Below are 57671 nucleotides of genomic sequence, written 5' to 3' on the forward strand. Positions count from 1 at the left end.
TTGACCGCGTACACGCGACCCGTGAACCCGCAGGTGCGCAGGCTCTCCAGGACCCTGCGGCCGGCACCGCGCGGCGAGCGGCTCGCGCCGATGACCGCGACGGAGCCGGGGGCCAGCAGCCGGCGCACGGAGCGGCCCTCGGCTCGCTGTTCACGTGCGCTCATGACGGCGAGGGACCGCTCGGTCGGTTCGAGGTCGAAGGTGAGGTGGACGGAGCCGTCCTCGAAACTGCGGTGCTGCGAGTAGCCCGCGTCCGTGAAGACCTTGATCATCTTGTTGTTGGCGGGCAGCACTTCGGCGATGAAGCGCTGGATGCCCCGCTCGCGCGCCACGGCCGCGATGTGTTCGAGGAGCGCGGAAGCCACACCACGGCCCTGATGGTCGTCGCGCACCAGGAAGGCCACCTCTGCCTGGGCAGAGCCGCCCTCGTCGGAGGAGCTGGCCGCGCGTCCTGAATCGTCGACCCGGTCGTAGCGGACCGTGGCGATGAACTCGCCGCCCACGGTGGCGGCGAGGCCCACCCGGTCGACGTAGTCGTGATGTGTGAAGCGCCGCACATCGCGGTCGGAGAGGCGTGGGTACGGGGCGAAGAAGCGGTAATACTTCGACTCGTCGGATACACGTTCGTAGAAGGCGACAAGCCGGTCTGCATCGTCCGCAGTGATGGGCCTGATGAGCGCGGTGCCGCCGTCCCGGAGCACCACGTCGGCCTCCCAGTGCGCCGGATACGCACGCTCCCGAGGGGTACGCATGGGACTCAGGGTAAGGCCGCACGGGCAAGTCCGGCCCCGGACATTCCTCAGCGCACGTCAAGGGGGTGCGGCCGTCAGCCAAGAGAGGCATGCGAGACTTGTTCCCTGCCGGACGAAAGCACGACCTGAAGGGCAACAACCATGGTAGAGCGCCGCGTCACCGTCGGGTGGGCCGAGGGCTTGCACGCCCGTCCTGCCTCGATCTTCTGCCGCGCGGCAGCTGCGGCCGGTGTCCCCGTCACGGTCAAGAAGGGCGACGACGGCGCTCCCGTCAACGCCGCATCGATGCTCGGTGTCCTCGGGCTGGGCGCCGAAGCCGGCGAGGAGATCGTGCTCGCGTCCGACTCGGTGGACGCGGAGGGCGCGCTGGAGCGTCTGGCCACGCTGGTCTCCGAGGGCCTGGAAGAACTGCCCGAGACCGTCTGACTGCCCCTCTACGCGTATAGCGCCGCGGCGGAGCGCGGCGCCCACGAGTTCGCGGCAGCGCCACCGTCAATACGAAGAGCCCCCGGTCGCCGGTGAGCGGCCGGGGGCTCTTCGATGCCTTGCCGGAAGGCGTACGGGTACGCCGGATCCGTGGGGCAGTTCCGCGCGGACGGTCAGAGACTGACGCCGTGCTTCCTCAGGTAGCCGACCGGGTCCATGTCCGAACCGTAGTCCGAACCCGTGCGGGCCTCGAAGTGCAGGTGCGGACCCGTGGTGTTGCCCGTGGAGCCCGACAGCGCGATCTTCTGGCCCGGCTTGACCTGCTGGCCGACCGAGACGTTGATCGACGACAGGTGGCCGTACTGGGTGTAGGTGCCGTCGCGGTGCTTGACGACGACGTTGTTCCCGAACGAGCCGTCGCTGCCTGCCTCGACGACCTCGCCGGCGGCGACGGACCGCACCTCGGTCCCCTCGTCCGCCTGGAAGTCGACGCCGGTGTGGCTGCCGGAGGACCACAGCCCGCCGGAGCTCTGGTACGGCGTGGAGACCGACGCACCCTCGAGGGGGGCGACGTACGCGTTGAGCTTCTTCCGCTCGGCGGCCCTGGCTGCCTTCTCCTTGGCCTCGCGCTCGCGCTTCGCCTTCTCGGCGGCCGCCTTGCGCTTGGCCTCGTTGGCGGCCTTGGCCTGTGCGGCCGCGGCCTTCTGGAGCCGGGCCTGGTCGCTGACGGTGTCGGCGATCGAGTCGCCGAATCCAAGGGCGTGGCTCAGACCGGTGTCGTGAGTCTCCTGTTCGGTCCCGCGAGTGGTGTCCTCAGCGGTCTTGTCTGCCCCGCTGCTCGCCGCCTGCGGCTGTCCGCCGGTGTCGGCCAGAGCGGGCGATGCGAGCGATCCGACCACGCCGAAGGTCAGGCCGGCTATGCCTGCTGCCCTCGCGCGTCGGCTCATGGGGCGGGTACGCCGATGCGTCCCGGTGGCACGGATGAACGCCATGGTGTGGCGTGACTCCTTTCCCTCCTTCTCGCCTACCGGGTCTGCCAACTGCCTGCGTGGCTCCACGCAGGACCGCGCGCGGGGCTCCGTGCATGGGCACAGCGGAACTCCGGCGGGATCCGGCGGGAATCCGGGCAGAAGGGGCCCCCAGTCGGTTCGGAGCAGGAAGGTCTCCTACGGTCCGCTGGGCGGCGGACCGATTCACCCCACCCCTCCTCCGCCCTGCCGTTTCCGGCCCGGACTGGGAGGGACCCTCTGCGCCTGAGCGGCGCCGCGAGGGAAGGGCCCCCGGCTCTCCATGTGTACGTCGTCGTACGGGAGACTCGGCGATGCCGAACGTCGGCCGCGGTCGCGGTCACTTCTGACGAACAGCCGGATCGACGCTAAATGGGGCATCTGGCAACGGCCAAACCAAACCCTTGTTTTGTCGCATACCCCACACCACAGACCATGGCAGATACGGCAATCCGGGCAGGGCGAGCCTGGAACACCCTCGTGGGAGGACGAACAGGCAACGGCAGCGGCCCCGGTGGACGTCTTCCGTCCACCGGGGCCGCTGATGTCTCGTGGTTCCCGTGTCTCCCGTCGGGTGTACCGCAGCGCGGCTCCTCAGCCGCCGGTCACCACCTTGACCTCGCCGATCCCCAACTCCCGTACCGGATCGGCGATCTGTGAGGCGTCGCCGACGAGGATCGTGACCAGCCGGTCCGGCGGGAAGGCAGCGACGACCGCCGCCGTGGCCTCGACCGTGCCGGTGCGCGCCAGCTCCGCGTAGACGTTCGCCTGGTAGTCGTCCGGGAGTTGCTGCTCGACCTGTTCCGCGAGGGTGTCAGCGACGGCGGCTGCCGTCTCGTACTTCAGCGGCGCGACACCGACCAGATTCTGCACGGCCACATCGCGTTCCTCGTCCGAGAGCCCCTCGGCGGCCAGGGTGCGCAGCACCTGCCACAGATCGGCGAGGGCAGGGCCCGTGACGTCCGTGGCGACCGAGCCGGAGACCGCCAGCAGCGCCGCACCTGTCCCGTCCGTGGTGGAGCGCAGAACCTGCCCGAAGGAGCGCACACCGTAGGTGTAGCCCTTTTCCTCGCGCAGCACACGGTCCAGCCGCGAGGTGAGTGTGCCGCCGAGGCAGTACGTGCCCAGTACCTGCGCCGGCCAGACCCGGTCGTGCCTGTCGGGCCCGATGCGGCCGATCAGCAGCTGCGTCTGCACGGCCCCGGGACGGTCGACGATGACCACACGCCCGGTGTCGTCGGCGGTGATCGGCGGTGCCTTGCGCGGCTGGGTCGGAGCACCGGTCCAGGCGCCGAGCGTCTCGTCCAGTACGGCGTCGAGGTCGACACCTTCGAGGTCGCCGACCACGACGGCGGTGGCCGTCGCGGGCCGAACGTGCCTGTCGTAGAAGGCGCGGACGGCGGCCGCGTCGATGCGGGAGACCGTCTCCTCGGTGCCCTGGCGCGGCCGGGACATGCGCGCGGAGGCCGGGTACAGCTCCTTGGCCAGTTCCTTGGCGGCGCGCCGCGTGGGGTTGGCCAGCTCGTGCGGGATCTCGTCCAGACGGTTGCCGACGAGGCGCTCGATCTCGCTCTCGGGGAAGGCCGGGGCGCGCAACGAGTCGGCGAACAGGCCGAGCGCCTTGCGCAGCCGGGACGCGGGCACCTCCAGCGAGACGCGCACGGCGGCGTGGTCGGCGTACGCGTCGGTGGAGGCGCCGCAGCTCTCCAGCTCGTCGGCGAACTGCTCCGCGTCGAGCTTGTCCGTGCCCTCCGAGAAGGCGCGAGCCATGATCGTCGCGACGCCGTCGAGCCCGGCAGGCTCGGCGTCCAGCGGTGCCTGCAGGGTGACTTCGACGGCCACGACCTGCTGGCCGGGACGGTGACAGCGCAGCACGGTGAGCCCGTTGCCGAGCACGCCGCGGTCCGGCGCGGGGAAGGCCCACGGCCTGGGCTGCCCGCCGCGCGGCTGCGGGTGGAACTCCATCTGCTTGCCCTGCGCCTCCGACGTACCTGCCGCGGCGGTCTGTGGGTTCGGGGCGTCGCTCACTGGCCGGGCTCCTCGGTCTCGTCGTTCTCCTCGTCTGCGGCGGCCTGTTCGGTGGGCTCGTAGACGAGCACGGCACGGTTGTCCGCACGGAGCCGCGCGGCGGCCACCGCCCGCACCTCCTCGGCGCTGATGTCGAGGACGCGGTCGACGGCGGTCAGCGCGAGCTGAGGGTCGCCGAACAGGACGGCGTAGCGGCACAGTTCGTCGGCCCGGCCGCCCACGGTGGCGAGCCTGTCGAGCCACTCGCGCTCCAACTGGGCCTGCGCGCGCTCCATCTCGTCCGGTGCGGGGCCCTCCTCGGCGAAGCGCCGCAGCTCGTCGTCGATGGCCTCCTCGATCTGTGAGACCTCCACGCCCCCCGACGCCTTGACGTCCAGCCAGCCGAGGGACGGCGCACCCGCGAGCCGCAACAACCCGAACCCGGCGCCCACCGCGAGCCGGTCGCGGCGCACCAGGCGCTTGTTGAGGCGCGAGGACTCGCCGCCGCCGAGCGCGGTGAGCGCCAGGTCCGCGGCGTCGCACTCACGGGTGCCGTCGTGCGGCAGCCGGTAAGCGGCCATCAACGCGCGGGAGGGCACCTCCTCTTCGAGGAGCTCACGCTTCTCGCCGCCGATGACCTCCGGCAGGGTTCCGTCCCGCGGCGGCTTCTTGCCCTCGTGGCCGGGCACCGAGCCGAAGTACTTCTCGATCCAGCCGAGCGTCTGCTCCGGGTCGATGTCGCCGACGACGGTCAGCACCGCGTTGTTCGGGGCGTAGTACGTGCGGAAGAACTCGCGGGCGTCCTCGAGGGAGGCCGCGTCCAGGTCGGCCATCGAGCCGATCGGGGTGTGGTGGTAAGGGTGGCCCTCCGGGTAGGCCATGGCCGTCAGCTTCTCGAACGCGGTGCCGTACGGCACGTTGTCGTAGCGCTGGCGCCGCTCGTTCTTGACCACGTCGCGCTGGTTCTCCATGGACTCGTCGTCCAGGGCCGTCAGCAGGGAGCCCATGCGGTCCGCCTCCAGCCAGAGCGCGAGCTCCAACTCGTGGGCGGGCATGGTCTCGTAGTAGTTCGTACGCTCGAAGCTGGTCGAGCCGTTGAGCGATCCGCCCGCACCCTGGATCAGTTCGAAGTGGCCGTTTCCCTGCACCTGCGCGGAGCCCTGGAACATCAGGTGCTCGAAGAGATGAGCGAGCCCTGTGCGGCCCGCGACCTCGTGGCGGGAGCCGACGTCGTACCAGAGACAGACCGCTGCGACCGGGGTGAGATGGTCCTCGGAGAGCACGACGCGCAGGCCGTTGGCCAGCCGGTGCTCGGTCGCTGTCAGCCCGCCGGTGGCCGGCGGGGGCGTGGCAGTGTGACCCATGGGCATGGAGTCCCTTCGATCGCGTCAATTGCGTGTACGTACGCAAGCGGTCCTGTCACCCTATGCAACCGAGCCGAGAGCGTGCTGAGTTCCCGTACCGTACGCCCCGGAGCCGGGCTCGTCCCGTGTCGTTCCGCGTACCGACGGCGGGGAGCACACGGACGACGCCCCCGACCGCCGGGTCGGGGAACCGGTTGTCAGCGACGCGGTCCACAATGGTCCGCGTCAGACCCGCCTCCGCATCGGCCGGCCGCCCGGCCGCCCGCACGGTAAGCACAGAAGGAGCCGTAGCCGCGATGGCCCCCCGCAGTACGAAGACACAGCCGGACGATTTCGAGGAGCGCATCCTCGACATCGACGTCGTCGACGAGATGCAGGGCTCCTACCTGGAGTACGCCTACTCGGTCATCTACTCGAGGGCGCTGCCCGACGCGCGGGACGGCCTGAAGCCCGTGCAGCGGCGCATCCTCTACCAGATGCACGAGATGGGTCTGCGTCCCGAGCGCAGCCACGTGAAGTGCGCCCGCGTCGTCGGCGAGGTGATGGGAAAGCTCCACCCACACGGCGACTCGGCGATCTACGACACGCTGGTGCGCATGGCCCAGCCCTTCACGATGCGGCTGCCACTGGTCGACGGCCACGGCAACTTCGGCTCGCTGGGCAACGACGACCCGCCTGCCGCCATGCGCTACACGGAATGCAGGGCAACTCCCGCCGCGAACCTGATGGTCGAGTCGATCGACGAGGAGACCGTCGACTTCGCCGCCAACTACGACGGCAGCGAGCAGGAGCCCGGCACCCTTCCGGCCGCGTACCCCAACCTGCTGGTCAACGGCTCCTCCGGCATCGCGGTCGGCATGGCGACGAACATGCCGCCGCACAATCTGGCCGAAGTCATCTCCGCAGCCCGGCACTTGATCAAGCACCCCGGCGCCGACCTCGAGACGCTGATGCGTCATGTGCCCGGCCCGGACCTGCCGACGGGCGGACGGATCGTCGGCATGGAGGGCATTAAGGACGCCTACGCGAACGGCCGCGGCAGCTTCAAGACGCGAGCTACGGTCACCGTCGAGCAGGTCACCCCGCGCCGCAAGGGCCTTGTCGTGACGGAACTGCCGTTCACGGTCGGCCCGGAGAAGGTCATCTCCAAGATCAAGGACCTGGTCAACTCCAAGCGCCTGCAGGGCATCGCGGACGTCAAGGACCTCACGGACCGCGCGCACGGTCTGCGCCTGGTCATCGAGGTGAAGAACGGGTTCAACCCGGAGGCCGTCCTGGAGCAGCTGTACAAGCTGACACCCATGGAGGAGTCCTTCGGCATCAACAACGTTGCGCTGGTGGACGGTCAGCCGCTGACGCTGGGCCTCAAGGAGATGCTGGAGGTCTACGTCGACCACCGCTTCACGGTGGTGCGCAGGCGCAGCGAATTCCGGCGCCGCAAGCGGCAGGACAGGCTGCATCTGGTCGAGGGCCTGCTCGTCGCGCTCGTGGACATCGACGAGGTCATCAGGATCATCAGGTCGAGTGAGAACGCCGCGCAGGCCAAGGAGTCGCTCATCGCGCGGTTCGGCCTCAGCGACGTGCAGACGCAGTACATCCTGGACACGCCGCTGCGCCGCCTGACCAAGTTCGACCGGATCGAGCTGGAGAGCGAACGCGACCGTCTGCGTTCGGAGATCGAGGAGCTCACCCGGATCCTGGAGTCGGACGCGGAGCTGCGCAAGCTCGTCTCGAGTGAGCTCGCCCAGGTCGCGAAGAAGCACGGCACCCCGCGCCGCACCGAGCTGCTGGAAGCGGCCGGCGATCCCGTCGCGGCAGTCCCGCTCGAAGTCGCCGACGACCCGTGCCGGGTCCTGATGTCCTCGACCGGGCTGCTCGCCCGTACGGCCAACGGCGAGCCGGTCTTCGACCAGGAGGCGAAGCGCGCCAAGCACGATGTGATCGTCTCCGCCGTGCCCGCGACGACGCGCGGCGAGATCGGCGCCGTCACCTCGGCGGGGCGGCTGCTGCGCCTTGTCGTCGTCGACCTGCCGCAGCTGCCCGAGTCGGCGACATCGCCCAACTTGGCGGGTGGCGCGCAGATCTCGGAGTTCCTGACCCTGGAGGACGACGAGCAGGTCATCTGTCTGACGACGCTGGACGAGTCCTCACCAGGCCTCGCCCTGGGCACGGCGGCTGGCGTGGTGAAGCGGGTCGTCCCCGACTACCCCTCGCACAAGGAGGAGTTGGAGGTCATCTCCCTCCGCGAGGGCGACCGCATCGTCGGCGGTGCGGAACTGCGCACGGGCGAGGAGGACCTGGTCTTCATCACGGACGAGGCGCAGTTGTTGCGCTACGCGGCGAGCCAGGTCAGGCCGCAGGGGCGTGCGGCAGGCGGCATGACAGGCATCAAGCTGACCGGCGACGCCAAGGTGATCTCCTTCACCGCCGTCGATCCGGCCGTGGACGCGGTGGTCTTCACGCTCTCCGGGTCGCACGGCACGCTCGACGACTCGATCAGCACGGCCAAGCTCACGCCCTTCGACCAGTTCCCGAGGAAGGGCAGAGCGACGGGCGGCGTACGGTGCCAGCGCTTCCTGAAGGGTGAGGACTCGCTCACGATGGCGTGGGCGGGGCCCACTCCCGCGAAGGCCGCCTCGAAGACCGGCGCTCCGGCGGACCTGCCCGAGCTGGATCCCCGCAGGGACGGATCGGGCGTGCCCCTGAAGAAGCCGGTCGCGGTGGTCGCCGGGCCGGTCTAGGACATGGCGGTGCCGGGCCGCAGTGGGCGGCCCGGCACAGGTCCGATGACGGACTCGCGGGGTCAGGCGCTCAGTCTTCCGTGCCCGGGTCGTAGGTGACGTCGTCGTCGGCCACCGGCACTTGGGGTTCGCCGTTTTCGCCGAGTTCGCAGGCGTCGTACGGTCCGTCGTCTACGTCGTCGGACTCCACGTACCGCAGGACGCCCCACATCGCCTGCGGGTCCGGTGGGCCGGAGGCGTCGGCCACGCACGCCGCGAGCTCCTTGCGCAAGGCTTCGCCGTCGGTCCCGGCGCCGATCAGCACCAGCTGCGTCAGAGCCTCGTCTCCCGGGGCTCCCGTCTTCCTGCGGGAGGGTGCGAAGCGAAGGAAGCCGCCGACAGCGTGCACGGCATAGCTGTTCACCGGGTCGGCGGCTCCGAAGTCGACGAAGCCCTTGATCCGGTAGAGCCCGGACGGACGGCTGTCGAGGAACGCAAGGAAGCGCCTGGGGTCCAGTGCTGTCGCCGAAGTGAACTCGACGCTCTCGTACGCCGCGTGCAGATGTCCGGAGTGGTCGGCATCCGCGCCCTCGCCGGAGTCCTCGGCCTCATCCCGCAACAGCGCGTCGAAGGAGAGCTGTTCGACGGGCGGGCGCGGCCGGTGCACCGGGTCGAAGAGCAGCGCGGGGTCGATCCGCCCGTGCGCGGCCGGCACAACCGGGGTCCCGGGACCGATACCCTCCAGCATCTCCCGCAGCCGCCGCAGCTGCTCCTCCCCCACCCTGTCCGTCTTGTTGAGCACCACGAGGTCCGCGGCACGGACGTGGCGTTCCAGCTCGGGATGGCGCGCCCGCACGCTCTCGAACTCGGCGCCGTCGACTACCTCGACGAGCCCGCCGTAGACGCTGTGCTCGCTCCCGGACGCGAGAATCATGCGGATCACGGTCTCGGGTTCGGCCAGGCCGCTGGCCTCCACGATGATCACGTCCATCCCCGCCGACGGATGAGCGAGTTTGTCCAGCACGCCGTCCATGTCGCTCGTGTCGACGGCGCAGCACAGACAGCCGTCGCCGAGCGGGACCATCGAGTCGACCTGCCCCGCCACGGTCATGGCGTCGATCTCGATGCTGCCGAAGTCGTTCACGATCGCGCCGATGCGGGTGCCGCCGCTGTGCCGCAGCAGATAGTTGAGCAGGGTGGTCTTCCCCGAGCCGAGGAATCCGGCGAGGACGATGACCGGTACGCGCCTTGGTCGGTCCACGAGTGCTTCCTCCGGGATTGCGGGTCCGCAGGACCGGGGGTGGCCTGCGGGATGTGCGAGTGCGGGCGGCTGACGATCGTACGCGGCAATTACCCACGTCACAGCGCGAGCCCGCGCCGACCGGCTACCGTCCTCACGGGCCTCCCCCCGTCGTCGGTCCGCGGTCCTCGCCGCCCGTGGCGGCTGGGCGGCTCACAGTCCCAGGCCGCCACCAACATGTTCCGACCCGCACATCACCCGAGGTCCACGTGACCGCTCCATTCACCGCATCCGCTCCGGAGCCCGGCACCAGCGCGCCCCTCTCGCCGCACGCGCCGCCCGGGACAGAGACACAGACACCGCCGGAGGCGCCCTCCGGCAGGCGTCGCCTGCTGTCCGCGTCCCGGGTGCGCCCGCGCTGGCCGCAGCGGGTCTTCGCGCAGGTGCTGCTGATGCAGCTGGCGATCGCCACCGGCCTCACCGCCCTGGTCACGGGCTTCTTCCTGGCTCCGCTCAGCGACGAGCTCGACGAGCGGGCGATGGACCGGGCCCTGGCCATCGCGCAGACGACCGCGGCCCGGCCCGAATTCGCGCGCCATCTCTCCGCGGGCGGACCGGGTCCGTCCGTTCGCGGGCCGGTGCAGCGGCAGGCCGAGCAGATACGCAGGTCCACCGGGGCCGGCTACGTCGTGGTGATGGACACCCGCGGAATCCGCTGGTCCCATCCCGAACCGCGCCGTGTCGGCCGCCACGTCTCCACCGATCCCAGCGCCGCCCTCGCCGGACACGAGGTGCGTCACATCGACGAGGGCACCCTGGGACGCTCGGCCCGCGGCAAGGTGCCGCTGCGCGACGGGCAGGGAGAGGTGATCGGTGCCGTCTCCGTCGGCATCGCCTACGACGGCGTACGGGACAAGTTCCTCGGAGCGGTCCCCGAACTGCTCGCCTACGCCGGCGGGGCGCTCGCCTTCGGCATCCTCGCGTCCGTGCTCGTTTCCCGGCGGCTGCAGCGTCAGACCCATGACCTGGCCTTCTCCGACATCTCGTCCCTGCTGGACGAGCGGGAAGCGATGCTGCACGGCATTCGCGAGGGGGTCGTAGCTCTCGACTCGGACGGCAGGATCAGACTCGTCAACGACGAGGCGCAGCGGCTGCTGGAGCTGCGCCCCGAGGACACGGGGCGTCCGCTGGCGCAGGTGCTGGGGCCGGGCCGCACCGCGGACGTGCTGTGCGGCAGTGTCACCGGCACCGACCTGCTCACCGTCAGCGGAGGCAGGGTGCTCGTGGCGAACCGCATGCCCACGGGCGACGGGGGCGCGGTGGCCACCTTCCGTGACAGAACCGAGCTGGAGCTGCTCGGCCGCGAACTCGACGGCTCACGCGGCCTGATCGACGCCCTGCGCGCCCAGGACCACGAACACGCCAATCGGATGCACCTGTTGCTGGGACTGCTGCAACTCGGCCAGCACGAGGAGGCTGCCGCCTATCTCAGTGAGGCCGTCGGGGTGCACAGGGCCACGGCGGAGCAGATCGCGGAATGCGTCGAGGACCCGCTGCTCGCCGCGCTGCTGGTCGGGAAGGCGACGGTCGCGGCCGAGCGCGGCGTCGCGCTGCGCCTCACCCCTGACACGCATCTGCCGGACCGGCTGGTCGACCCGCGCGAGCTGGCCACCGTGCTGGGCAATCTCGTCGACAACGCGCTGGACGCAGCAGCCGGTTCGGCGGACGCGCGGGTCGAGGTGAAGCTGCACACGGGCCACGACGGCGAGGGAAACGGGCCCGGGGACGACGTGGAGGTGGCCGGACTGCGGGAGCGCCCCCTTGCGGACGACGCAACCGGTGTCGTCCTCAAGGTCTCCGACAGCGGCCCGGGAGTCCCCGACGACCTGAGGGAGCAGGTCTTCGCGGAGGGCTGGTCCACGAAAGACCCGCCTGCCCACCGCCAGCGCGGCCTGGGTCTCGCACTGGTGCGCCGCCTGGCGGAGCGGCACGGCGGCACCGCGCGGGTGGGCGAAGGGGCGTGCGGGGGCGCCGAGTTCACCGTGGTGCTGCCGGAGGCGCTGCACCCGGCAGACTCATCGGGCTGAGCCCACGGGGCGTCCGGACCGGTGCCCGGCAACGCCGGCCCGGACGGTGGTGGCACGGCCTGAGCCTGCCGTCAGTTGCCACCGGTCACATGGACGTAGTCGACCACGAGCTGCTGGGGGAAGCTGGTGCTCCCATCGGGGTCGCCGGGCCAGTAACCGCCGACGGCCAGGTTGAGGATCATGAAGAAGGGGTGGTCGAAGACCCAGCGGTCGCCGCCCAGATCGGCGGGGGTGCGGGTCTGGTACGCGTTGCCGTCGACCGACCAAGTGATCTTCTCCGGCGACCAGTCGACGGCGAAGGTGTGGAAGCCGTCGGCGAACTTCTCGCCGTTCGGGAGGGTGTAGCCGGCGCCGATGCCCTCGGCGCCGGAGTATCCGGGCCCGTGGATGGTGCCGTGCACGGTGCTCGGTTCGGAGCCGATGTTCTCCATGATGTCGATCTCGCCGCACCCGGGCCATCCGGCGCTGCCGATGTCGTCGCCCAGCATCCAGAACGCCGGCCACATGCCCTGACCTTGAGGGACCTTCATGCGGGCCTCGGCATGCCCGTAGGTGGTGGTGAAGGTGCTCGCGGTGTTCAGCCGGGCCGAGGTGTACTCGCACGGGCCGTACCAGCAGCTGTAGTTGCCCGGGTTCTCCTTCTTGGCGGTGATGACGAGGTTGCCGTTGCCGTCCAGCGCGGCGTTGTCGGTCCCCGATGTGTAGTACTGACGCTCGTGGTTGTTGACGTTGTCGCCGGTCTCCAGCTTCCACTTGGATCCGTCGACGGGGCTGCCGGCTGGCCCGTCGAAGTCGTCGGTGAATTGCGCCGCCGCCTCGGCGGAGTGGCCGGCCGGGGGTGCGTCCGCGCTCGCGGACACCGTCAGCAGCGGGATCGTGGCCAGGGCGACGGCGGCGAACAGCCCGGCCGTCAGGGAGGTCTTGGGTCTCATCGAGCGGTGCCTTCCTGTGGGGAGGACCGCCTGTGCGGCCCAGAAGGTCCCGGCCGCGTGACGCGGCCGGGTTCACGCTCCGGCGACCCGACGGCGGGCCGCGCTGCGGTGAACGGGTATGGGGCGACCGGCAGTTCACTCAGCGCGGACCGTCGACGGGCATGCCGTCATCTCTTGAAGACAATTTCCGGCGCCGCGACACCGATGTCAATAGGTCTGGACCTAACTCTTCACAACGTGGCCGCGCGCTTCGACGAGCGCCGCTCCGGCGATGGGCGGACGATCGTCAGACCGCGCCCGCGCCCGTGAGCGAACGGACCTCCGTCTCCGCGTGCTTGGCGTCGTCGGCCGCCTCCCGCGACGTGACGGTGCCGAGCCAGCCGAAGAGGAATCCGAGCGGAATCGCGATCACGCCGGGGTTCTCCAACGGGAACACGGCGAAGTCGAGCCGGGGGAAGAGCGCACCGGGCCCGCCCGAGACCACCGGCGAGAGCAGCACGAGCACGATCGCCGGCACCAGCCCCCCGTAGACCGACCAGACCGCTCCCCTGGTGGTGAACCGGCGCCAGAACAGGGCGTAGAGCAGCACAGGAAGATTGGCGGCAGCTGCCACGGCGAACGCCAGGCCGACGAGGAAGGCGACGTTGAGATGCTGCGCGAGCAGTCCCAGCCCGATCGCGGCGACTCCGACCCCGACCGCTGCGATACGGGCTACGCCCACCTCACCGCGGGCGCCGCGCTTGCTCAGCGACGCGTAGAGATCGTGGGCGACCGACGCGGACGAGGCGAGCGTGATCCCCGCGACCACGGCGAGAATCGTCGCGAAGGCAACCGCTGCGACGACGGCGAACAGCACCGACCCTCCTGTCGACCCCGCTCCCCCACCCAGCTCCAGCGACAGCAGCGGCACCGCCGTGTTCCCGGCCGGATCGGAGGCGCGCACCGTCCCGCTGCCCAGCAGCGCTGCCGCCCCGAACCCGAGCACGATCGTCATCAGGTAGAACCCGCCGATCAGACCGATCGACCAGACCACCGACCGGCGCGCCGCACGCGCGGTCGGCACCGTGTAGAAGCGCGAGAGGATATGCGGCAGCCCTGCGGTGCCCAGTACGAGCGCCAGGCCGAGGCTGATGAAGTCCAGCCGGTGCGTCCACTCGCCGCCGTAGCGCAGGCCGGGAGCGAGGAAGTCCCGCCCGTGGCCGCTGCGTTCGGCGGCGGTGCTCAGCAACGCCCCGATGTCGCCACCGAACCGCATCAGCACGAGAACGGTCAGTGTGACGGCACCACCGAGCAGAAGCACCGCCTTCACGATCTGAATCCACGTCGTCGCGCGCATGCCGCCACAGGAGACGTACACGACCATGAGGGCCCCGACGCCGATCACCGTCCAAGAGCGCGCCGCCCCGCTCGTGCCGCCCAGCAGCAGCGCGACGAGGCTTCCCGCGCCGACCATCTGCGCGACGAGGTACAGCACCGAGACGGTCACTGACGACACACCCGAGGCGATACGGACCGGGCGCGCGCGCAGCCTTGCGGAGACGACGTCCGCCAGCGTGAACCGCCCGCAGTTGCGCACGAGTTCGGCGACCAGGAGGAGCACCACCAGCCAGGCGACGAGGAAGCCGACCGAGTAGAGCATCCCGTCGTAGCCGTACAGGGCGATGACGCCGGAGATGCCGAGGAAGGAGGCCGCAGACATGTAGTCGCCCGCGATGGCGAACCCGTTCTCCATCGGGCTGAAGAGGCGGCCGCCCGCGTAGAACTCCTCGGGTGAGCCGCGCCGTCTGCGGCTTGCAAAGGTGGTGATGGCCAGGGTGGTGGCGATGACGGCGCTGAAGAGCACCAGCGTCAGCGTCTGATGGTTGCCGGTCAAGGCATGGTCTCCGGGGCGGTGCGGGGGGTGGCGGCGGAGTACGCGCGGGTCATGTCCTGTGTCTCCCAGCGCAGTTCGAGCGCGAGTTCGTCCCGGCGCAGCCGCGCGTGGCGCACATACGCCCACGTCAGCAGGAAGGTGCTGGCGAACTGCGCGAGACCGGCGGCCATGGCGACGTTGAACACCCCGGCGACGGGGCGGGCCATCAGCTCAGGCGCGGCGGTCGCGGTGACGAGATAGGCGAGATACCAGACCAGGAAGGCGACGCTGACGGGCGTCACGAAGCGCCGGTAGCGCCGCCGCACCTGCTGGAAGGCTTCACTGCGCTGAACAGCCAGATACACCGCGGCATGCGCGTCGCCGACCTCTGGGCCCACGGATTCCGCGGGTCGTTCATCACCGGTCCGTGCACCCTCACCGGCTCCGGCGCACGGCTCACTGCGGGGAGGCAGGGCCGTGGTCGCGGCCGTCGCCACGGGCGGTGCGTCGTGATCGCCCGAGCCGGAGGCCAGGGCGTCGTACCAGGGATCGTCGGTGCGCATGCCCAAAGGATGGACATGCGCGGGAGATCACGGATGGGGCATCCCGGACTGTTCACCCCTTCAGGTGACTTACCGGTCAAGGGTCAGGGCCGCGGCCCGACACCCGGCCGGCGCCCCTTCCCGGGCGCCGCGCCGGCTACCGGCTCAGGCTCAGACGTCGATCCGCGAGCGGTCCAGGGTCGCCGCGGAGGAGCTGATGAACTCCCGGCGCGGGGCCACGTCGCTGCCCATGAGCAGGTCGAAGGCCGACTCCGCCGCCTCCAGATCGCTGATGTTGATCCTGCGCAGGGTGCGGTGACGCGGGTCCATCGTGGTCTCCGCGAGCTGGCCGGCGTCCATCTCACCCAGGCCCTTGTAGCGCTGGATCGAGTCCTTGTAGCGCACCTTGGTGCGCTCCAGCTCCATGAGCGTCTGCCGCAGCTCGTTGTCGGAGTAGGTGTAGATGTACTTCTCCTGCCCCTTCTTGGGGCTGACCAGCTCGATCCGGTGCAGTGGAGGCACCGCGGAGAAGACCCGGCCCTCCTCGACCATGGGCCTCATGTAGCGCTGGAAGAGCGTCAGCAGCAGGCAGCGGATGTGCGCCCCGTCGACGTCCGCGTCGGCGAGGAAGATGACCTTGCCGTACCGCGCCTGGTCGATGTCGAAGGACCGCCCCGACCCTGCTCCTATCACCTGGATGATCGAGCCGCACTCGGCGTTCTTGAGCATGTCCGAGACGGAGGACTTCTGGACGTTGAGGATCTTGCCGCGGATCGGCAGCAGCGCCTGGAACTCGGAGTTCCGTGCCAGCTTCGCGGTGCCGAGCGCCGAGTCCCCCTCGACGATGAACAGTTCGCTGCGGTCGACGTCGTCGCTACGGCAATCGGCCAGCTTGGCGGGCAGCGAGGAGGATTCCAGTGCAGTCTTCCGCCGCTGCGCCTCCTTGTGCTGACGGGCGGCGATGCGCGTACGGGCGGCGGCGGCGATCTTCTCCAGCACGGCCCGCGCCTGCTGCTTCGCGTCACGCTTGGTCGACATCAGGAAGGCCTTGAGCTCCTTGGCCACGACCTGCGCCACGATGCGGGAGGCCGCCGAGGTGCCCAGCACCTCCTTCGTCTGCCCCTCGAACTGCGGCTCGGCAAGGCGGACGGTCACCACAGCGGTGAGGCCCTCCATCGCGTCGTCCTTGGCGACGTCGTCCTCGGCCACGCGCAGGATCTTCGTGGAGCGCAACGCCTCGTTGACGGTCTTGGCGACGGACCGTTCGAATCCCGAGACGTGTGTGCCGCCCTTGGGGGTGGCGATGATGTTGACGAAGGACTTCAGGGTGGAGTCGTAGCCCGTCCCCCAGCGGAGCGCGATGTCGACGCCCAGCTCGCGCTGCACCTCTGTGGGGATCATGTGGCCCCGGTCGTCGAGGACCGGCACCGTCTCCTTGAACTGGCCGTTCCCCTGCAGGCGCACCACGTCACTGACGGGCTTGTCCTGCGCCAGGTACTCGCAGAACTCGCTGATGCCGCCGTCGTAGCGGAAGACCTCCTCGGAAGCCTCCTGCCCGTCCAGTCCCCGCTCGTCGCGCACGACCAGCGTGAGCCCCGGCACGAGGAAGGCCGTCTGCCGGGCGCGGCCGTGCAGCGTCTCCAGCGAGAGCCTGGCGTCCTTGAGGAAGATCTGCCGGTCCGCCCAGTAGCGCACGCGGGTGCCCGTGCGGTTCTTCGGCAGCTTCTTGCCCTTGCGCAGGCCGCTTCCGGGGTCGAAGGGGGCGTCCGGCCCGGACTCCGTGAAGATGCCGGGGACGCCGCGTCGGAAGCTGATCGAATGCGTGCGGCTGCTGCGGTCGACCTCGATGTCCAGTCGGGAGGAGAGCGCGTTGACGACGGACGCGCCGACGCCGTGCAGACCGCCGGACGCCGCGTACGAGCCGCCGCCGAACTTTCCGCCGGCGTGCAGCTTGGTCATCACGACCTCGACGCCGGACAGGCCGGTCTTGGGCTCGACGTCGACCGGGATCCCGCGGCCGTTGTCCCTGACCTCGACGGAGCCGTCGTCGTACAGGACGACCTCGATGTGGTCGCAGTGCCCGCCGAGGGCCTCGTCGACGGAGTTGTCGATGATCTCCCACAGGCAGTGCATCAGGCCCCGGCTGTCGGTGGAGCCGATGTACATGCCGGGGCGCTTGCGCACCGCTTCGAGCCCCTCCAGGACGAGCAGGTGCCGCGCGGTGTAATTCGTGCCGCCGTCCCTGTCTGCCCCGGCGAGCAGCGCGGTGGACGGCTTGGTGTTCCCCCTGCCGGAGGCCAGGGAAGAGTCGGCGGTCACGCGGTTCGCTCCTCGCTGAATTCTGCTTGTGGTGGCTGGTTGCCGCGTCAGAGGGTACCGAGAAGGCAGGAGAGGGCGTGGCGCGCCACCCAGGAAGGGATTCATGGTAGCCCATAGTCGTTCATACGTTCGATAACTCGATGGGGTGACGCACACATCACGTTCCCTTTGACGCATGAACCATTTAGGCTCCGGGCACGTCCCCTTCAACACGGGAACACTGCACAGACAAACAACTGGACAACAGCAACCAAGCTCCATGATCACGAAGCAACCCACGTAATACGGCTCATTCGCCGCCACCCGGCAACATGCAGCCGCCCCCGGGGAGAAATCTTCGAGGATTCGCCGAGAGCGGGAACGTTTTCGGCCTGGTTGGATGTTGACCCTGGTACGACAGCTCGTCGAGCTAGAGAAGAGGCGACGTGACTACAGTTCTGACCCCCGCGACTCCGTTGACGGCCGCCGACCGCTGTGACCGCTGCAACGCACAGGCTTACCTGCGCGTCGTACTGCTCAGCGGCGGAGAGCTGCTGTTCTGCGCGCACCACGGGCGTAAGTTCGAGCCGGAGCTCAAGAAGATCGCCGCGGAGATACAGGACGAGACGGAGAAGCTCACCGCTGCTCCTGCCAGCACGGAGGCGGGAGAGGGCTGAGCTGCCCTACTTGACCAGACGTCCCGAGAACCGACGAGCTCGGACCGGCACAGGCCGGAATCGAAGGGCGGTCATCCGGTGAGACCGGGTGGCCGCCCTTCCATGTCCCGAGCCATCCCATCGGTCCGGCGGAATGCGCTCGGCAGACCCTGGCTCCGGCATTCCGCTGCAAGCGAACATTCCCGTTCGGTGTCGGCGGCTTTCACGCGCCAGGCCTCTTTTCACTCGCTTTTTCACTCGCTGTGCTCGCGGACGAGTCCGGCCACGGCAGAGACACGGGTGTAGACGCCCGGCCTGCCCTCCTCGCCGCAGCCCGCCCCCCACGAGACGAGCCCGACGACCCGCCCCTTCACCACCAGCGGTCCGCCGCTGTCGCCCTGGCACGCGTCGCGGCCGCCGTCTGGCACCGCGGCACACACCATGGACGCCTTGTCGAAGGCACCCTCGGGACCGCTGGGGTAGGCACGGGAGCAGGTCGAGTCCTCGATCATGTCGACGTCGGCGACGCGCAGTCGCGGGGCGTAGTCCCCGTTGCCGCTGATGTCGCCCCAGCCGTAGACCTCCGCCGCGGAACCGGCGGTGTAGCCGGAGTCGTCGGCCGCCGCCATCGGAATCGTGGAGCCCGCGGGCATCGGGGCGCTGAGCGTGAGAACGGCGATGTCGCCCGCGTTCGTCTTCGTGCTGTACCCGGGATTGATCCACTTCTTGCTCACCTTGATCTCACGTCCGCTGCCCGTACCGAGGTCGTTCCTGCCGGATATGACGTGCAGGTCGTCGACGTCGCCGTGCGAAACCCCCAGCACCTCCCGGCTCAGACAGTGCGCAGCCGTGATCACCGTACGGACGCCCACGAGGGCTCCCCCGCAGAACTGGCCGGAGCGGGTGTTCCCGAAGCGGTCGCGACTGGAGAGGGCCACGACCCAGGGATGCTCGGCCGCATCCACGGGTCGCCCACCGACCACCGCCCGGTCCCGTGCGTGGGCCTGGGGCACCGGCACGAGCGCCAGCACCACACCGAGCAGCACAGGTATCAGCGAGGGCATCGGGAGCGCGCGCAGCGGACGCATGGAGCCTCCTGGCGGTGAGAGGGCCTCGGGGAAGGCCTTCCGGACCATCAACAGTGATCCGGATGGAGCAGCTCCGCATCCTGAGGGGACGGCGCATACACACGGCAGGGGCCGGTGACCCTTGGTAAGGTCACCGGCCCCTGCCGTAAGAGCTGCCGCGGCGGCGCCGCTCAGTCCAGGTAGTCCCGCAGTATGAACTCCTAAGCGCTGTGCTTGACCTGCTGCGATGCAGCTCAGCTGCAAGCGTGGGTAACGAAATATCTTTGATTGAACCTGCGCAGGCAAGTCAAGGGCCTGCCGAACCGTTCGGTACAGCGCCTCAGAGGCTGGGGGTGCCCACTACGCGCTCGGTCCGAGCCCGGAGGCTGTGTCTGCCTCGCTCATCATGAACTGGTTGATTCCGGGTGCCGCGTCGGTGTCCACAGAAGAAGCCAGAGTTCGGCTACGACTGCCGATCCAGCCTTCAGTGACTTTCCTAGGATCATCACGCACGACCAGGACCACTCCCATCAACTCCATTGGCAGCTCACCTCTCTCCTGTCCGGTGCCACGCAATCTCTGCCAGGCCAGTGCCGAGGTGACGTACGAAGGGATCGGCTGGCGACCTCCTCTTCCATGGCACTGCAGACCGCAGGCCAGGGGAGCTGAAGATCCGCGCTGGCCGCCCAGTGGTGGTGGAACGCTCGGACAATGGCGCTCACCCCCAGCCGTACAAGGCCGTGCGGGACCGTGGCAATCGCTCGCCGGGCGACGCTGCCGGCGCCCCTCGCTGAGGGTGTGATGCCGCTGCCCAGGAGCAGTGTCGCCGTCCGGATGGCGTCCAGGACGGCGACAGGCGCAGCGTCGGCGAACGGACCGAACACCAGCTCCTTCCAGTCCCGACGGGTCCGGGCCCAGGCGAGGCGTTCGAGCCCTGTGCCGAGGTCCAGAGCCATGCGGTCCGGGTGCTCCGTGTTCCACAGGAGGACGAGGTCACCGATCGTGAGGTCCACATGGTTGAACATCAGTGTCACCCCGGCGACCTGTCTGCGATGCCACACCTCGACGCGTCCGTGGATCTCCATGTGTCGTGCGTGGAAGCCGAGTTGGGAGAGGACGAAGAGCCAGTCGTCGAGTGCGTCGGCGTAGTCGTCGATGCCGGCGATGGGCTGGACTCGGGAGATGTTGACGAAGGCCGTCAGGAATCCGTCGAGCAGGTCTCCGTGTTCGTCGCGGTCTCCGGTGAAGCGGACCACGGGCTGGGGGAGGAAGCCTTTGCGGTACGTCAGGGCACGGCCGTCTTTGAGGAGGGGGTCGAGGGCCTGAACGGCGGAGATCGTCAGCTCGGTTTCTCGGCCCCAGCGCAGAGGCAGGCACTTGTCGCGTGTGACGCCTCGGGCGGCGAAGGCCGTGGTGAGGGTGGTCAGCAGATCCGGCCACGACGGCGTCGAACGCGGCGGGATGTACGGAGTGCCGCGGTCACGGTGACGGATCTTGAAGGTGCGGTCAGCGTGGTCGGCGAAGGAGAACTCCCACTGAGGGCCGAGCACTTGGCGTAAGGCGGCAACTGCCTGGTGGGCGCGCGAGTGGCTCTCCATCAGCGCGCCGCCAGGGCTTTGAAGTGTCTCGCCGGATCGAAACGTGCCAAGCCGGTTTCCTGGACATCGGATGGATCGAGCACCGATGAGCGTTCGATGGCTTCTGCGAGCGCATGGGCTGCGCTCTCGTCGTCGGCCGCAGGGTCGGCGATGACGGTGGCACCGGTGCGGTCGCAGAGCGCCGCTTGGGCACAGGTGCCGTCCCGCCAGGTCAAGGCGGCGATGGGGGTTCCGGCCCGCAGCGACTCCCCGAAGACGGCTGCGCCGGCCTCCACGTATGTTCGTGCGTAGGTGTAGACGAAGACGGAACCTTCTGCGATGGCGGCGGTCTTGGCCGCTCCGCCCAGTTCCCCGACCCATTCGACATGGTCTGCGGCGAAGGTCGTCTCGTAGCGGCGGACGTAGTCCTCATCGAAGACCGGCCCGACGACGCGTATACGGCGTCCGAGGATGTCGGCAGCCCGTACGGCGAGATGGGGTGCCTTCTCCTCGTCTATGCGTCCGAGCCACACAAGGTCTCGGCCCTTCACGGCCGGGGGCTCTTCTTCGTCGAGGCCCAGGTGGACGGCGAGTTCGACGGTCGGGGTGTAAGAAGCATACCGCTGGACCATCTCCGGCGAGTAGCAGTAAAGCCGCGATCGCCCGCCGTCGAAGGCAGTGGGGGCGTGCTGGAAGGTCGGCGAGTGCTGGAACGTGGCGACGTCGCATTCGAGTTCGCGCCAGGTTCTGACCCAGGATGGCCGGGACGGGTATTCGTGGCCGACCACGAGGAGGTCGTAGCCGGCGGACTTCAGGTCTCGCTCGGCAAGGGAGCCTGGGGTGACCTCCTCAAGGCGGACCGGCTTGCGGAGCCATTGGTCTTCGAGTTCCGCAAGCCAGGCCGTCCCGATGAGGTGGACGTCGGCGCCTGCAGTGCGGGCTCCTACGGCGACTGCCCAGAGCCATCGTTCGATCCCGCCGTATCCGGCCGGGGGGAATGCGTAACTACCGGGGAAGTCGCAGACGCCGACAAGCACCTATTCCTCCGAGGGGGTTCCGTCCGCCTTGATCCGGCGGAAGCCGAGGTACTTCACAAGGGATTCAGGCAGCAGGACCGAGCCGTCGGCCTGCTGGTGCTGCTCAAGGAGGGCCGCGAGGGTGCGGCCGATCGGCAGTCCGGAGCCGTTGATTGTGGCTGCCGGCGTGGGCTTGCCCCTCTCGTCGCGGGTGCGGATGCCCGCGCGGCGGCCCTGGAAGGTTCCGAAGTCGGAGACCGAGGAGACCTCGCGGTAGGTGGCCTGGCTGGGCAGCCAAACCTCCAAGTCGTACGTGAGCTGGGCGGAGAAACCCGTGTCGCCGGCAGCGAGCGTGACGACGCGGTAGGCCAGATCCAGCTCCTTCAGACACGCCTCGGCGTGGCCGACCATCTTCTCCATCTCGCCACGCGCCTGCTCCGGAGCAGCGATGCGCACCATCTCGACCTTGGCGAACTGGTGTTGGCGGATCAGGCCACGGGTGTCTTTGCCGTACGAACCGGCCTCCGAGCGGAAGCACGGGGTGTGCGCGGTCAACGCGATCGGCAGCTCGGACGGCGGGACGATCTCGTCCGCGTACAGGTTGGTGAGCGGGACCTCGGCCGTGGGGATCAGGAACAGGTCCCGGTCCGCGACGCCCGTCTTGAACAGGTCCTCCTCGAACTTCGGCAACTGCCCCGTCCCGGTCATCGTTTGACGACTGACCAGGAACGGCACCGAGTGTTCGGTGTAGCCGTGGCGGCGGGTGTGCAGGTCCAGGAAGAAGGTCACCAGCGCGCGTTCCAGGGCCGCACCGAGGCCGCGCAGGACGCTGAAGCGCGGCCCGGACAGCTTAGTCGCCCGGCCGAAGTCGAGGATGCCCATGGCCTCGCCGATGTCCACGTGGTCCTTGGCATCGAAGGAGAAGGCCGGCGGGGTGCCGACGCGGCGCTGCTCAACCGCAAACTCCTCGGAGTCACCGTCGGGTGCCTCGTCGGCGGGCAGGTTGGGGATGGTGAGCAGCAGCTCAGTCAACTCCTGCTGGACGCGCTCCTGCTCCGCATCGGTCTCCCGGATCTGCTCCTTCAGCTTGCGCGCGGTCTCCTTGAGGGCGGAGATGTCCCCGCCCGCCTTCGCCGCCTGCTGGACTTCCTGCGCGATGCGCTTCGACTCGGAGCGCAGCTCGTCGCCGGACTGGATGCTCTTGTTCCGACGAGACTGGAGACTCTCCAGAGAGGAGAGGTCCAGCGTGTAGCCGCGGCGAGCCAGGCGGCGGACAGCGTCCTCGCCCATGTCGATCAGAACGCGAGCATCATGCATCGGGAAGGTCCCTCTGTGCGTGCGGGTGGTTTACCCGGTCGAAGGTAGCAACATCGAGTTCCGCCTCCGGCCGGGAATTCTCCGCATCACTCCGGGATCCCCGAGCCGTTTCCGAATCGGCAGCAAGGTCGGAGAAGAGGCTCTTCACGCAGCTCCGCAATTCCTCGTCGTCGAACGAGATCGGCTGGACGTACGGCGCCTCCGGGAAGAACAGCGGCATGGGGTCGCCCTCGGATCGCTCCCGGTACCAGTGCAGCACCGAGACCAGGAGACCGTGGCAGACGACCACCCGCGGGCTGGGATGCTCCAAGGCCGCCTGGAGTCCCTCGAACATGCGCTTGATGCCCTCCCGTTGGGACTCACGCGCTCCCGGAGGGCGACGCAGTCCGCCGTTCCGGTCCAACCAGGCGGCGTACTCCAGAAACGGGTCTCCTTCGAAGTCGCCGTAGTCCAGCTCATTGAGCTGCGAGTCGACGACCGGACCTGGTTCCGGGACACCCATCAGCCTCGACGCCGTCTGGCGGGCCCTGGGGAAGTCACTGGCGAGCCACGTGGACACGTGCCGCAAGGGCAGCGTGTGCCAGACCAGACGGCAGGACTGGATACCGTCCTCGCTGAGGTGGATCGGGCGCCTCGGGTCGCCGTTCACGAGGTACTGGCGGCTGTGGTCGGTCTCCCCGTGGCGCAGGATGTGTGTCGTCATTTCTCCCCCCTCACCCCTCCAAGCCCGACGCCATGAGTGCGGCCAGGACGTCTGCGGCCGGTTCCTCAGCCGGATCACCGATCTCCGTGTAGTAGAGGAGTGAGTCCAGGGCGATGGCTCGGCACCATGCGGAGATCTCTGGAACCGGGATCTGGGATACCCGTGACGCGATGGCCATGCGTTGGAAGGTCGCTTGACCCAGGTCGTAATGGACGGTCCAGAACGCCCAGTCGTATGCGGCGTCGCCGACCATCGGATGCGGGTCGATGAGCCTGGCGTTCCCTCTGCCGTCGAAGATCACGTTCTCCCGGTAGAGATCGGCGTGGAGCACCGTCGTACGGGCGGGCGACTCCCTCAGCGTCTGGAGTTCCGGGATCGCCTCGCGTACGAGCCATGCACGCCGCCCGAGGCCGAGGGCGGTCGCCCGTCGTGCGACGCGGGGCAGAACCGTGTGCTGGTGATGATCTCCCAGCCGCGGGAGCGCCGGCCGGCCTCGCTGCGCACCGACTGCGTGGAGACTGTGGATCACCGCGGCCACCATTTGGACTTCCTGCGCGGGCCGGGCCAGACCTCCTGGTCGGCCACCCACCAGTTCCAGCAACGCCACTGACAGATCGTCCGCAGTCTCGATGACGTCGGCAGTCGGGCCACTGGCCCACAGCCGGAGTGCTGTGATCTCGTCGCAGTAGCGGGCGAGTTCGTACCAGGCCTTGAGCAGGACAGGGGCTCCATGGATGTCCCTGGCCACGGCGACGACGGACGAGTGTCCCGCGTCGTGGTAGCTCTGCGGAGTCAGCTTCCACCGCTCGGCAGCGTCCTCCAGGAGCAGCGGGGCGGCGTCGAGCCATTTGCCGGCAGCAGGTCCGTAGTGGGCAAGAAGCCGGTCCCGTGCACCGGGGAGGACCTGGCCGAGCGACCGCCCCGTCATCAGCTCAACACCATCCCGTCCGAGACGAGTTCGTCCGTCAGGGCCGGGAACTCGTCCAGGGCCTCGTCGACGAGAGCCTGAACCTTGTCGACCTCCACGTCCGCAGACGAAAGCCGCACCAGAATGCGCCAGGGCTGGTCGAGCCGCTGCCCGGTCGTGCTCACAAGATGGACCTCGGCGTGCTCACCCGTGGCCTCGTGCAGCCGGTGCGCCAGCCGCTGCGCCGCGATGTTGTAAAGCTTGCCGACGTGGTAGACGGGGTTCTTGCCGTTCGCACCCTCCAGGTTCATGGGCCGCAGCGGCGTGATCAGCCCGTTGACGCGGTTACCCCGGCCGACCACGCCTTCGTCCCCGGACTCGATCGAGCTGCCGGTGTAGGTGAGGTACAACTCGTCCTTCTCCGGGACGTCGCGAGCGTTGAGCCGGAAGCGAGCCTGAGCCCCGGGCAGTCGGAGCGCGGCCATCCGGTGGCACTCAGCGAGCACGGTCTCGGTGTTGCGGATGTACTCTGCCCGGCTCGCGACGTGCCGGGACTTCTGGGGCACGCACAGCACGACGTCGGCCTGCTCCCCGTCCCAGTAGCCCATGAGCTTGACATCGGAGCCGCACCAGCGGTGGGTACGGGTGAAGTCGCTCTCGCCGGAGAAATGGTCCACAAGCTCCCGCACGAACGACTCGAAGAGGTTCTCCGGCGCCCATCCCGTGCCAAGCGACGTGTCGTTCGACAACCGAACCCGCCGCTCACGCAGGTCCTCGATCGAGCGCGGGTTGAACCACCGCGTGCGGTCCGGAACACCGTCACCGGTGAGCACAGCACCGGGACTTGAGTTCCGGGTGATGTTGAAGGCGATGTCGAGGTGGTCCGAAATCTCGGGGAGCCGTTCAGCGAAGAACGCACGGATCTCAGCTTGTACGATCTCGGCGACCGGGATGCGCTCACCGGCGCACATGTGCGCTGCTCTGCCGTTGACCAGGACCCGCACTTGAGCGGTCATGGCCCCGCCGCCGTACCGGACCTCGCTGGCTCCGCCGAGCAGGGCGAGCTTGTCGAAGTTGTGGTGGAGGACGGCGCCGAAGTGCCGCACGGTGTACCGGCTGTAGGCCCGGGACAACCGCTCGGCCAAGTGGTCAGCGAGGGTGTCCGGATGACCGAGGCCCTTGCGCTCCACGATCGTGGTCGCGTCGGGCCGGAACGCACCGGTCTCGATCACCAGGTGACTGTTCCCGAAAGTCGTGCTCGTGCGGGGCATGGGTGTGCTCCGATCTCAAAGTCGACTGCTGGGCGGCTGGTGATCAGTGAAGCCATCCGATGACCGGGCGGGAACGTTTCTAGGGGGTTCCTCTCTGCACCGAGGGCTCTCAAATGCACGTCAGCGTGGGTAACCTCCCCATCACAGAACGGCGTTGACGGGAGGGGCGACGTGGCTGGTGAGTCGTTAGCAATGCATCCACTGACCTTCGTCCGGCAGTCGAGCGGATGGGGAAAGGCCGAACTCGCCCGACTCATGCAGGCCCGGGGGAGGGAACTGGGCATCCCCTTGGCGACCAACCGCACCACCATGTGGAAGTGGGAGCAGGGCCAGGAGCCGGACGCCGACGCGCAGCGCGTTCTCGCCGACCTGCTGTGCGTGCCGTACGAGCGGGTTCAGGCGGAGGGATGGCCGCGGTGGCTCCCGGTATGGGAAGTCACCGGGCTCACTGCCCCCTGGACAGAGGCCGGCACCGTCGAGGCGCTGGCTGATCTGGTGGGGAGTGGCCGCATGGACCGTCGGGGGTTTCTCACCATCACCGGCGTCGCCCTGACGGGGCTTGCAGCGAGCTGGGCCGATGCACCCTCTGCGTTCGCATCCGCCCTCAACGGAGATCGAGTCACCGACACCATGGTCTCGACGATCGAACAGCGCATCAGCACACTTCGCACGCTCGACGACCAACTCGGAGGCGCCCGACTCCTGGAACAGGCGCGCGGCGATCTCGCCCTCATCACCAGCCTCTTGAGCGCCGGACGATACACAGACGAGATCCGCATCCGCCTGTATGCACTGGCGGCCCGGGTATCGCACCTGACCGGCTGGATGGCCTACGACGCAGGACTGCGCTCCGCGGGACAGCGGTACTACGTCGGAGCCATGCGCAGCGCCCGCACAGCCGGCGACGACGCCTTCGGGGCCTTCGTCCTGGCAGAGATGGGCGTCCACGTCTCCGAAGCCGGACGCACCGCCGAGCGAGTCGCCCTCATCTCGACCGCCATCGACAACGCCCCTCGAACCCTGTCGCCCTACACGCAATCCTTCCTCTACCTGCACAAAGCCGAAGCCCTCTCCCGCGACGGCGATCACCGAAGCGGCGGCACGGCGCTCAACCGCGCCGCTTCCCTCTGGGAGCGCCACACGGTGGAAGAAAACCCGGACTGGCTCGACTGGTTCGGCGAAGCCCAACTCAGGTCGACCGAAGGCAAAGTCCTCCTGCGATCGGGCCAGTTGGAGCGCGCGACGAGCTCACTGGTGACCTCAGTCAAGAAGGCCACGCCTCGCGACAAGGCCGTACGGTCCGCCCGCCTGGCCGAGGCCCACCTCGCCGGCAACGACCTGGACGGAGCCCTCAACGCCGCCAACTACGGCGCCGAACTCCTCGAAGACAAGGTCAGCTCCGTACGGGCCCTGGACCGCCTCAAAGAGTTCTCCGAACAACTCCGAACTCACAAGGCAGTCCCGGCCGTTCGCGAGTTCCGCGAGCGCCTTCAGGCACTGTCCGATGCAGCCTGATCGACAAGGAGCGGCGGGGCCCCTGGTGCCAACCCACAACCCCCACCTTGCCGACCACAACAGGACCACGCCCAGAGTCCGTTGTAGACAGTTCCCGCGCCGGGCCGTCGACTGGAACCACCTCGCCACTGGTCGCCCCATCCCGTGCCCTGCCGTTACTGCGACAAGACCGCCAACATGCGTGACGATCAAGGACGGCCAACGCACATGGTCCGCTATGGGCGGGCCATGGCTTGAAACCCAAGGGCGACCATGCGCCGTGCCCCACCGAATCGATCGCGACAACAGCGCTGGTTACCGCGGCTTGTCCTATGCGCTCGCCGATCCGTTGCCACCTTGCCCAGGGTCTGCTGGTGGGGCTCCTGGTGGCGGTTCCGGTTGTGGCTGTGGTGGAGTGGCTTGCCGGTAATCGATGATTGCTTGGATTCTCTTTTCAGGGTCGTCTATCGAATCGAGTGCCGCTGAGAATTCCTCGTCGATAATGTCTCCCCTTCGCTTTCGGATGTGATCGAGGACCAGGCCAGTGAGAGGGGTGATCAGGGAAACCGCGACGAGAATCGCTGCGACAGCCCACCAAGGGGCACCCCCGAGAGCGCCACCGAGGGCAGCGAGCACGCCGGTCACAGGGCCAAGGGAGGTCGCGTTCATCGAGTGGATGCCCTTCCGGCACCCAGCGGCTGCGCCGCCTCATGCCTGAACAGGTCGGCCAGAGCCGACGGCTGAGCGGTAAAGAGGCGGCACTGGAGTGCCGAGGTGTCTGGGCATGCCAAAGGCCGACGCCGCCGAACGGCGGGCCAGTGATGTGTTAGGGCAGGCTTCCCATACGGCCGGGGAGCGGTTCCGTCAGTCCCAGAGCCTGGTTCACGTGATGGGGTTGTTGGGCCTTGTGCTAGAGGTCTTTCTCGGCTTTTTGGGCAGGGTCCTCTACACGAGGCGAATAACAAAAAGAACGCTAATAAAGCCCATCAGCCGATTCATATAGCCTCTCGCACCGCCCCTCTCCTAATTCAAAACCCACATCGAACCTGGCCACAGCATACGGGATCACGGCTTCCCTGGACACGCTGTCACCGCATCCGGCCGTGCGTCCGGACCTGCTTGCAGCGAGCACACCGCACTGCGCGGCTGCGAGATAGCTTCTGGGAGTCACAGGCCGAAGTGCCAGGATGGCGGTATGACGACGATCAACGGTGAGGTTGCATCCGGATTCGAGCCCGTACGCGAGGCGTTCGCAGCGAACTTCGATCAGCACGGGGACATCGGCGCGGCAGTGTGCGTGTACCAACACGGGCGGCCGGTGGTGGACTTGTGGGGTGGGACAGCCGACCCCGACACCGGTCATCTCTGGGAGCGGGACACGCTGCAACTGGTCTACTCGGCTACCAAGGGAGCGACAGCCACCGCAGCGCACTTGCTGGCCCAGCGAGGCGCCCTCGACTTGGACACCCCAGTGGCCACGTACTGGCCGGAGTTCGCCGCGAACGGCAAGGCAGAAATCCCGGTGCGCTGGCTGCTGTCCCACCAGGCCGGCTTGGTCGCACTCGACCAACCAGTGCCGGTAGACGAGGCACTTGCCTGGCAGCCGATGGCAGCCGCACTGGCCGCTCAAAGTCCCCTGTGGACTCCAGGCACCGCCCACGGGTATCACGGCCGAACCTGGGGCTGGTTGGTCGGCGAGGTCATCCGCCGGGTGTCCGGCCGCACACCGGGCCGCTTCTTCGCCGACGAGATCGCCGCCCCCCTAGGGCTGGACTTCTTCATCGGGTTGCCGACGCGCGAACGCAACCGGGTCAGCTGCATGGTGTATCGGCCGCCCGAGGTCGACCTCACCACCGTCCCCACGGAATCGGTCCCCGCGGAACTCCGCCAACAGGTCGCTGCCTGGCGCGACCCCAACTCCTTCAGCAACAGGGCATTCCAGGTCACCGACCCGGCCGAGATGGACTTCAACTCACCAGAAGTACAGGCTGCGGAACTCCCGTCCTCCAACGGCATCGCCACCGCACGCAGCCTGGCGCGCATGTACGCCGCTCTGGTCGGCGAGGTGGACGGCCTACGCCTCCTCGCGCCAGACACCCTCGCATCGGCGACCAAGGAACAGGCCACCGGCCTGGATCAAGTGATGGTGATTCCGAGCCGCTTCAGCTCCGGATACATGCTGCCCACCGAGGCCAACCCCATGATCGGCCCGAACTCCTTCGGCCACACCGGCCGAGGCGGCTCACTCGGCTTCGCCGACCCGGAACACAGCATCGCCTTCGGCTACGCGATGAACCACATCATCAGCGGCTCCGACGACGAGCGGGCAACGTCTCTGGTGAACGCGGTCCGCAAGTCACTTTCGTAGCACCTTCCCCAGCCGAAGTCTGGACCGGTGACCGATCGCGTCCAGACTCCTTCTTGCCTCTAACGCACCGTCTACTTCCAACATTTCCTTAATCCCAGACCAGCCGGCCGTCGACACTGTCGAAACCTGGAGAATCACGATGGCCTCGCGTTCGGGATGGAAGGACGCCGCCTGAGATCGCGAAGCAGCACGTCGGCGACTGCCTCTTCGTAGAGCACACGGTTCGCCGTCTGCATGGCTTGAGCGAGTGCGGGATCCCAGGCGGTGGGATATGGCCCGCCCGTGAGAGAAATGTGGTCTTCGTCGCTGGCGATGCCGGCATCGTAGTCGGCTGCGCTCATCCTCCAGGGGTGGGCGTCGTGGCGGGTGATGATCTGGTTCGTCATGTCGATGCCCGGCCAGTCGAAGTCGCCGTGGTAGAGCAAGACGCCTCCGCCACTGGTGACGGTGCGAGCGAGACGGTGGAAAGCAGTGGAGGGTCGGCCTTCGGTGCAGATCAGTGGAGGGCTGTCGGGGCCGAGTTCTCCGGCGGCGCGGCGCAGGATGGCTGGGTTTTCGCATACACGTACAGCCGACGCGTTCACGGTGATGGGCAGGGTGACGAGTTGGTGGAGTGTGACGTGGAAGGGCGTGGCGTATTGAGCAGCGCTGGTGAGCCATTCGCCCAAGCCGTCTCCCTGTGCAGGGAGGTTGAGGACGAGAACGCGGCTGGCCAGGTCGTCGACGATGACGTCGAAGGCGTCCCACAGTTCTCGTCGCTCTTCGGCGGTGGAGGGCTGGGTCGTTCCTACGGCGTGGGCCAGGGCGCGGAGGACGAGGGTGGGTAGGGTGCCGCGGCCGTGGTTGAGGGCTTTGGTGTCGCCGGTGGCAGTCTCGGCGAGAGCCGGTAGCGGGAGCGGCGGTGATTCGGGGGGCCGGGCATCGAGATGTTCCAGGACCCTGATGGCGCGGACGAAGGCGTCGGTGTCGTTCTTGTTGATGAGCGCGGTGAGGGTTCCGTCGCTGGCGATGCCGGCGAGCCACGTCCGGTACCAGGAGGGGCCTCTTTGCAGAGGGCTGGCTTCGGCGAGGGCGAGTAGACGGGTGCGTGCTTGTTGGAGGGCGGCCTTCTCTGCTGGGCGGTTGCGTAGTGGGCCGCCCGTCCAGGTGAGCAGGTCGGCGAGCGATGCTCCGGTGGCCGTGCGGATTGAGGTGTCCAGGGCCGCGAGTCGTACGGTGATCTTCGCGGTGCCGGCTGGGCGGTAGGCGCCGGTGATGCCGATGAGTGCCTCGCGTTCGGCATCGCTGGGAGTGGAGACACTGATCGTGCCGTCGAGTTGTCCGCCGGTACGTTCCAGTGACCGGCGGGCAGCAGCTAGGAGGCGCTCATATTCCGGCTGTAGGTAGCGCTTCCTGGAGTCGGCTTGGCTGGTCATGCCTCGTCGTCCTGCTCGTCGGGATCATCGGAGGTGTCTGTACCGGCTAGTGCGGCGAGGAGCCCGTCCGCTGCGGGGGCGTGGCGTCGCGGGGAGAAGCCCAGGACCTCCGCTGCGAGTTCGTCGGAGCCCGGGTACTCGAGGTCATCGAGGATCTGGTCGCCGTCCCAGAGCAAGAGCATCGCGGAAACCGTGTGGCTGGCCTTGTCGTAGTTCATGTCGTAGTGGGCGATGCTGGGCACGGTCGGGTAGGTGATCCATAGATCGTGCCCGGTCATGAACAGATCGAGGTCGAATTTGACGGTGAGGGCGAGGAGGTCAGGCCGGTACTGCTCGTCGATACCGGCGAAGGCCTCATCCAGGGCGATCAACCTTGGGCAGGTGGGGCGTGCGGAGCCGTACTGGGCATTGGCGGCGGCGAATAGCGGTAGATGGATGGAAGCGGACTTCTCACCGCCGGACATTTCGCTGTGCTTGGCGCGGGTGAGCTTTTCCTCTTTCTCCCCAGGCCGGGACAGCAGCAGTTCGAAGGTGCGCCAGGCTCGATAGTCCAGAACCTCGGCGATCACCTGCTGGTAAGTCTTGCGCCGATCCCGCGCTTTCCCGGCGCGAATCTGGCCACGCAGCAGCGTGCGTAGTTCGGCTAGCCCGGCGGCGCCCAGGGATGAGGCGTCCTTTTGGAGAAGCTTGTTGATGGCGCGCTGTTCTTCGGTGAGTCCGTCGGATTGGACCCAGTGGATGCCGACTGTGGTTCCAGAGGACATGGGTTTGGCTCGGGTGTCGGCGTCCATGTCACGAACCAGGTCGCGGGCGTCGAGGGTGCGGGTGTGAATCTGCTGGGCCAGGCCAGTTAGAAGAGCGTCTTCGAGGACGGTGCGTTCGCGGTCTTCCAGTAGGACGCGTTGGTCGGCGACCTGTTCGGCTAGGCGGCGGCCGAACTCGGCGACGGGGGCTGGTCCTTCGCTGTCGGAGATACGGGCGAGGATGATGTCGCCGTCGGCTTCCCACTCCAGGTGGTAGCCCTGATCGGACTCCGCCAAAGCGTTGTCCAGGTCCGTCAGTGCGGTGGAGATCTTGGTGGTGGTGGATTTCAGGACGCTGTCCGTGGCCCTGCGCCCGCGGGTGGCTGCGTCGAGGGCATCCAGCAGGGCTGTGGTGGCCGGCGGAAGGGCGCTTCGAGCGGCGTCTTCCGGCGCGAGGTGCGGAAGCGAGCTGCTCAGCTGTGTCACCAGACGTTCTGCGGCCTGTTCTGCACTGGGCCAGAGATTGAACGGTGTCCAGGTGGTGTCGGCGGTGACCCCCAGCAGTCCGAGGAGGTCTGGACGGGTGTAAGGCGCGAGCCCGTCCGCGGTGCGCAGCTGCTCAGTCAGTGCCGTGGTGAGCGCGTCACGGATGTGCTCCAGGCTGCTGGCGGCCTTCGTCAGCCGGGTCTGCTGACTACCCGCTTCCTCGTCAGCCTCCTTGTAGGCGGATTCGGCTTGTTCAATAGCACGTTGGGTCGCATCAATCTGCGCGTGGATCTCCCGCAGGGGGGCGTCAAGCGTCTGCTCTTCTGTCTCGAGTCGTTCGGCGAGGGCGTGATGGTCGCTGCGTCGTTTGTTGAGGGCTTCGGCTTGCTCAGCACACTCTGCCCTCAGCTCGTCGATGTTCTTGTGACGTTCAGCGAGATCATGCTCTGTCGCAGTCATTTCAGCGCGTGCGGCGTGCAGGTCTTTGCCGGCCGTGGCGAAATCGTCTACGGCGTGTTCAGTGATGGCCAGGTCATCCCGGCTCGTGGGCAGCGAGACGCCGGCTGCGGTGCGGCGCAGCTGACGCTCCGCGTCGTGCGTTTCGGCGATGGCGGCGTCAAGGTCCGTGCGGGCGTCGGTCAACCGGCCTCGCGCCGTGGCGAGGTGTTCAGCGGCGATCTCCACTTGGCGGGCTGCGCTGACGATGGACCCCGTGGAAGGCAGCTGCTCGCGGGCGGTGTCGAAGTCGGCGAGGATCTCGACGGCCTGCTGCTGCTGCGCGGCGAGCTCGTTGAGGACTGATTCCAGTTCGGCGATGGACTTGTCGTATGCGGCAAGGCGCGCTCGGCGCCGGGCAGCTCGGGCTGTGGCGCCGATGTATTCCGGTCGGGCCTTGGGGTAGGCACCGAGATGGACCCCGAAGGTGAACTGGGCTCGCGCACTGACGGCCGGGAACGCCACACCGTCGTGGGTCAGCTCCTCGGTCAGAGGGATCGAGGTCAGTACGGCGGTGATTTCCTCAGCGCAGACATGGTCTTGCTCTTCGGGCACGAGGACGTTGGTGAGGGTGCGCCCGGTGGGACGGTCTTGGCTGGGCAGCGGCAGCAGGTAGCCATCCGGTTCGCAGTCGGCGACAGCCTGCGTGGTGGCATCGGGGTGCGGGTGGAGCCAGGCCGTGAGCAGGCCAGCTCCGTAGAGGGCACCTTCCACGGCTGCCGCCTCGCGCTCGGTCAAGGTCTCGGCGAAACGGACGAGTTGCCACAGCGGGGCACCGGGACGTCCCGAGCGGTCTGCCGGGCGCAGGTCGCTCGCCGGTGGGGCGTCGTCGCGTTCAGCGGCGATGGTCGCGCGCTCGTCCCGGGTACGTGCCAGCTCCTTCTCGGTCTCGGCGTAGCGGCGCCCGAGAGCCTCCCGGTGGGAGAGGGCGCTGGTGCGGCGGGTGTCGGTGAGAGTCCGGAAGACCTCCGACAGCGCCGGCGCGTCCACGTCGCCGGCTGCCTCCAGGGCTGTGGTGAGAGCTGCCGCGTCGTCGGGTGAGAGCACAGCAGTGGCGTCCGCACTGGTCCAGCGGCTGGTCATCTGCTGCAGTTCGGCCGCGGCACGGGAGCGGGCGGTGCTGAGTCGTTGCGCGGCCTCGTCGGACTTGGCGTCCCAGTCCGTGACTTCACCGCTGGCCTTGTCGAAGGCAGCCTGGTGACGGCGTTGGTCGCGGTGCGCTTGCTCGACCGTATCGAGGTGGCGGCGTACTTCGACGATGTCGTGGCGACGGGCCGCCTGCCGCCCCTGGGTCTCCGGGAGAAAGTCGCCAGTCAAATCGAGCGGGTCGTCGTCACTGACAAGGCCAGCCTCATGGGCTGCGGACAGCAACTTTTGGGTGTGGCGGTCAGCCGTCAATCGAAGTTCGCCGAGCCGCTGTTCGACGCGGCCTGCTTCCTTCTCCAACCGTGCTACACGATGACCTGCTCGTTCCAGGTAGTCGGCGTCCTTGGCGATGGCTTTGCCGTCGACGCGGACACGGTCGCGCAGCTCTCCCAGCCCCTGTTCCTTCTTGACGGCGTCCTTGTTGCGCAGCCCAGTCAGCTGGGCCTGGAACTTGTTGCGCCGTGAGTCAGCCTCATCCCGTGCTGTCTGTGCCGACTCCAACGCGGCAGCGGCGCCGCGCTGGTCACGCGCCGTATCGGCAATCTTGTGGCAGTGACCGGCCGTGGCCTCGATACGTGCGGTGGTCTTGTCGATGCGGTCGCGGACGTGGGTGCGCAAGTAGGCGGTGTACTCCCGTAGGAACGCTTGGACTGCCCCATCGGCCGTCGTGAGAGATTCCAGAACGGATTGGATTTCGTCCAGGTTCTCGAAGTCCCGCGCGGCCTGGACAATCAGGTCCTCGTCTACGGGACGCAGGCCGGCGGTGAGCGTGTTGGAGAGCTTGGCCGGGTCCAGATCCTTCGCTAGCAAAGGCCGGCGCAACTGCAACAGCAGATTGATCAACTGTGCATACCGCTGGCGGCCCAGGCCAAACAGCCGCTCATCGATCGCGTCCCGGTAGTCCGTAGCCGTCTTGTGCACGGCGCTTGTCCCGATCAGCCTCTCCAGTTCCTTCCTCCGCAGCGGCCGGGAGTCGGAACTGAGCAGACCGAAGTCCACGCCGATGCGTCCGTCGGCGACGAAGAAGAAACGACCGGGACGTTCCTTGCTCTTCTGAGCAAGGAGGCCGATTCCCACCGTGACAGCTTCAACGGGTTCGCCCTCATGGCCGTTGCGGGCGAACTCCATCCACACGTACCCGTAGTTGGATTCTTGACCCCGATAGAGAAGGTTGGACTTCATGGTGCGTTCTTCGCCGCTGAAGGGGTCCAGGCGGCGCGGGTCGATGCTGCCGTCCAGGACAAGCGGGAAGAGGACCTCCAACGCTTTGGTCTTTCCAGAGCCGTTGTGCCCCCGTAGGACGAGGCGACCGTCGGCGAAGACGAACTCCTCGTCCCGGTACTCCCACAGCCCGATGACTCCCGCGCGGGTGGGCTTGAAGCGGGTCCCAGGGGCGTCGTTACGGGAGACATCGTCGAGGGCTGTGGTCATCAGGTGGAGTCCTCACCGGTGTCGAAGTCGAGCGCGAACTGTCCGTGCGTGATGGGCCGAGGCAGTACGGCGGTGACGTTGCGATAACGGGCTGCAGCTGGGCGGACAAGCACACCGCTGGGCAGCGGATAGATCAGGCGCAGGTCGGCGAGCAGGGCAAGGGCTTCGTTGAGCAAGCCGGTGGGGTCGGACTGCCACTTGTTCGTGAACGAAGCGGGCCCGAACTCTTCATAGAGCTCATTGATCATTTCCTGTAGTCGAGCGCGCTCCACCAGGGGAAGGCACGATGCTGGCGGTCGTTCGCCCTCATCATCGGTCTGCTCCAGCGGGGCGGTCTCGGGCGAGGACGCATCCAGCGCCAAAGCCGCCAGGGTGCCGCTCTGCGGCAGCGCCGTGTCGATGCGAGCGAGCAGATCAGCATGGTCCTCCGCCGGATCCGGTGGTGGCATCCGCTTCAGGCTGGCTGAACGGTCGGGATCCTCCTGAAGGTCGGCGATCTTGGCCAGTAGCAAGCCCGCGGTCCGGTTGACGGCTCCACCTCTCCCGGGGAACCGCTTGTCGGTGAAATGACCGGTCGTATCGACGAGCATGATGCCCTCAGCGCGGCGCTCAATTCGCAGTCCGGTGAGGCGCACCAGGTCCTCCGCCAGGGTGTGCTGACGCAGCGCGGCGCCAACCTCGGAATCGACGTCGCCGAAATACACCACGGGGTGCTCAATGACCGCTCGCCGAGCTCGTTGGGCTGCGCTGCGGCGGCGGGCGTCGCGACCGGTACCGTCCGTACGTGTCTCCAACAGGCTGGCAGCGCTCGTCAGATGCTGCAATGGCTTGCCCGGCCGGAAGATCACATTGCACAGGTCGTGGTCGATGTCGAACAGCGCGTCCCCGCGGTCCGGGTCGCGTGCCCAGGCCTGGGTCGAGCCGTCGGAAATCCGCAGCGCTCCGCGGTCGACCAGCCAATCAATGACATCGACGACGGCGTCTTTATGGCCAGGGGCCGTGGGGTCGAAGCCCAAGTGGCCGATGGCGTTCGCATACGGGCTGAACTCCTTCACCAGGTCGGCCAGGGCGATCTCGATGCGGGAGCGGTGCAGACACGCCAGCACCAGACACAGGTACGCAAGCCTTCGCCGGTCGAAGGGCCGCTTGCCGCTGTTCGCGGCGACGATGGCCTGGCTGCTGTCGAAGTCGTCCAAACGCCGGATGAGTCGCGCGTGCCGAGCAGTGACATGCACCGTATAGCCGAACAGAGACCGAAAGTCCTCGGCCAACTCATCCGCCCACCGCAGCACTGGTGCCAAAGCGTTCGGGCCGGGGTGATCGGCACTAATCACGCTGTGCAGCAACAGCAGTCTCGCAGCCTGCTGGTAGGAGCCGAGCTGGGCCGGCTCCACGCCCGCGGCGACACGATGGGCCGTCACCGCGCATCCGTTCCATGACGACGACGCGATCCCGCAGGATGGAGCTCCAAACAGAACCCAGGCAGATGCAACGTGCCGTGCACGGTACGCAAGCGACTGCCGGTCTCATTCGGTACAAGCTGCAACGTCATCACGTCACTGGAACCGGTCGCCGAACGTATCCGGCCGGCCACCACCGCGCGAGACTCCAACGCACGGGTCAGCAGCTTGAGCACTGCCCGGGTCTCAACCTCGTTCAGGACCCGCTCGTGTGGACCGTCTTCCAGCAGGCCTGCAGCGGCGGCTCGTTCGGCGGCCCGGGCCGCCAGCTGCTGTTCCCGCAACCGGGCGCGGGAGCCTCGCTCTGTACGCACCGGCTGCGGACCGCCAGCTGCGGGCCGTTTACCGTGCCGGAACAGACTGACGCTCACCTCAACGCCAGGCGCATCCCACCAGGTAGACCGAGATGAGATCTGCTCATCGTCGTCATGCGCCCCGCTCAGGTGCCGAGCGGAGCGCAGATCGAACGCTGCGGAGATCAACGCGTTCGCCGCCTGTTCGTCTGGGGCGCCGGCGACCCAGGCAGCCAGGTGCCGCAGCTGCGTCGCCCGACTTACTCCACCACGCCGCGACTCAGTTACCTGCCGCAGCAGCGCGATGACCCCAGAGATCGCGGTTCGAGTCGCCCCCTGCAGCTGATCGGCCCTGGAGCCCGACACACCGTCGGCCAGGAACCACTGACGCAACCCGGTCCAGCGCCGCCGCCAATCCTCTCTGCGATCAGCCAACTGCATCATCGGACGCTCGTCGACGTCCGCCACCCGCCCCAGCATTGTCTCAATGCCGGTGTCTTCCACTTCGCGAAGCCCGCTGCACAGTCGGGGCGAATAGCGCTCCAACTCCGCCGAGAAATCGTTCATATGGGCTAGCAGTGCGTGCTTATGCCGCAGAAATGTCTCCGGCGAGATGTCAGTGGTACGGGCCACGTCATTCAACGTCAGATAGAAGCGCGCCGCGCGCCGGGTCATGTCCTCCAGCACGCTGTCGAGCCGAGACAGCTTGCGGTAGAGCTCCTCGCCGTCCGCGGCGAGGTTGGCTGCGGCCAAGGCTTTGAGGTCAGCCAGAATGTCGGCGAATACCAGCCGAGAGAGGTTGGCGTCCTCCACCCGGGCAGCGAGCACGTCCTCCACGGCCGCGTAGGCCCGGTACCCGATCTCGGTGAACTGGTAGACCGACTGGCGGTTGCGGTAAGCAGTCAGGCTTCCAGCCCGGGATGCATCCTCGACCCGGTAAAGAACCCGACCGCCCTCTCGATCTCGGTCGCGGTCACCCGAGAGCACATCCAGCATCGTCCGTAGATTCAGATCACCGGGATGCGGAGCATCCACGTGGCCAGTGGCCAGCTCTTCCAGGGCGGCTGCCACATCGTCCGTGTGCACCTGCACTTGGTGCACGGCCCGCAGGGCATTCATCGCCCGCAGCACCCACAGATATGAGGCAGCGTCATCGCGCTGGGTGAAGTTGAACAGCCTCAGGCGATCGCCAACCGCCAGTTCATCAAGATCAAACGCCTTCGACGGTTCGGCACCATCGCCCTGCGGCACCCCGCGCCACTCCCTCCCCCAGCAACGTCAGCCACCAACCCTGACATACCCCACTGACAACCGGGTCATGGATACGGAAAGCAACGAGCAGAACCGGCAGGGTCACGACGACGACCAAGTGCCAGTCACCAGCGCGTGAAGGATGTCCATAGCCGCCAGCCATCCACCCGTGCACTTGACAGGCTCGACTCCCAGAGCCTGTCAGCGGAGACCCCATTCCATGCGGACAGGTTCCCGAACTGCTGCAAGGGCCCCGTCGAAGTCTGCCAAGCGTTCGGCCAGTGTTGCGGTGGCGAGGCGCTCGGGGAGTGCCGTGGAGAACTTCAGCCCCTTGACGGCTCGTCGGTCGACGGACGGCAGGGTGAGTGCATCGGGCAACTCAGTACGCGCCGTATTCCAATCTTCCGGTGAGAGGTCCTGGCGGAGCCGGATGTGCGTGTCGGTGGGGCGCTGCACCGGGTCGGCGAGGTTGCCGAGGGACGCCGCGAGGGTTGCGTTGGCGCGGTGGCCGGCCCAGGTCCACCAGCGGACCGCGTCGGGATCGCGTACAAGGAGACTGCCCGCTGGGTGGACTTCGTGTGGGGCGCGGTCCGCGCGAAGCACGTGGAGAGCGGCGGCGGCGCGGCGGGTCAGGCGCACGCCGGGGTCCGTTCCAAGCAGAACTTCTCGCATGGCGCGGCTTAGGGCGAAGGAGAGCCCCCGCACCTCGCTGCCCTGCCACTTGGCGATCCCCCCGTCCTCGACGGGCTCCACGAAGACGCGCCGCCTCGCCCAGTCGATGGCAGTGACCTGCCAGCTACGCCCTGCGAGCAACAGCCGGCGGGGGCCCTCGCGTTCTTCGGTGAGGACGGCGGGGTCGGTGGTGCCGATCTCGCTGCGCCCGGCGAGGACGGTGAACTCCGGCGGTGCGGTGAAGGAGGCGGTGAGTTCCATGAAGTGCCGGCGTCCGAAGTGCTTCTCGGCCTGTGGCCCTGTGAACAGCATGCCGCCGTCGCTGTCCAGGAATCCTTCAGAGACGAGGTGGTCGATGAGGGGCTGCGCCGAGCCGTCGAAGGGGGCGAGTCCGTTCCACTGCTCTGCCCACAGCTGGTCTCCGAGGCGGTGTTCCTGGAGGGTGACGGCGAGGAGTTGCTGGGCAACGAGGTGGCGAGGCGCGGGTGGCGGGGTGACGGGTTCGACCCAGTCTCGCGACCACAGCCTGAGCAGCCCGGCTGCCTGCAACAGGGTGTCTTCGCGGGTGGTTAGGAAGAGGCAGTTGCGCGAGGTTCTTGTGCGGCGGCCGGTGCGTCCGATGCGCTGGAGGAAGGAGGCGACGGTCGACGGAGCGTCGATCTGGATCACGCGGTCGAGGTCGCCGACGTCGATTCCGAGTTCCAGCGTGGACGTCGACACGATGACGCAGTCGCGCGCCTCGGCGAAGGCCTGCTCCGACCGGGCTCGCTCGTCAGCCGAGAGCGAGGCGTGAGAAAGGAAGGCGGTAACCCCTCGGCCCCGTAGCGCCGCGCCCAACTCCTCGACCTGTTTGCGGGAATCGCAGAAGGCCAGGCGCTTCTCCCCGCGGTGTAGTGCTTCGATCATCTTGGCCGCGTTGCTGAGTGAGCCGACGTAGTCGAGCTCGACTTGGCCCGCAGGACGCGTTGGTGGGGTGGCCGCTCGGTCAGTGCCAGGCCCCGTCGGCTGATCTGCGTCAGGGGCGATGACGCGCCCGGTCCGCTGTTCGGTTCGCGCGCCCTGCAGCCAACTGAGCAGCGTCTCGGGATTTCCGATCGTCGCGGAGAGCCCGACACGTTGGATGGGCTGGCCCGTGATTCGTTCCAGCCGTTCGAGCACGGCCAGGAGGTGCCAGCCGCGGTCGTCCCCGGCGAAAGCGTGCACTTCGTCGACAACGACCGCTCGGATCCGCCCAAGCATCAGGGCATGGTCCGTCTTGACGCTGATCAGCATCGCCTCCAGCGACTCCGGCGTGGTTAGCAGGATGTCCGGGGCTTGTGTGCGGATGCGCTGTCGTTGCGTGGCCGAGGTGTCGCCGTGCCAGAGTGCGGCACTGCGACCCAGCCACTGGGCATAGCCATCGACGCGAGGCACCAGGTTGTTGAGCAGGGATTTGAGCGGCGCGAGATACAGCACGGACGTTCCGCTCCAGTGGTGCCCGGCCATCGCGGACAAGAGGGGGAAGGTGGCAGCCTCCGTCTTCCCGCCGGCGGTGGGTGCGAGTAGCAGGGCGTCCTCACCGTCCAGCAACGGTCCGATCGCAGCCTTCTGCAGCGGGCGCAGGTCCGGCCAGCCAAGAGTGTTGACGATGTGGTGTAGGACCACAGGGTCGAGCCGTTCCACCGGATCGTGTGCCTCTGCGGCGGTCGGACTACTCATCGTCACATGTCCAGATCGATCTCGTCGGCGGAGGCGCTGCTGGCCGCAGCGTTGCGCTCCAGTTCGGTCATGTCGCCTGCCGGCACGGTCAGTTGGTAGTGGACGCGGGGATCGAAGTCGGGGAACTGATCAATACGGTCCAGGACGTCGCCGACGAGCTTCTTCAGGAAGAGCCGCGGGGCCACACCGACCTTTCCGCCGAGTGCACCACCGACCCCCTGTGCCAGGTCGGCAACGTAGGCGTTGTCGGCCAGTTGCCCGATGCGCTGGGGTGCCGTCGACCCGTTCGCGTACAGGTCGCGAATGGTGCAGCCGAGGGCTGTGAGGGAGTCCGTGGTGAAGCCAGACAGGCGTACCTGTACGGCGCGAGGATTGTCGAATCGCGGGTCGGTCGTGAAGTCGGTGGCGAGCCGCTGGGCCAGCGGGGTCAGGCGCTGCACGCCCTGCTGCCCATCGTAAAAGGCTGGTGTGCCGGTGATGACGAGGAAGAGGCCTGGGAAGCGACCCGAGTGGACCTCATCGATGAGCTGGCGGAGCGCGTTGAGCGCCTTGTCGCGGGCGTCGGACCGCACTCGCTGGAGCGTCTCCACTTCGTCCAGGACGAGCACCAGTCCCGCATGTCCGCTGTCGCGTAGCACGGTGAGCAGTCCTTGTAGGAAACCGAAGGCGCCGAAGTGGTCGAGGTCGCCGCGGACTCCGGCGGCACGCCGGGCGGAGGGTGCGACGTGCGGCTGTCCGCCCAGCCAGGACATGACGGCCGCAGCCGTCGTCTCATCGCCGTTCTGGAGTGCCTGCCGATATCCCCGCAGGGCGGTGGCGAAGGCGGGTGCGCGGCGCGACACCTCGGCGAGGCGTGCCGCGAGCAGGCGGTCGACGGCTGCGGGCAGTTCGGTCTCATTCGCCCCGTCATCCAGGGCGTCCTCCTCGAGCGCGTAGAACCAGGCGTCGACGACGGGGCGCAGGGCACTGGGCGGGAAGCCAGACGTACCGAGGCGTTCGGTGAGTCGGCGGTAGACCGTCTCCAGTTTGTGCAGGGGGGTTTCCGTCTCGGAGATCTGCACCTCGGCGACGGCAAAGTTGCGGCGCTTGGCTCTCTCTCCCAGCCAGCGGGTAAAGAAGGTCTTGCCGGACCCGTACTCACCGCGAACCGCCTTGAATACAGATCCGCCGGCCGCGACGCTCGCCACCTCCTCATCGACGGCCTGCTCGAACCGGTCCAGTCCGGTGGCGAGCAGATCAAGGCCGCTCTCGGGGACGGCCCCGCGCCGCAGTGCGTCCAAGACAGCACGCCGCCGCACCGCCCCGACACCGCTTGCCGCGGGATGGACGTTCACGTTCTCACTCGCCTTCCGGGTGCCCGCTCACAGGCCGAACTGGTCTCGAAGCATCGCCTGGTTGAGCCGCACAGTGCGGTTGTCGGGGAGGATTTCCAGCACCTGCGCCCCGTCGTAGTTGAGCAGCTGTGCCAGCGTCGCCGCGAATCCGGCCGCCCGCGACGCTGGCTGTCCGGCGCGCTCGGCGAGCGCCGTCATCGACAGCGTGCCCGCCTCCAGCAGCACGGCTAGCGCCTTCGGCGCACGCTCCGCGCTCCGCCTGCGCGCCAGCAGGTTCAACTGCGCCTGATATAGCTCGCTCTGGGTCAGCCGCTCCACCAGCGCTTCGATGGGGTCGGCCGAAAACGCCGACTGTTCGGGAGCCGCGGTGACGACGTCCTCGGCATCGAACAGGCCAGGGCTGGGGGTCGGCACCGCAGGCCGCTGGTGACCCTGCTTCTTGGGCGGAGCAGCGCGCTCCTTCGCACCCGGGGCAGATGCGTGCGGGGTCTGGGCTTCGGTGTCGGCGCCGAGGGCCCACCATGCGGGCTCGGGGCGGCTCACTTCCCGCCAGTCCTTGGGAGGTTCGACGCCGAAGGGCAGCAGGGCCAGCACCGGGATTGTGACCTCGGCGAGGGTTGCCCCACCGTGGTAGCCCGCCTTACGTGCGGTGTAGCGGCTGTCGTGGTCGCAGAGGGCAACGATGGAGGCCCCGGAGTCGGGCCAGACCACGCGCGGGCCGGATAGCTCGATCTCCTGCTCGGCCACCGTGCCACCCGGGGCGCGGTGCCGCGCCGAGCCGATGGTGCCCGTGCTCGGTTCGATCTTCTCGCCGTGCCGGTCGACGACGTGGCCGTGGTCGGAGGTGATCAGAACGGTCATGCTGTGGGCGCGGGCGGCACGCAGCAGCGGCTCGAGCCCGCCGATCTCCCCAACCGACCAGGCACTGTCGCCGAGCTTCTGCTCCTTGGCCAGCCGGTCGTCGACCGTATTGAGGACAACCGCCACGTGGCTTTGTCCGTCGGCGAGGGCCCTTCCGAGCGCCGGAGAAAAAGGCGCACCGGTGTCTGTGGCGCGCAGGTCGTCCTTGTGGAACACGGCCGCGGGGACACCCTTCCAGAACCGATGTTCTGGGAAGAGTCGCTTCTCATCCGTCTGGTCGCCCTTCATGAGCGTGCCTGCGAACAGCGACGTCCGGGAGACAGCCGTCAGTGTCGGGAGTGCGGCAGCCATGGCTCGGCGTACAGGCCCCCCACCAGGGCTGCCCGAGGCTGACGGCAGCGGATCGTACTCGGCCCAGCCGCGCCCGAGTTCCTCGCCAAGCTCGGCGGCGATGGCCACGCTCATACCGTCGACGACGAGCAGTAGGATGCGTCGGCCCACGGAGCGGGCCACTGGCTTGACCACACGGTCAAGGAAAGTCTCCACCGTGAGCATGGATCTCGGTGCTGTGCCGTTGGCTGTCCACACCTCCAGACGCTCGGAGAATGAACGATCCAGTCCGGTACGCAGGGCACGCACTTCCCCAGCGATCGCGTCGTAGGCGGCAGCGAGCTTCGGGTCCTCGTCCCCTCCGGCTTCCAGGTGTTCCAACGCCCGGTCGATCCACCCGAGTTCGGCAATCTGCCGTTCTATCCCATCGGCGACCGTCTCGACCTCGGGGCAGGGTTTCCCGGCGAGCCACTGCCTGATTCGGGCAGCCATCCGCACGCGCTCGATCCTCGCCTGTGTCCCTGTGTCGACGACAAGTGCGTGATCCGTCAGCGCCTGCACGGCTGCCACGACCGCGGCAGCATCGCCTCGGGACAGGGCGTATCCGGCGGCGGTGAAGCGAGCATCGAGCCCCGCCTCGAGTACGGGGCTGGCGCCTGCTGCCACCTCTGCCCCGAACTGAGCGGAGAGCTGGGCCGCGCGCGTGAGAACTGGGTCCGCCAACCGGTGTTCACCCCGCTCCAGGAGTGAGTGGACGTATGCCTCCCCGGTGCTCCCGAACACCGACAGCAGCTGGTCGAGTTCCTCGCCCGTGGCCGGTGGTTGGTCGCCGAAGAAGCGCTCGGCCCGCCCTCGTGCCCGATACACCTCCTCGCCCGTTTGCCCGTGTGCCCACAGGACCGCGCAGACCAGAGCGAAGGCGAGAGCGTCCGAGCCGTTTCCGGCGAAGCACAGCGCTATGACCGCGCGCCCAGTGGAACCGGCCTGATCGGGTTCGCCGAGGAAGCGGCCGAGGCCTTCGCGCTCAGCCTTCCTTGAGGTGGCCAGCGATGCGGGTCCGCCTGGCGTCAGCGTCCAGCGGAGCAGGGTAATCGGATCGATGCGCTCGTCACCTGTGGTCGCGTTCGTCCGTCCGTCCTGCTCGGTCTCGTTCAGGCCGAGCCGCCGACGGGCGAGCAGAGTGAGTGCTTCGTCGCGGGTGAGGATGCGGCGGGCGCGCATGGTGGAGCCATGTCGGCCCGCCTCGTGGAGCAGCGCCTCGGCTGCCCATTTCTCAGCGCGCAACCGCGGATCGACGCCGACCGCGCCGAAGGCATTGCGAACGACCTCCCAGTTGTCGACCTCTCGGATCCGCCGCCCGTACGTACGGGCGAGCAATGCCGGATCGAGTTCGGTGTCCTCGCGGTCGGTGAGGACGACGAGGACCGCATGGTCGGGCACGGCTGCCGGATCCAGGTGTCGCAGGATCAGCTCGTGGACGGCGAGCACCGAGGGTGCCACCGCCACCTGTGCCCGAACTCCGTCGCGCAGACGCAGGGTTGCGGGCCCCTCCCACTCTGGTTTAGCGCGCAGCACCAGAACCTGCCGCTGCCCGTCATTGATACCGCTGCGTGAAGCGGCGTACTGGGAGACGGTCGCGGCGGGCAGCCGGGCTGGACCTGCGACGGTTGCCGTGTCAGACATCAGTCGACGACCTTCCAGTGGATCTCGACGGTGGCGTTCGGATCCAGCTCGGCCAGCTCGGAAATCTCGGACCGCAGCGACGCGACGGCCTGTGCGGCAGTCGTACGGCCCCTGCCCTCGCGCCGCGCACCCCCACTGCGCCGGCCGACGGAGCTCTCGCCGCCATCGGGCACAGTCTGGGGTTCCGTGCCGAGCGGTGGGTGGGCCGAGCCGCCGTTCAGTTCTATGTCGTCGGCCCGCTGCTCCATCCCGGCGTCGGGATTGGGTCCGACGAGTGGCGTCACCGCAGGCTTCTCGGCCGTCTGCTGGCGACGCAGGAGCGCGATGATCTCCTGGCCCGCACGGTCCAGCATGCGGGGGAAGTCCGGGTACTCGACCGCGTCGCCTGCAGCTGCCTCCTGCAGCCGGGCGAGGACCGCCGCGCCCTCCACCCCGAGCCCGGCGGCCAGGTCCAGCTGCTCCCATCCGGTGCTGTGGAGGGCGGAGGCCACCTTCTGCGCCGACTTCAGTGACGTGCCGAGCCGCTGAGCGGTGAAGCCACCGAGGTCGAACTCGGCCAGCGCCTCCACCACTCCCTTCGCCCCTCCCGTTGCCGACACCGCAGTGGCGGCAGTGCCATCGCCGGCCAACTCACGTGTCAGTGCCGCGGCGCGCCGCGCAAGGTCAAGACGTGGGGAGGAGTCATCCAGGTCGAGGAAGGTTCGGTGCTGCTCCAGCGCCATCACCAACCGCTCCGCCTCGTCCACCAAGGACCGCGCGGACTGGCGGATCTGACCCGCGAACTGGTTGACCATCCTGCCGCGTCGCAGCGGCGGCGGCTTCGCCCCGAACACCGCCTCGAAGCGGTCCTGCGCATCACGCCATTCGTCCTCGCCCGGCAGCGGCTGCTCGCGCAGCGCGTACTCGCGCCTGAGGTCGCCGGGCGCCGCGGGTGCAGGCTCGATGAGCGTGCCGCCCCGTACCCACACGCGGTCTGTCATCTCCGCGTGGGCGGCCGCGACCAGTTTCTGCAGCGCTTCGGGCAGGCCGCGCGGAGAGGGCTCGTCCATCCAGTCTGTGAGACGCACCAGCGTCGGTTCGCTCTCGCCACTCCGCTTGGCCAGGCGCTGGAAGTGATCCGGCCAGCTAGTGGACTGCCGGTAGTAGGCCTCCTGCATCGTACCGAGCTGCAGTCCACCGGCAATGCGTGCCATCGCCGCGCGGTCTTTCCCGGCGACTTCGACGCGACCGTCCCCGCTCTCCGCCGCCTGCCGCACATAGCCGAAGACGGTTCGCAGCGCAGCGGCGGTGACGGGCCGTCCCGTGTTCTCCGGGTCCAAGTTCGGGTGCCCGGGGTACTGCTCGGCGAGCAGCTTGCCCGCAACGTCACGGGCCGCGCCGTACAAGGTGGCACCGAACGGCAGCTTCAGCTTGTCCTCCGGGAGATCACCGCGCAGGGGGACGAGGTGCAGGTCGAAGCTGAGGTCGACAGTGCCCTCTTCCTTACGGGCCAGCCCATAGGCCTGCCGGAGCGCGACTAGCAGCCGCTCAGTGAGCGTGTCGCGCTGGGAAGCGAACAGCCCCTTGGCGCGCACCTTGTCGTCCGGCTTGAGGCTGCGCGCGTACTCGTTGTCGAAGCGGTTGCCGTCGGCGAGAAGCTTGTCGATGACGACGAGTCGCTCGAAGTCGTCCCGCGTGGCCCGGGTCAGGTGTGTCGGCAGCCAGGCCAGGGTGCGTACGGTACCGCCGGTCTTCTCGCGCAGTGACCGCAGCCGCTGTGCGTCGTCCATCGGTCCGAACTCGCGCTCGTCGTAGGGGAGATCGACGACGAGCCGCCAGGCGTCGTCGCGCGTAGGCTTCAGGTCGGCTTCATCGAGCGAGTCGACATCAGCGACGTTCCCGAAGACCACCTCGACCTCCCGCTCGGTGCCCTTCCACACCAGATTGAGGACGTCATGGCCGCCGAAGCCGCCAGGCCCTTCGGTGACCTCTAGAGCCTCCTTGAGCAGGGCCTCCATTCTGGCGCGGCGGCTGCCCTGGTTGTTGTGGACCTGGGCGTTGGCGAGGACCGCGTCCAGGTCGATCCCGGTCAGCTCCAAACGGACGGCCGGGTTGGCCTCGGTGCCGGTCTTCTTGATCTCGGGGATGGACGCAGCCCACTCGGTGACCTTGGCCGCCAGTCGAGGCACCTCCGTCCCCGGGATCCGGGTGACGATCGAGCCGTAGTTGAGGGCGTTCAGCCGCTTCAGCGTCAGATCGGCAAGCGCGGGCACGCTCGGCGCCAGCGCGGACAGCAGAAGGGTCTGCATCAATCGGTTGTCACCGGTGAAGTCGCGCAGGTGAGCAGCCGATTGGGAGTCGGTGACCGACTGCGGGTCGCGCTGGTACGCCTCGACCTCGTCCTCGGAGACCTGATGCGCCCTCAGCAGATATGGCCGCAGCTTCTCCCGGTACAGCTTGTCGGCCGCCTTGAAGTGGACCTCCGCCTCACCAGTGAACGCCTGGTCCCCGCCGCCGAGGATCGCCGGGTACAGGTCGCCGAGCGGGACGAGTTGGCCGAGGCGCCAGTCGTGTCGGTGGTCCGACAGCAGCTGTCCCATGAGCTTCAGGCCGGTGCGCGAGCGCTGTAGCGCACCCGAGATGTGGACGAGGGTGTCCATGAACGCCGGCGGGAACGGATAAGTACGCCGGAACGAGTCCTCGTCGCCGCCTGTTGTCGACTCATCCTCGCCCAGCAGCGTCCGCCACACATCGGGCCCGAGCTTCTGGGCCTCCGCGAAGGCGGCGTCGATCTGCGCTTCCGCCTCGGCCGACTTCGGACTCAGCAGCCGCGCCTGGGCGACCTGCGGCAGGTTCCGATCATCCAAGACGATCTTGTCAAAGCGTCCGCCACTCAGCTTCAGGCTGTCCCGGATGGCGATCTCGGCCGCGCCCGACAGCTCCTCGCCGACCAGCTCCCGCAGATCACGCTGACGGGCGATGAACGACACCACCGGGATAGCACGGCGCTCGTCGGCACCCTCTACCAAGTTTGTGATCTTGTCGGCTTCACGAGACATCGCCTTCTGGTCCTGGATGAGTCCGGCCAGCCAGAGGATCAGCTCATCCATGAACAGGATCAGGCCGTCGTAGCCGAGCGACTTGGCATGCGCCGCGATCACGCCCAGGCCCTTGTCCAGGGAGATGAAGCCGTCCGCGTCCTCCGAGGCGTTGCGAGCCAAGGCTGGGAAGAGCGTGCGAGACAGGTCCCGCACCAGACGAGCCCGCAGCTCCGCCGGGGAGGTTGGGTTGTCCGTGTCGAGCTGCTTGACGTTCTCGTGCTCTTCTCGGGCGGCCATCGCGGTGTCCAGCAGCTGCGGCGTCCACCGGAACGATGACTCCTTGGCAGTGACGATGTCGCCCCACCGGTCATCGTCCTCGCCCATGTCAGCGGCAAGCTCCGCGTCGGCTGTTACCGCCCCCGCCAGCTGCTCGATCACCCAGTTGTCGCCGCTGCGCGCTCGCAGCTGCGCGAAGTCCTCGAACAGCCCGTCCGTGCGATACACCTGCGGCAGCGGTGCCTCGGGGTGCAGCCGCCCCACATGCTCGACGTACTTGCCGAGCACCCGCTGCTCCAGGCTCTTCGCCGACAGCATGTGGTACGGCACCAGCAAGAAGCGCCGCCCGTCCCCGTCCAGCCACGCATGCTTCGCACGTAGCGCATCGAACTCGTCGCGGGCCCGCGCCGTCCGGTGCCCCGACAGCAGCGCATAAAGCACCGCCATGAAGTGCGACTTACCGGAGCCGAAAGAGCCGTGTAGATAGGCCGCCTTCGACTCGTGTCTGTCCACCGCCGACTTGATCAGACTGAGCGCCGTGTCGAAGTTCTTCTTCAGCCGCTCCGTGACGACGTAGTCGCGCAACGCCGCCTCCGCACCCGCCTCGGTGACAGCCTCGCTCAGCTTCAACACGTAGTCGGACGTCGACACCCGCTCCGGGATGTCGATGAGCTCTCGCAGCAGCGGACGGTCCTCGGGGCGACTCTTGCCCTTGCCCATGAACGCCATGGTTCTCCTACTTCCTCCGTCCCCTCAGGCCTCAGCCAGCCGACTTCAGGCCGCGGGGCCGCGCTTGGCAGCCGTCGGACGCCAAGCGCGCAGTTCATCGTCCGTCAGCCCCAACTCGCCCTGTTTCAGGTTACGGAACGCCAGCACCTCCGCGGCCGGGGAAGCCCCGTACTCGGGGTCGTACTCCCCGTACCACTGCTCCAGCCACGGCTGCAGTTCCAGCAACCCAGCCAGGTAGGGGGCGAGGTCCGGGCCCTCGATCCCGGCGTCCTGGATGTACGAGGCGAGCGCGAGCGCCTGCTCCAGCTGGTTCCAGCCCGCCCAGCCGTACAGCTCGGGGTGCTGGGCGTTCGCCGTGCCGTAGGAGATGAACCGCTCCTTGGGCACATCGAGCTTGCCGCGCGCCCGCCAGTAGGAGGGCTTGAGGAAGTCGTCAGAGCTGTACTTCGGGGGGACAGGGGTATCCTTGCGGATCTCGCGCTTGGAGAGCTCGTCCTCAGCCGCATCCTCCTTGCGCTGTTGCTTCCAGACGTGCTCCCAATCGGCACGCTTCTTCAGACCGGAGGGCTTGTGGCGCAGGGCGGCGACGAACGGGACGTGTTCCTCGGAGAGGAGTCGGCGAACGGTCTTCGCGAAGTCCTGGCGGGGGGCGTAGATGTCGGCGACCGAGCGGAACTCGGTGTCCGTGCTGAGGTCTTCGGTGAGGCGGGAGAGGGAGATCAGGGTCGGGTTCCCCTCGGCATCGAACCAGTGCTGACGGTCCTCGATCCGGTCTAGGAGCCAAGACTTGAGCGCCTTCTCCTGCATGGTGTCCCAACCGTCAGTGGCCCAGCGCCGCTTGTACTCCGGCCGCTCCATCATGTTCAGTGCGCGGCTGGACTTGATCGCATCGATCCGCTTCTGGACAAGCTCGCGGTACGCAGCGGGCCAGTGCTCGGGGATGGTGGTGCGCGGAGCGGAGCTGTGCCTCTTGAACCACTCGTCGCTGGCCTCACCATCCTCGATGCGCCGGGCGAGCACGATCTCGAAGGCGCGCTCTCCGAGCGCAAGTTCGGGGAGGGCAGGGGACGCGGGGGTAGCGTCCACCTCGGGGAGGCGTAGCTCCTCGGGATATAGCTGGTAGAGCCCGTACACCTGCCAGTCCAACTCCTCCTGCAGCGCGATCATTCGGGCGCGAATCGCGTCGTAGCGGACCCGGGCCTCGCGGAGGGCCGCGGAGGTTGGCGTCTCACGGACGGCGAGGGCATGGGGGGTGGTGTCGGAGAGTTCCTGGGCGAGGGCGTCGAGGGCGGTAGCGAGGGACGTGGGGTAGGTGGAGGGGAGGGGCAATTCCTCGAGCTTGGTGCCGGTGAATTCGTAAAACTGCTCCCAACGTTCTTCTGCGATACCTCCACCGATCCCGCCACCTCCCTTGCAATGGCTCACCATCTTGAGCCAGAACCCGGCGGTGGAGCTGTTGAGAACCCCAAGCAGCGCCAGGTACTCATCCTTCGTAGCCGAATTCGGTAGTTTGATGACAGATACCGAATGCTTGGCAGGGATTACAAACTCTTGCCGATGAAAGTGGTTGTGCGTCGCCACGAGCGGGAACAAGATGAGAGTCTCCGCTACTGCTCGAGCCTTGTATACTTCGCGCCACTCGATCCATGAAACTCCTCGTTCGAGCAGGGTGACACTGAACCTCTTCCGCATCCTCAAGACGTGACGCAACGGCCACATGAATCGAAGCAGATCACGGTTTTCTTCTGATTTCCGGAGGTTCATGGAATCGTCATATGGGCTGCTAACCCAGGTGACTTCCGCGAGGCTCCAGTCCCGAACTTCGTTTCCGTTAGCTACCGCGCTCGGCCTGGACCCTCGAGAGTGAGAAGCAGCTGTATCGGTTGCAGCAAAAGCCTCATCTTCGCCCGTCACGATTGAGAGCCCGATATCATCCACCACGGATCGAAGACGTGACGAGGCGCTTTCCAGGGTCTTCATGACATCTGGAGCAGCACCGCCAGTGAGACTCCACGGGTGCTTCGACAGGTCTTCGCGTCGAGCGTCGCGCACGCTAATCCATGTGCTCTCAGACCCAGGATCGTCGATCTGGCGAGTGATCGCCTGCCAAACACAACCCTGGCTTGGAATCTTCGGCTTGCCAGGTTCTCCCTGAATGCCGAGCGCGAGACGGACTGTGGGTGAACGATAGATGGAACCCCTAGGTGCACCGACAAGAATCACCGTCGGGGTTCCGTGTCCAGGGATGTGGGCGCCTGACGTGTCGATCACATCGCGCAAGTCAACCTGATTCGGAAGGAACTCTTCGATGACACGCTTTCCGAACTCCCGTTTCATGAAGGCATTAGACCCGATCAAACCAACTCGGCCAACTACGTTGGGAGAATCGCACTTTGCAAGCTCGAAGAAGCGCTGAATGAACGGAACTGTCAGATGGTACTCGCGATAGCAAGCAGAGTAGAGTGTCCGGTAGTGATCTCTCAGCGTCCTGTCCTTGACCGTGATGTACGGCGGGTTACCGACCACGACGTGGTAGCGGCCCTTGCGCAGGATCTGCGGGTGCTCGAACACGTCCTCCGTGCTCAGTGCGTAGTATGGGTCCTCACTGTCGGTGGATTCGGTCGCGTCACCCAACTCCTCGTCGCCGAAGAGCCCCTCTTGCCGGTACTCCGTCGGCAGCAATGAGTCACCCACCGCGAGCCCCAGCGGCCAGTCGTACTTCCCCGCCTGTGCGAGCGTCCGCATCCCGCTCGCCGCCATCGCTGCGAGTAGCAGCCGGAACCGGGCAATGGCGACCGCGAAAGGGTTCAGATCCACGCCGTGCACCGATTCAAGTGCCGCGCGTACGCGCTCGTAGGGCCCGACAGTCGGCCGTCCCTCCGCCCACAGCCGCACTAGGCGGCGGAACGCACCGAGGACGAAGTGGCCGGAGCCACACGTAGGGTCGATCATCTTCAGCTGCTCGAAGCCGAACTCGCGCACCGCAGGGTTCATAGTGCGATCGAGGATGAACTCCTCGACGAATACCGGGGTTTGGAGCAGTGCGTACGTCTTCCGCGCCGCCGCACTCAGGTCCTGATAGAGGTCACCCAGAAAGCGGGTGTCCCACCCCTTCGTGCCGTCGTCGTCCTCCAGCGGGTCGGTGAAGTCGTGGACGAGCGAGCCGTCCTCGTTCTCCCGCCGCCAGAAGTCCAGAAGCGATCCCGCACCTTCGTGCGACAGCGGAATCTGGAACAACGGATTATGGCGCCGGTCGAAGAGCAGCCGTCCCGCTGGCCCCTCGCCCAGCTCCGCGAAGGAAGTCTCCAGCCAGCCCCGATACGTAGGGTCCTCGTCCTTGTCTACGTACTCCTCGTAGCGGGCCTGTGCCGTCTCCCGGCCCGCGAGCTCCGGCGCGGTGATGTACGGCTCGGGAATCAGTCCATTGTCTTCGCTGAAGCGGACGAAGACCGTACCCAGCACCCAGGCGACCCCGACCTGGGTGATCCGCTCGCTGAGCCAGGCGTTCCACGTGGCTGCAGTCCGGTTCGCCTTGCGTGCCTGCTCGTACTCCCTGCGCAGCCGGGTACTGACCTCAGGAACGGCCTGGACCTGCGCTTCCAGGTCGCCTTCAGCAGCCGTGACCTGCGTCTGAAGGTCGGCTAGGAGGCTGTTGGGGTCGATCACGAGGGCTCCCGTTGGTGATGCTTGGTCGGCGGGCGAGAGACGAACAGAGGAGACGGCGCGGCTCAACTGGGCGATGCAGCGGGCTCCTGGTCCCCGTCGGTCACCCAAGCGTCGGGGACGTGGATCCACTCGTTGAGCGCCGCCTGGAAGGGGACGGGCCGGCCCGCGAGGCGCGGTGGCGCCGAGGGGTCGGACTGGGCTACGAGCAGCCACAACGGTCGGGTCCCCTCCCGGGCCCGTTCGGCGAGACGGTCCAGGCTGTCGAGGGCGTCGTATCGGGCGAGTACGGCTGCCTCGGTGAGCAGTAGTGGACCGGTGCCCGTGCTGAGCCAGTCGGCGAGCTTCGGCTCCAGCGTGTTCCAAGCGCGGGCGGCAAGCGCGTGCAAGTTGCGGTGGTCGGAGGTGTCGGGGGCAGCGGCGTCGGCCTCCAGTATGGTCTCCCAAGTGGGGCGCGTCCGTCCGTCGATCATGTGGTGCAATTCGGCGAGGAACAGCTCAGTGAGGGAGACTACCTCCGCTCCGTAGGGCCTGGCACTGAGCAGGCAGGCGGCAGCACGGGCACGCTGGCCTGAGACAGTCAGGATGCGCAGGCCGTCCTGGCCGGCATCGTGCAACAGGCGCTGCTCTGCAGCTGCGGCGGCACGGATGGCCTGGCGCTCGGCGTGGCGGTTGGAGCTGTGGCGGGCCGAGCGGGGCCCGTTGGCGGAGCTGCCGGTCGTCGTGGTCTGGCTGCCACCCACACCATCTTGCGGACGGTTCGGCAGCAGACGCAGGACGCCGTCATAGCGAGTCTCCAGCTTCAGGTCGAAGCCCGCTCCACGCAGGGCCTTCACCAGCGGTGCCCCGGTGGGCAACTCCGTCGGCGCCAGTGGGTCGGTGCCCAGGTCGGGGAAGCGGGTGGCAACCCGCCTGTGCACGGCGTCCACCGTGAGCCCAGGCTGGCGGTTCTCCTCCACCCCGGGCTGGACGGTGACCATGCCCGCCTGGGTGATGCGCAGGGCACGGACCAAGTCGAGATCGCGCGGGTAGATCTCCAGGCGGGGAGTGAGCGACGCACGGGTGGACGCGGCTACAGCGATTTCGGCGATACGGCGTTCGTCCCAGCCCAGGTTGCCCGGTGGCAGCGTGACGGCGCCGAGCTCGGTGAGCACGGTCGCGGCGGTCGGCAGCGACTCCAGCAATGCGAGCCGGTCGGCCTTCGCGCCAAGGCGCAGCGCGTACTCCTGCAGCGCCGGCTTGGCCGGGGTGTCCGGCCCGTCCACGCCCTCCCGGACGTCTAGGACAAGTAGGCCGAGGGCAGGTTCGGTACCGCGCGGGGCCGGCGGGTGGAAGTAGTGCAGCAGCTGCTCAGCCTCCGCGTCGTACTCCTCGCGTTCAACCAGCGCACGCAGCAGCGCCAGCGCGAGGGCCCGGCGGGCCCGCTTCTCAACGTTCTGTGTGCCACGCCGGGCAATCAGCGCGTCGGCGATTTCCATGGCGTACGCGACCCTGCCGCGCTCGGCCAGCAGCGCCAGGACCTGGTCGCGGAGCAGCCCGAGCGCGGCGTCCTCGTGCCAGCGCTCCCGGGCCCTCTTCACCTTCTTCTGGATCCACCCCTGCGGGACACCGAGCGCGCGTTCCACATCCGCCTGCCGTGCCCAGGCCGGGCCCGTCGGCAATGTGCCCCGATTATCCGGCAGACCCAGCAACTGGCGAATACCTTCTCGGGCCGTCTCGTTGGAGCCGTCGCGGCTGGTCGCGGGGGCGGGCACGAGCCGAGCGGCGAGAGCATCGAGGCTCAACTGGGCCAACGCTTCTTGGGCGACCTCACCGCCGATCGCCTCGGCTGCTGTCCGCTCAAGCTCGGTGAGCTCCTTCTTGGCCTGTTCACGGGCCTGGCTACTCGTGGGCGCCGGCTGCGGGCGCAGCCGCGTCTTCCACTCCCGCTGCCGTCGCTGGATCTCCTCCCGAGTGCGCGTGCCCATGCCCGGTGCGGTGAGGAACTTGCGCGCCGAATACTCCAGCACCTCGCCGACTGTCGACAGTCCCAACGCGTACAACTGGGAGAGCGCGGAGGCGGTGAGGCCGGCCACCGACAGATGCGTGGTCAAGGTCGCCTGTACGGCTTGTTCATCACGGATACGGGCAGCCTCGGCCTCGTCGACGACGGCAGGGGCAGCATCCTCCTGCGACCGCGCGGCACCTATCTCGACGGCGCGAGTACCGTTGCCGTGGCCCGAGCTGGGGGTTGTCGCGTTCTGCGCCTCGATGAAGACCTGCTTCCAGGCGCGCTCCATGGGGACCAGGTCAGGGAAGCGGTCCTTGACGTCGCGAGCGAGCGCCTTGCGGAAGAAGGCCACCAGGCCGTCACGCAGCTCCGGCTCGAACGCATCGGCGGCGATTTGCGGGTACGACCACTCCTTAGGATCCGTCTGGCGAGGCGTGAGCGTCCCGTCGCCCCACTGCGGCAGCTCGCGCGAGGCCATCTCGTGCAACGTCACCGCCAACGCGTAGCGCTCTGCGTGGGCGTCGTAGGTGCCGCGGGTCAGCGTGTCGACGAACGGGTCGAGGTACCCGGCCGTGCCTGCTTCGATGTCGCGAGCGGGGTAGCCGGCCAGGGAAAAGTCGATCAGTACAAGCTGCCGGGTGCCGTTGGGGCGGATGCGGATCGCGATATTGTCCGGCTTCAAGTCCCGGTGCCAGACGCCTTCGGCCTCAAGGTGCTCAACGGCACCGAAGAGGTACTGACCGTACGCCTCGAGCTGGTCAATGCCCAGGCGCCCGGTGTCGCGCAGCTGGCGGGCGACCGTGTCCTCGCGGCGCTGGGGGCTCGGCCTGCCCTGCCCGTTCCCGTTGGCCCGGTGCTCGCGTGCGTCCCCGACGTACTCGAGTGCCAGCACCCGGCGGCCGCCGATGGTCAGCGGTTCTGGCACGGCCAGCCCGATGATCCGCGAGTCCTGGTGGATGCGGGAGAGCACCTCGGCCTCCCGCTCCAGCACGGCATGCTTGGCCTCGTTCAGCGCGACCTTCAGCACGGCCGGGGGCTGCGAGCCGTCCCGCCGGGGCTCGGCATCGAGGTCCCGGACGAGGAAGGCGCGCGCCGTCGATCCTGTCCCCAGGCGCCGCTCGACCTCCCAGCGGCCCATGAGGACATCACCGGCGACGGCTTCCAGCGGGTCCTTTTCCGGTTCCGGCTTCTCTCCCCGGCCTGCGCCTGCTCCGGTCCCGCCACCGCCGGCACCCGCATCGGCATCCGCGACATCGTCCGGAGCGAAGTTCTCCTCAACGCACTGGAGCATCTCCAGGAAGTCGTCTGCCGTGGCCAGCCGGCGGGCAGGGTCGAACGCTGTGGACGCCTCCACCAGGTCGTCAATGTCCACGTCCAGGCCGTCGACCACCGCGCTCGGACGCAGGGACTCTCCGCTCTCCAGTCGGCGCAGCACCTCCGCCTGCCCGGCCCCCGGCGCCTGGCCAGTCGCCAGGAGGTAGGTGAGGACGCCCAGCCCGTAGACGTCCAGGCGGACCGGATCGGCCTTGACCGCGGTCAACTCGGGGGCCAGGTACGGGTCAGCTTTGTCCGAGACGTGGCTGGCAGAGAGGGAGGTCGCAGACATGAGCTGTGCCAGCGGGCGGCCAGCGGACCCGCTCGTGCTGGCCGCGATCTGCCAGTCCGAGATCTGCAGCCGAGGCTGCCCCCATCGCTGGCTCTCGTCCAGCTCGCGACCACGCGGGCCGCGGTTCCGGGGGATCACGTGCACCGAGTGGGCGGAAAGAGCGCGGTGGAAAACCCGTCGCGAGTGCGCGGATCGGATCGTCTCCGCAAGTTGCCGGACGAGGTTGAGTCGAGCGGGGAGGTCCAGCTGATCACCGTATCGGACGAGGTAGTCGTCGAGTCGGATCGTCTCTGGGTGATAGTCGAACAGGATGGCCGGTCCGACAGGGTGCCCGGACGGAAGATAGTTCTTCAGGGACACCGCGCCCGGATGCCGGAACCGGCTGAGGACGGCGGCTTCCCGAGAGGCCGCCCGTTCCGTGGAGGCCCGCTCTGCGTCCGAGGCACCGCGCGCGCTCAGGAAGACCCTGACGCGGGCCAAGTCCTGAAGCTGGGAGTGGCGGCCCAGGTAATCGGCCCAAGTACCCCCGGAGTCGAACGACTTGGCGTCGAGCAGATAGGAGCCCACCTCGTACTGGCGGCGCAGCGGCGCGATCCCCAGCTTCTGCAGCGCCTTCGCGACCTTGCGGGAGGCTTCCGCGGTGACCCCGAAGCGTGCGTTGCCGGGCGGGGACGCGAGCAGCTCCACCAACTGCGTGATCTTGTACACGCCGTTGAGGTCCGCAGCGGGCAGATTGATCTGCAGCTTGTCGTCCGTGAAGCAGACCGCTTGGCCAACCCAAACGCGCGGGCCCTCGTTCGCGGCCGACTGCATCAGGCCCGCCAGCTCTTTCGCCTTCTGATTCGCGAGGTGGAGGGGATTGGCGTGGCGGCGATGTGAACCGCCGGGCGTCGTCTGCACCCAGCTGCGGCCTGCGCCGCCCACTGAGCCGTGCCAGTCCTTCAACTCGACGAGAAAAACCCCGCCGGGAGCGGTGACGAGTAGATCGACCTCGCGTACGTGCCCCGTGTTTGCAGTGAACGTGAAGTTCGACCAGGCGCGCCACGGTTCCTCGTCCGGCAGGCGTCGTCGGATCGCTTCGAGGCCGCGCCGTTCGTGCTCGAACGCGGACTCGGTGACCGTGGTCCAACGCTCGTCCTGCATACCACTCCCCGTGTCGTCAACCGCCGGCAGACCTCCCGGTGGAAGGACTAGCGCTGATGTCCTATGTCAAGCCAACTGTGCGAACGCGCACGGATGTTGCCTCTCGCGCCGGAGATTCTACGTGGCGCCAGTGACACCACGGAGGGATGAATGACATGCGGCGGCGGGACCAAATTCCGAATGGGCGGAGGAAGTTCACCGCCGATGATCGTCATCCCGCTTCCATGCCCGAGGTGGAAGTTCGCACGAGGTCTGGGATCCGGGCAAGTGTCGCGCCGTCGCTGTCCGCCGCGCTCGCGGGAGCGGAGTCCGGATGGAGCCGCAGCAGCACTACCCTCACTTA

At 67.9% G+C, this 57671-nt stretch carries 32 protein-coding genes (1 of these 32 only partly in view); 6 read left to right on the forward strand and 26 right to left on the reverse strand.

All coding sequences use genetic code 11. The features are described 5' to 3' along the window. Nucleotides 1–752, reverse strand: partial view of a GNAT family N-acetyltransferase gene (locus I004_RS0122750; protein WP_028437404.1) — the start only. It extends 2119 nt beyond the left edge of the window; 752 of the gene's 2871 nt are visible here — the first part of the coding sequence; its start codon is at nucleotides 750–752; its stop codon lies beyond the left edge, outside the window. Nucleotides 753–893: 141 nt separating this feature from the next. Between I004_RS0122750 and I004_RS0122755 the strand changes: the two genes are divergently transcribed. Next, nucleotides 894–1178, forward strand: a complete 285-nt coding sequence (locus I004_RS0122755) for an HPr family phosphocarrier protein (protein ID WP_028437405.1) — start codon at nucleotides 894–896, stop codon at nucleotides 1176–1178. Between the two features lie 173 nt (nucleotides 1179–1351). Here the strand turns inward: I004_RS0122755 and I004_RS0122760 are convergent, their stop codons facing one another. From I004_RS0122760 to I004_RS0122770, 3 genes are all read right to left on the reverse strand, one after another. Then, nucleotides 1352–2170, reverse strand: a complete 819-nt coding sequence (locus tag I004_RS0122760) for a M23 family metallopeptidase (protein WP_028437406.1) — start codon at nucleotides 2168–2170, stop codon at nucleotides 1352–1354. Nucleotides 2171–2779: 609 nt separating this feature from the next. Continuing rightward, nucleotides 2780–4150: a M16 family metallopeptidase gene (locus tag I004_RS0122765; protein WP_028437407.1), complete on the reverse strand. Its 1371-nt coding sequence runs from the start codon at nucleotides 4148–4150 to the stop codon at nucleotides 2780–2782. A 59-nt stretch (nucleotides 4151–4209) separates the two neighbouring features. After that, the gene (locus I004_RS0122770; RefSeq protein ID WP_028437408.1) at nucleotides 4210–5556 is read right to left on the reverse strand and encodes a M16 family metallopeptidase; all 1347 of its coding nucleotides are present in this window, start codon (nucleotides 5554–5556) and stop codon (nucleotides 4210–4212) included. A gap of 296 nt (nucleotides 5557–5852) precedes the next feature. On the opposite strand from I004_RS0122770, the gene I004_RS0122775 reads away from it, so the two are divergent. Continuing rightward, entirely contained in the window at nucleotides 5853–8297 is a 2445-nt protein-coding gene (locus I004_RS0122775) for a DNA topoisomerase IV subunit A (RefSeq protein WP_028437409.1), read from the forward strand. Nucleotides 8298–8367: 70 nt separating this feature from the next. On the opposite strand, the gene I004_RS35470 is transcribed toward I004_RS0122775, so the two are convergent. Further along, nucleotides 8368–9537, reverse strand: coding sequence for a CobW family GTP-binding protein (locus I004_RS35470; protein ID WP_037977408.1), 1170 nt, complete (start codon nucleotides 9535–9537; stop codon nucleotides 8368–8370). Between the two features lie 431 nt (nucleotides 9538–9968). Here I004_RS35470 and I004_RS35475 point away from each other — a divergent pair, with 431 nt between their 5' ends. Beyond that, a complete protein-coding gene (locus I004_RS35475; RefSeq protein WP_078511696.1) occupies nucleotides 9969–11603 on the forward strand; it encodes a sensor histidine kinase in 1635 nt (544 codons plus the stop codon). Between the two features lie 71 nt (nucleotides 11604–11674). Here the strand turns inward: I004_RS35475 and I004_RS0122790 are convergent, their stop codons facing one another. From I004_RS0122790 to I004_RS0122805, 4 genes are all read right to left on the reverse strand, one after another. Next, the gene (locus I004_RS0122790; protein ID WP_028437410.1) at nucleotides 11675–12535 is read right to left on the reverse strand and encodes a glycoside hydrolase family 16 protein; all 861 of its coding nucleotides are present in this window, start codon (nucleotides 12533–12535) and stop codon (nucleotides 11675–11677) included. Between the two features lie 286 nt (nucleotides 12536–12821). Beyond that, a complete protein-coding gene (locus I004_RS0122795) occupies nucleotides 12822–14408 on the reverse strand; it encodes a sodium/solute symporter (protein ID WP_028437411.1) in 1587 nt (528 codons plus the stop codon). Continuing rightward, nucleotides 14405–14950 (reverse strand): DUF485 domain-containing protein, encoded by a 546-nt coding sequence (locus I004_RS0122800; protein WP_028437412.1) that lies wholly within the window; start codon nucleotides 14948–14950, stop codon nucleotides 14405–14407. Before I004_RS0122800 ends, I004_RS0122795 begins: the two co-directional genes overlap by 4 nt. 150 nt (nucleotides 14951–15100) lie before the next feature. Beyond that, entirely contained in the window at nucleotides 15101–17248 is a 2148-nt protein-coding gene (locus I004_RS0122805; protein WP_028437413.1) for a DNA topoisomerase IV subunit B, read from the reverse strand. A 425-nt stretch (nucleotides 17249–17673) separates the two neighbouring features. Between I004_RS0122805 and I004_RS0122810 the strand changes: the two genes are divergently transcribed. Further along, complete coding sequence (locus I004_RS0122810) at nucleotides 17674–17904, forward strand: DUF7455 domain-containing protein (RefSeq protein ID WP_028437414.1); 231 nt, start codon at nucleotides 17674–17676, stop codon at nucleotides 17902–17904. A 233-nt stretch (nucleotides 17905–18137) separates the two neighbouring features. Here I004_RS0122810 and I004_RS0122815 read toward each other — a convergent pair whose 3' ends face one another. The 7 genes from I004_RS0122815 to I004_RS0122850 form a co-directional block, all read right to left on the reverse strand. Continuing rightward, nucleotides 18138–18971: a serine protease gene (locus I004_RS0122815; protein WP_106965417.1), complete on the reverse strand. Its 834-nt coding sequence runs from the start codon at nucleotides 18969–18971 to the stop codon at nucleotides 18138–18140. Between the two features lie 509 nt (nucleotides 18972–19480). Next, on the reverse strand, nucleotides 19481–20548 hold the full coding sequence (locus tag I004_RS38385; RefSeq protein ID WP_078511659.1) for a hypothetical protein: 1068 nt from the start codon (nucleotides 20546–20548) through the stop codon (nucleotides 19481–19483). Further along, nucleotides 20548–21564: a glycosyl transferase gene (locus I004_RS0122830; RefSeq protein ID WP_028437416.1), complete on the reverse strand. Its 1017-nt coding sequence runs from the start codon at nucleotides 21562–21564 to the stop codon at nucleotides 20548–20550. The genes I004_RS38385 and I004_RS0122830 overlap by 1 nt, the downstream gene beginning before the upstream one ends. Then, a complete protein-coding gene (gene serS, locus I004_RS0122835) occupies nucleotides 21565–22860 on the reverse strand; it encodes a serine--tRNA ligase (RefSeq protein ID WP_028437417.1) in 1296 nt (431 codons plus the stop codon). Continuing rightward, nucleotides 22853–23563: a histidine phosphatase family protein gene (locus I004_RS0122840; protein ID WP_028437418.1), complete on the reverse strand. Its 711-nt coding sequence runs from the start codon at nucleotides 23561–23563 to the stop codon at nucleotides 22853–22855. Before I004_RS0122840 ends, serS begins: the two co-directional genes overlap by 8 nt. A 10-nt stretch (nucleotides 23564–23573) precedes the next feature. Then, nucleotides 23574–24491: an aminoglycoside phosphotransferase family protein gene (locus I004_RS0122845; RefSeq protein ID WP_028437419.1), complete on the reverse strand. Its 918-nt coding sequence runs from the start codon at nucleotides 24489–24491 to the stop codon at nucleotides 23574–23576. Further along, a complete protein-coding gene (locus I004_RS0122850) occupies nucleotides 24491–25741 on the reverse strand; it encodes a methionine adenosyltransferase (RefSeq protein ID WP_028437420.1) in 1251 nt (416 codons plus the stop codon). The genes I004_RS0122845 and I004_RS0122850 overlap by 1 nt, the downstream gene beginning before the upstream one ends. Before the next feature lie 192 nt (nucleotides 25742–25933). Here I004_RS0122850 and I004_RS0122855 point away from each other — a divergent pair, with 192 nt between their 5' ends. Both I004_RS0122855 and I004_RS0122865 read left to right on the forward strand, forming a co-directional pair. Further along, the gene (locus I004_RS0122855) at nucleotides 25934–27256 is read left to right on the forward strand and encodes an NsdA family TPR-like regulatory protein (RefSeq protein WP_037977412.1); all 1323 of its coding nucleotides are present in this window, start codon (nucleotides 25934–25936) and stop codon (nucleotides 27254–27256) included. 1174 nt (nucleotides 27257–28430) lie between these two features. Beyond that, nucleotides 28431–29603, forward strand: a complete 1173-nt coding sequence (locus tag I004_RS0122865) for a serine hydrolase domain-containing protein (RefSeq protein WP_028437423.1) — start codon at nucleotides 28431–28433, stop codon at nucleotides 29601–29603. 134 nt (nucleotides 29604–29737) lie between these two features. Here I004_RS0122865 and I004_RS35485 read toward each other — a convergent pair whose 3' ends face one another. The 10 genes from I004_RS35485 to pglW form a co-directional block, all read right to left on the reverse strand. Continuing rightward, on the reverse strand, nucleotides 29738–31018 hold the full coding sequence (locus I004_RS35485) for a TIGR02679 family protein (protein ID WP_037977413.1): 1281 nt from the start codon (nucleotides 31016–31018) through the stop codon (nucleotides 29738–29740). Continuing rightward, nucleotides 31015–35319 carry a TIGR02680 family protein gene (locus I004_RS35490; RefSeq protein WP_051345328.1) on the reverse strand — a complete coding sequence of 1435 codons (4305 nt, stop codon included), beginning with the start codon at nucleotides 35317–35319 and terminating at the stop codon, nucleotides 31015–31017. The genes I004_RS35485 and I004_RS35490 overlap by 4 nt, the downstream gene beginning before the upstream one ends. Further along, the gene (locus I004_RS0122880) at nucleotides 35319–36740 is read right to left on the reverse strand and encodes a DUF2398 family protein (RefSeq protein WP_028437424.1); all 1422 of its coding nucleotides are present in this window, start codon (nucleotides 36738–36740) and stop codon (nucleotides 35319–35321) included. The genes I004_RS35490 and I004_RS0122880 overlap by 1 nt, the downstream gene beginning before the upstream one ends. After that, nucleotides 36737–38323 (reverse strand): TIGR02677 family protein, encoded by a 1587-nt coding sequence (locus I004_RS0122885; RefSeq protein WP_028437425.1) that lies wholly within the window; start codon nucleotides 38321–38323, stop codon nucleotides 36737–36739. The genes I004_RS0122880 and I004_RS0122885 overlap by 4 nt, the downstream gene beginning before the upstream one ends. Before the next feature lie 201 nt (nucleotides 38324–38524). Next, nucleotides 38525–40693: a DEAD/DEAH box helicase gene (locus I004_RS0122890; protein WP_028437426.1), complete on the reverse strand. Its 2169-nt coding sequence runs from the start codon at nucleotides 40691–40693 to the stop codon at nucleotides 38525–38527. A 2-nt stretch (nucleotides 40694–40695) separates the two neighbouring features. Then, nucleotides 40696–42027: a BREX system ATP-binding protein BrxD gene (gene brxD / locus I004_RS0122895; RefSeq protein ID WP_028437427.1), complete on the reverse strand. Its 1332-nt coding sequence runs from the start codon at nucleotides 42025–42027 to the stop codon at nucleotides 40696–40698. A gap of 27 nt (nucleotides 42028–42054) precedes the next feature. Then, nucleotides 42055–44901: a BREX-2 system phosphatase PglZ gene (pglZ, locus tag I004_RS0122900; protein WP_028437428.1), complete on the reverse strand. Its 2847-nt coding sequence runs from the start codon at nucleotides 44899–44901 to the stop codon at nucleotides 42055–42057. Then, entirely contained in the window at nucleotides 44901–48926 is a 4026-nt protein-coding gene (gene pglY, locus I004_RS0122905; protein WP_051345329.1) for a BREX-2 system ATPase PglY, read from the reverse strand. Before pglY ends, pglZ begins: the two co-directional genes overlap by 1 nt. Before the next feature lie 45 nt (nucleotides 48927–48971). Further along, nucleotides 48972–52592: a BREX-2 system adenine-specific DNA-methyltransferase PglX gene (gene pglX / locus I004_RS0122910; RefSeq protein ID WP_028437430.1), complete on the reverse strand. Its 3621-nt coding sequence runs from the start codon at nucleotides 52590–52592 to the stop codon at nucleotides 48972–48974. 62 nt (nucleotides 52593–52654) lie between these two features. Beyond that, the gene (gene pglW, locus I004_RS0122915) at nucleotides 52655–57328 is read right to left on the reverse strand and encodes a BREX system serine/threonine kinase PglW (protein WP_028437431.1); all 4674 of its coding nucleotides are present in this window, start codon (nucleotides 57326–57328) and stop codon (nucleotides 52655–52657) included. Nucleotides 57329–57671: the final 343 nt, after the last annotated feature.

Source organism: Streptomyces sp. TAA486 (assembly GCF_000426165.1).

What these genes read in the sequence shown, in the direction of transcription:
- I004_RS0122770 (WP_028437408.1), bottom strand. Translation starts at nt 5,556, where the DNA reads ATGGGTCACACTGCCACGCCCCCGCCGGCCACCGGCGGGCTGACAGCG.
- I004_RS0122850 (WP_028437420.1), bottom strand. Translation starts at nt 25,741, where the DNA reads ATGCCCCGCACGAGCACGACTTTCGGGAACAGTCACCTGGTGATCGAG.
- I004_RS0122855 (WP_037977412.1), top strand. Translation starts at nt 25,934, where the DNA reads ATGCATCCACTGACCTTCGTCCGGCAGTCGAGCGGATGGGGAAAGGCC.
- I004_RS0122775 (WP_028437409.1), top strand. Translation starts at nt 5,853, where the DNA reads ATGGCCCCCCGCAGTACGAAGACACAGCCGGACGATTTCGAGGAGCGC.
- I004_RS0122755 (WP_028437405.1), top strand. Translation starts at nt 894, where the DNA reads ATGGTAGAGCGCCGCGTCACCGTCGGGTGGGCCGAGGGCTTGCACGCC.
- I004_RS38385 (WP_078511659.1), bottom strand. Translation starts at nt 20,548, where the DNA reads ATGGAGAGCCACTCGCGCGCCCACCAGGCAGTTGCCGCCTTACGCCAA.
- I004_RS0122765 (WP_028437407.1), bottom strand. Translation starts at nt 4,150, where the DNA reads ATGGAGTTCCACCCGCAGCCGCGCGGCGGGCAGCCCAGGCCGTGGGCC.
- serS (WP_028437417.1), bottom strand. Translation starts at nt 22,860, where the DNA reads ATGCATGATGCTCGCGTTCTGATCGACATGGGCGAGGACGCTGTCCGC.
- I004_RS0122760 (WP_028437406.1), bottom strand. Translation starts at nt 2,170, where the DNA reads ATGGCGTTCATCCGTGCCACCGGGACGCATCGGCGTACCCGCCCCATG.
- I004_RS35475 (WP_078511696.1), top strand. Translation starts at nt 9,969, where the DNA reads ATGCAGCTGGCGATCGCCACCGGCCTCACCGCCCTGGTCACGGGCTTC.
- pglW (WP_028437431.1), bottom strand. Translation starts at nt 57,328, where the DNA reads ATGCAGGACGAGCGTTGGACCACGGTCACCGAGTCCGCGTTCGAGCAC.
- I004_RS0122790 (WP_028437410.1), bottom strand. Translation starts at nt 12,535, where the DNA reads ATGAGACCCAAGACCTCCCTGACGGCCGGGCTGTTCGCCGCCGTCGCC.
- I004_RS35490 (WP_051345328.1), bottom strand. Translation starts at nt 35,319, where the DNA reads ATGACCACAGCCCTCGACGATGTCTCCCGTAACGACGCCCCTGGGACC.
- pglY (WP_051345329.1), bottom strand. Translation starts at nt 48,926, where the DNA reads ATGGCGTTCATGGGCAAGGGCAAGAGTCGCCCCGAGGACCGTCCGCTG.
- I004_RS0122845 (WP_028437419.1), bottom strand. Translation starts at nt 24,491, where the DNA reads ATGACGGGGCGGTCGCTCGGCCAGGTCCTCCCCGGTGCACGGGACCGG.
- I004_RS0122815 (WP_106965417.1), bottom strand. Translation starts at nt 18,971, where the DNA reads ATGCGTCCGCTGCGCGCGCTCCCGATGCCCTCGCTGATACCTGTGCTG.
- pglZ (WP_028437428.1), bottom strand. Translation starts at nt 44,901, where the DNA reads ATGTCTGACACGGCAACCGTCGCAGGTCCAGCCCGGCTGCCCGCCGCG.
- I004_RS0122890 (WP_028437426.1), bottom strand. Translation starts at nt 40,693, where the DNA reads ATGAGTAGTCCGACCGCCGCAGAGGCACACGATCCGGTGGAACGGCTC.
- I004_RS0122800 (WP_028437412.1), bottom strand. Translation starts at nt 14,950, where the DNA reads ATGCGCACCGACGATCCCTGGTACGACGCCCTGGCCTCCGGCTCGGGC.
- I004_RS0122865 (WP_028437423.1), top strand. Translation starts at nt 28,431, where the DNA reads ATGACGACGATCAACGGTGAGGTTGCATCCGGATTCGAGCCCGTACGC.
- I004_RS35485 (WP_037977413.1), bottom strand. Translation starts at nt 31,018, where the DNA reads ATGACCAGCCAAGCCGACTCCAGGAAGCGCTACCTACAGCCGGAATAT.
- I004_RS0122840 (WP_028437418.1), bottom strand. Translation starts at nt 23,563, where the DNA reads ATGACGACACACATCCTGCGCCACGGGGAGACCGACCACAGCCGCCAG.